Raw genomic sequence first — 57671 nt, 5'->3', positions numbered from 1 at the left:
ACCCAATCAGGGGATTAATGTTGTGGATGCGCTTGCCGCCATCGTTTCAGCCGTAAATGCGGTTAAGGTTGACCCAACGGTATCCGCATCAGCCAAAGTCACAAAAATTTGTGCAGGCGATAGTGTCAACATTATTCCTGATCTTGGGGAATTCGCCATTGATGTGAGAGCGCAAACGAATGAAGTGATGGATCTATTGGTCAGCAAGATCACCAATGCTGTACTTCATGCGGGGAGTGCTAACGGCTCTAAAGTCATTTTGAAGCCTATGACCCGTTTGTATGCTGCCGTACCAAATGCATTCATGGAAGAAGTTGCAATGCGAGCGATATCGAGCGTCCTCGGCTCCGATGGGGTTAGTTCGCCTCCAATCACCCCGGGAGGAGAAGATTTTCACTTCTATACGATGGAAAGGCCGCAGATCGCCTCCACCATGATCGGGTTAGGGTGCGGCTTACAGCCGGGGCTGCATCATCCGCAGATGACATTTAATCTGGAAGCACTGCGCCATGGCATTGCCATTCTTGCGCAAACTGTCGTTTTGTTATTTGAAGGAACCAATTGAATGGATTGATTCGATGGCGGATAAGCCATTAGCTAATTTTATTGAATAAACGTACATCAGGAGTTCATCCTTCTATTTTGGTGTTGGCAGGAAAAGCAAACATCTCGATATTTGGGAGAACTCCTATTGTCGCTTTCACATATTTATTCAAGACATGAAGGAGGTTGAGGACATGTTGCTGCACCATCCTCTTCTAAAAACTGAATGGGTGGATCCCCTTACTGGCGTGAAAGGTTATTTCGTTATCGATCGATTGCTTAGTGGCTATTGCGGTGGTGGTATACGCATGCGTAAAGGATTGGATGCACAGGAAGTAGAGAGATTGGCTAGAACCATGACCTTGAAGCTATCCATGGTTGATATGCCCTCCGGCGGAGCTAAAGGAGGCATTGATTATGATCCAGCAGCACCCGAAGCGCTAGACATCCTGAAGCGATTTCTTGAAGCACATCGGCCGTTTCTCCAAGATTGCTGGGCAACCGGCGAAGATTTGGGAACAAAGGAGGCGGATATCCATCGAATTCTTACTGAAATCGGCATTCAAAGCCCCGTGCAAGCATGGATTGAGAAGCATCCAAATGCAGAACTGGTTCCAACTAGATTGAAGAATTTGCTATCGCTGGATGTTGAAGGGATGACGCTAGTCGATGTGTCGACAGGTTATGGAGTTGCGGTTTCTGCGAAGCATGCGGCCGAAGTCATTTTAGGAAAGGCCATACAAACAACAACTGCAGCTATACAAGGTTTTGGCAGTGTGGGTGCGAGTGCTGCGTTGTATTTGCAAAAGCTGGGCTGCACGATTGTGGCTATTTCGGATGTGCTAGGAACGATTTACAAAGAAGATGGGATAGAGATCAAAGAGCTCTTACCTTTGCGCAGCAAGCTAGGCGTCATCGACCGTACCTTGTTGGACGACAAGTATACACGAGTTGATCGCGAGCAATGGATCGATTTCAACGTCGATATGCTTATACCTGCGGCTATCGCGGATGCGATCCATGCTGGCAATGTGAACCGTGTGCAGTCGAAATTGGTCATAGAAGGGGCTAATCTGCCTACAACGGCGGAAGCTGAAAAGGCGCTTTATGATCGTGGTATCTGCGTAATCCCCGATTTCGTAGCGAACTCAGGCGGAGCTGGACTGTTCGGCGCTGCTCTGGACCTCCAAGTTGAAGAATCGATAGAAGGGATCTACGGGTACTTGGAAAAAGTGATTGGAAATGCTACGAAAAGGATCTTAAAGACAGCTTCTGAACATGGCGTTTCTGCAAGAACTGCCGCATTAATGGAGTTGCAGCGCGAAACCGGTATCAGGAGGGATTCTGATGTTGACTGAAACGATTGGAGCGAACTATCCATTGCTAAGAGTTCTTGATGAGCACGGCATCATTTGTGGAAAGCTGCCAGATTTATCATCTGAGCAATGGATTAGCTTGTACGCATGGATGGTGAAGGCGAGGGCATTCGACCAAAAAATGATTAACCTGCAGCGGCAGGGGAGAGTGGGGACATATGCTCCATTCAGCGGCCAAGAAGCAGCACAAATCGGGAGTTTTGCTGCGCTGGATCAACGCGATTGGATCACAACAAGTTATCGGGAGCTTGCAGGTCTGATGTATCACGGACTTCCTATTGAACAAGCGATGTTGGTCAGCATGGGGCATCCGAATGCAGGTAAAATGCCTGGCCACTTGAACATATTCCCTATCCAGATTATCATTACCGCTCAATTGCTTCATGCTGTCGGGACGGCATGGGCGAGCAAAATGAAAGGAGAGGGGAGTATCTCTGCGACCTATTTCGGTGATGGTGCTACATCCGAAGGAGATTTTCATGAAGCGTTGAATCTAGCCTCAGTTCAACAAATCCCTGTTATTTTTTTCTGTCAAAATAATCAGTGGGCGATAAGCCTGCCAGCCTCCAAGCAGATGGCGACACCGACGATTGCGCAAAAAGCGATAGCCTATGGGATCGAAGGAGTGCGCGTAGATGGCAATGATGTGCTTGCCGTATATCAAGTGATGAAAAAGGCTGTTCAACGTGCACGCCGAGGGGAGGGGCCAACGCTGATTGAAGCAGTCACCTATCGCTTAGGGTCACATTCGACTGCGGATGATCCTACCCGTTATCGGGATCATGCAGAATGGAAGGAATGGAAGGAAAATCGCGATCCATTGAATCGTTATCGAATATTTCTTCAGCATCAAGGCTTATGGAATGAAGAAGTGGAGCGGGCCATTCAGGATCAAGCAAAACAGGAGATAGAGGCCGGCGTTGTTAAAGCAGAAAGCCTTCCGAAAGCGATTCCAACAACCGTATTTGATCATGTATATGAAACAATGCCTAAGCGATTCGTTCAGCAAAAGGAAGAGATGCAGCGCTATATGTAGCGGAGGTGATCAAATGCCATCTATGACAATGATACAAGCCATAAATCAAGGACTTCGTACCGCCATGCAGCAAGATGCCTGCGTCGTCGTGCTGGGTGAAGACGTTGGAAGAAACGGTGGTGTCTTTAGAGCAACGGATGGTTTGCAAGCGGAATTTGGCGAGAACCGGGTTTTTGATACGCCACTGGCGGAGTCAGGGATTGTGGGTGCTTCGGTCGGACTCGCCGTTAACGGAATGAAGCCGGTAGCAGAAATTCAATTTCTTGGATTTATTTATGAAACCATGGACCAGATCGCTTCGCAGGCAGCGAGGTTGCGCTTCCGATCGCAAGGTCGTTATCATGTGCCCATGGTAATTCGTGCACCTTTCGGAGGCGGTGTACGGACACCTGAATTGCACTCGGATAGTCTTGAAGCGTTATTTCTGCACACGCCAGGCTTGAAAGTAGTCATGCCTAGCACGCCTTACGACGCTAAAGGGTTGCTGCTTGCAGCCATTAAAGATCCGGATCCTGTTTTGTTCCTCGAACCGATGAATCTGTATCGGGCAAGGCGTGAGGAAGTGCCGGAGGTGTATTACGAAGTTCCTATCGGCCAAGCCAATATTGTTCAAAAGGGTGATGACATCACCCTTATTGCCTGGGGTCCGACTGTTCCAATGGCACTTGAAGCAGCTCAACAAATGCAAGAACACCACAAGGTTTCATGTGAAGTCATCGATTTGCGGACCATCGCACCAATGGACACGGAAACAGTCCTGACGTCTGTTCAAAAAACAGGCCGGGCTGTCATCATCCACGAAGCGGTCAAACACGGAGGGACAGGAGCAGAGGTGATATCACAAATTCAGGAACATGCATTTCTCACCCTGCAAGCCCCCATTCTAAGGGTAACTGGATATGATACGCCATACCCCGTACCGTCAATAGAAGATTTTTGGCTTCCAAGCGTACCCAGAATTATTGATGCCGTCCACAAAACGGTCAGCTACTAAGTAATTCAATAATGCAGAAGGTGGGACTGCTCCATGTATGTTGAATGGAAACTCCCTGATGTTGGCGAGGGGATTCACGAAGCGGAAATCGTTCGGATTTTAGTCAAAACAGATGATGTCGTTCAAGCTGACCAGGTTATTCTTGAAATGCAAACCGACAAAGCTGTCGTCGAGATCCCATCTCCCGTTCACGGAAAGGTGGTAAAGATTAACGTCTTTGAGGGCGAGTTAGTTAGGGTAGGCACTGTCGTATTCGCTTTCGAAACGATAAATGAAAACCAAACGGATCATCAACTCCAATCGGTGGGAAGTGACAAAAAGCTTTCGCCGATCCTAACTACACCATATATAAGGAAACTGGCAAGGGAGCTCGCGATTGACCTGCAATCGGTAACAGGAACAGGTAAGGGCGGTCGTATCTTAGAGGAGGATTTGAGGGCATATAAAGAAAAAATTGTTCCTCAAGTAGCGTTTGTTTTGCAAGCGGTTGATGAAAAACTGAATGTCCAGCCAAAGACAGGAATGAACTCGGGAAGAGATACGCCAACTTCTCTAGTGCTTCTAGAAGAGAGGGTTCCACTACGAGGCTTGAGAAAGACAATCGCTGAACGAATGGTGCAATCTATATTCACGGCTCCTCAAGTCACAGGTATGGATGACGTGGATGTTAGCGAATTGGTGAAGATCCGCAAAGGGGCTGCGACATTGGCGGCGGAGCAAGGCATTAAGCTAACTTATTTGCCTTTTATTATCAAAGCGGTTGTTTCAGGACTAAAAAAATATCCATACCTGAATGCTGTCATAGATGCGGATACGAATGAAATTATTTTAAAGCGTTATTTTAACATCGGGATAGCTGTAGATACACCAGAAGGATTGTTGGTCCCAGTGATCAAACATGCGGATACCAAGAGCATAATGGAATTGGCAGCAGAAATTTCCGAGCTTACGGAGAAAGCTCTCAACCGGACCCTGCTTGTAGATGATCTCCAAGGCAGTACATTTACAATCAGTAACATAGGCTCTTTTGGAGGGAAATTAGCCACACCGATTCTCAATTATCCGGAAGTAGCGATAATGGCGACCGGCCGAATTACTCGTAAACCCGTCGTACAGGGGGAGGACTCGATTGTCATTAGAGACATCATGACGGTATCGTTAACGTTTGATCATAGAGTTATTGATGGAGGTATGTCTGCGAGGTTCAACCAACATGTTTTTAGCTATCTGGAGAATCCAATCCTACAGCTTTTGGAGTTGAGATGAGATGGTCGTAGGCGAATTTACAGTAGGAGCTGATCTCCTGATTATAGGCGGCGGTCCCGGCGGTTATGCGGCAGCGATCCGGGCATCACTGTTAGGGATGTCTGTTACGCTGGTGGAAAAAAGCAGAGTAGGCGGCGTTTGCCTTCATGAAGGCTGTATCCCTTCCAAGGCAATCATTTCCCAAGCAGATCTGTATCATAGAATGAAACAAGCTAGCAGTCAAGGTATGCTTCTCATGAATGCTACCGTTGAAATGGAGCGATTACAAGTCTGGAAGCAGACCGCTATCGATCAACTCGCACAAGGTGTAACCGGAAAGATCAGAGGAAGCGGGATACATGTGGTCCAGGGAGAAGCCGCTTTCGTATCGGAGAACGAGGTGCGTGTCATTGCTGAACACGGAAGTGAACGGTACCGTTTCCAACAATGTATTGTGGCTACAGGATCTATACCTGTCGAACTTCCTGCTTTCCCTATTGACGGAAATCATATTTTAAGCTCAACTGATGCTTTGAACCTTAAGCGTATTCCAAAGAGATTAGTGGTCATCGGCGGCGGTTATATCGGACTTGAATTAGGGACAGCGTATCGAAAGCTTGGCAGCGAGGTCATCGTGTTGGAAAGTACGAATCAATTATTATCTGGAACCGATGAAGGATTGGTACGTGTCTTGACTAAAAATCTAAAAAAGCTCGGGATTGATGTTTATTTACATACATATGCATCTCAATTTCATCGTGAAAACGGAGAAGTACTTATCGAGGCTGTCGTTCAAGGGGAACGTCTAACGTTTGTAGCTGATCAAGTTCTAGTCACTGTAGGAAGAATACCGAACATTGCTGATATGAATTTGCAACAAGCAGGCATCGCAATTGATAAGCATGGCTTTATTCTTACGAATAATCAGCTGCGCACAACGAATCCCAAGGTATACGCGGCAGGAGATGCTGTGGGTCATCCGATGCTAGCACATAAAGCAACTTATGAAGGTAAAGTGGCTGCTGAAGTGATTGCTGGACTGGCTTCGACGAAGGATGCCTCAGTCATCCCTTCGGTCATCTTTACGGACCCGGAGATAGCTAGCGTCGGTTTGACGGAAAAACAAGCTCTTGAAAAGGGATTCAAGGTATCTGTTGGCCGAGCATTGTTTTTCGCTAATGGACGTACACATTTCATGGAATCCAATGATGGATATGTTCAAGTCATCGCTGACCATTTGACGAAACAGATTTTAGGTGTTCACATCGCAGGACCGGAAGCTGCAACTGTAATCGCAGAAGCTGCTTTGGCCATCGAGATGTGTTCCACGGTATATGATTTGACTCTCACTATTCACGCACATCCTACATGGTCGGAAACGCTAGCTGAAGCTGCTGAATTCGCTCAAATCATGTCATCATCTTGAAACTTTGTAAGGTTGGAGGCAAATCGTGAAAATCAAAATTTACTCCATACGAGAAAGAGGAATTGGCTGGTATGCTCAAAGAAAAAATAGGAAAATACAGGCTATTCGTTATCCTCATCAAGAAGCGCTCGTTAAAAGAGCAAGTCCCCTATTTTACTGGGCATGGGGCTTATCTACGATAAATATAGAACTCCTTTACCGTCATTTTGATGTTGTCTTTCCCCGAAGGCAGCATGAAGGAACTACAGTAAATATGTTGATGAGAGACCAGTTACCACTAACCTCAGTTGCCGGTACTACTATATGGAACATTAAATTAGAACAAGGTAGTACTTATTGTCAAGTTGTTCCTGGTGGGGTAAGTTGTATTGCTTTAGTCCTTCAAGGTTATGGCTGCTTATATAATCCAACGAATGGCCAACCGTTTCAGCTTATGCATGGCGATTTTGCCATTATTGAAGCTGAACAGCCAACAGAATTGATTTTTGAAGCAGAAAAAGATGGAATGCAGACCTTATTCTTTGAATTATCTGAAGAAAATAATCGAAGTTCATTGCATTAAATGAATGGAGGGCCGCGTAATAGCACGGCTTTTTAAATCCAGCTAATCTCGAAATTCAATCAACTAGACTGATATACAGTTGACTAGTTAACCGAATGATTATATATTTGTTAAGATGTATAAAAAATCTAGGAGAGCTAAAAGTAACTAAGGCAAGTAAATTGGAATTACAGTAATAAAACATAAGGTGATTACAATGAGCACAACGAACCTAAGAGTAAATATTGGACCTCCTCGGCTTAAGGTTGCTGTCCATGTTCTTATAAGGTTGGCCAAAAGCGAATGCTTAATGACAAGTTCTAGCATTGCAAGTTTAATCAAGGCTCACTCTGTTGTAGTTCGTCGAGTGATGCAAGCGTTGACTAGTGCAGGTATCGTCGAATCAAAACTGGGCCGAGACGGAGGATACTTCTTGAGGAAGCCTGCGGACGAAATAACTTTAGGTGAAGTTTATTCTGCAATAAATAATTTCTTCGTAGAACAAGAGGTTGAACTAGCTCTCGGCAAAATGGATGAGAATCTGTTTAGTGAACTTGAAAAAATTTTGTGTGAAGTTGAAAAGGAAACGATAAATATCTTGCGTCAGTATACAATTACTCAAGTAATGAACCGTACCGAATTAATATTGGCTTGATTTTTTATAGTCTTGTTACTGTGATTAATTAACGGAAATAATCTGGTTTCAAACATAATGAAAATACTTATTGCTACACTTATCGATATCAGCCCTTAAGTCTGAATTCGAGATAAAATATTAGCAAAAAGATAAAGGAGAAAAGCCAAATGGACACTTTGACATTAACTAAAGAAACGTTTCGCAGTCAAGTTGAACATGGTGTTACACTCGTTGACTTTTATGCAACTTGGTGCGGGCCATGTCAGAGTCAGCTGCCTATCGTTGAAGAATTGGCTGGAGAAATGAAACATTCGGCTTCCGTTGCGAAAATAAATATTGATGAGGAATCAGAGATCGCTTCAACCTATGGGGTAAAAAGCATTCCAACATTGATGATTTTTAAAGATGGTTATGTTGTAGAAACTATGGTTGGCTTGCAAAGCAAAAGCTTTCTTCGTGAAAAACTAGATCAGTATTTGTCCATTGGTGATACTTGTTAAAGCCGTGTGAACAGGACATCAGTGGAAGCTCATATGTATTTAAAAGAAGCCTATAAATGCACTTTCAAAGGATAGAAACGAGCACAAAGACAGTGTTATTCAAAGGGAAATAATACAAAAAGACTGTAGTCACCCGGAGAAGGAAGGGGGATTGCAGTCTTTTTAATATTTACTTGCAAATAACATCAAATTAAATCTTTTAGCGTTCTGAAACTTGCTGCAGAACCTGAGAATTGTTTCAAATTGGGGCTATATACATAGCTATCACCTATCATAATTGTAACAAGGGAGAATCAATTTATGGAGCGGGAAAAGAACGGAGGCTGAGCAGAATCCTCTGTGACGGAGGCCTGTGTGGTGATGGAGCTCCTTTTGAACTGAACTTAAACAATTATACCTTTGCTTTCGTACGCTTAAATTTTAAAAAAGCAAATGCCGCTAAAAACAAGAGTACTATTGCTGCAAAACCAAAGTACCCGTATCGGTGCATGTATTTTTCGACTATATACCACCGTTTACCCAATTCATGCCCCAGGCTAATGAACGTAATACTCCATAAAAATGCACCGCTATAGGCGAATATTATAAATTTTCGAAAGTTCATGTGCGAGATTCCCGCCATATAAGCAGTGAGATGCCGAATCCCAGGAATAAAATAACCAACAATCAGTACAACGTTTCCATATTTTTTGAAAAGATTTTGCGTGTATTCAATTCGTTCATGCGAGATATGTATTTTGGGTCCGAATTTCTTAAGAAATGGCAGCCCTAATTTCAGACCGATAACGTAACTTATTGTAATTCCTGTAGTTGTACCTAAAAGAGCACTGACTAATACAAGAAGATATATCATCTTCCCTTGGAGTACTTTGTATCCTACATAGGTCAAAAGTACTTCGTCCGGTACAGGTAACCCCACAATTCCAAGCGCTAATGCTGAAAAAATGCCAATATAGCCATAGCGTGCTATAAGCCAGCCAAGATGAACCATTCCTATCCCTCATTTTTCATATAAGAATTTGTATAAAATTAGCATTTCCAATATTTTTGATTTTCATTTTGTAATTATTATCTTGTTGACGCTGTCGGCATGCACTTATACACTCTCCCGAACTACCTGACAGCATGTAGGAAAAGAGGAGTCAAACGTCCTATTTGGCAAGACCGGCTGCAGATGAAGGGTTACGCGTTTGTATTCTGGATCCCAGGCCTGCATTTGGCCAGCAAGTGCTCCAAAGAGAAAATGCTGTTCCTCGACGCGATAACGGACGCTCATCGAAAGTCCTAGTCCAAGGCCGGGTAAAGGAATCGTTTGACTGTTTAAGAACAGACAAATAAGAAAAATCCCCGATTTTCAGCACTATATGGAGAAGCCGATTAAGGGTATTACAGAAACGCGAGCAGTTCGAGTTGATCAAGTAAGTGAGGATCCTGTGAAAGAAGGCTACGGCTGGGTTGACGGAGCCAAGCTGAAGGAATCTTCGAATTGGAAATTCCACCAAGGTGATATTCCGGGCTTTCACGCCTTTAATGCCTCCAATATCAAAGAAAACATGCAAGTCATCTTGCTAACAAACAAAGATATCGACCCTAAAGATTTCGGAAGGGGTCCCGGATATATTCGCTAACGAACTATTGGTTCCAGGGAAATCCCAAAGTGATAAATGACTTTATCTGGGGTATTAATCACGGTAATATCTGGAGATAACCGCATTGGTCAACCTTCTTAACCTTAACTAACCTTTTTGAGCAGGCCGTATTAAGTATTGATTCATAATGTTTAGTTTATTGAATAACTGGTTAACTAGTTGTGCAACATTTTCTCGATCTACATCGTTATATAGTTGTTAAATAAAATATTTCAGGAGGCAATAAGATGAAACATTTGAAACTTATTAAAGCAGCAGTTCTGAGTACCTTTATTTTAGCTAGTGCTCCACATGCTTTCGCCGCAAGCACAGACGGTTTTATAAACGGCGAGAAATATCAAACCAATGAACAAGGTCAGCAAGTAAATACTGCAGGGGGAATCATTGGCGATAGAAAGGAAGTTAATAATTCTGGACAATACGTAAATACGTCAGGCGGAATCATTGGCGATAGAAAGGAAGTCAACGATTCCGGACAATATGTAAATACTGCGGGCGGAAAGAAGATTGACTTGGACGATATTGCAGGTCACTGGGCGGAGAAATACATTAAAGAGCTTATTGCTAAAGGTATCCTGGAGGGTGATGAGAACCATCATTTCAAACCGGAAAATCACGTGACACGTGAGGAATTTTCAGTAATGGTTGCAAGAATGTTTAATTTGAAAAATACATCAACGACGCAAGACTTTAAAGATGTCCCTCCTACTCGTTGGTCATTTAACTTTGTGGAAGCAACAAAAGCCTACTTTGACTCTTATGTCGATATTAATGGCGGATTAGACTTCCTTCCAGCTCAAGGAGCAAAAAGAGAAGACGTAACTGTAACTTTGGTTAAAATTTTAAAGAAAGAGACGCCGTCGCTTCAATTACTTGATGCAGTCTCTGCTGACCAACTTTTGCATACACAGTTTACTGATGCTGACAGCATTTCTGCAGCGCTTCGGCCTTATGTCGCAACTGCGGTACAAAACAAAATCATCCAAGGCGATGGTCAAGGACACTTCAATCCTCAAAACACATTGTCTCGTGCAGAAGCAGCGACCTTGTTAGATCGTTTGCAAAATGCCGGAGTCGTTGTTGATCCAGGAACAGTTTCTGGTGATCCTGATCATGCAGCTATGCTCATGCAAATAAAGCAATTGGCGAACCAAGGTAAAGTGCCAGGGAGCGAATTTGTTGTAGGAACTACACTGATTGATGAAGTGCATCAAAAATGGGGAATAGCGGACACAAGGAACCAAGAAGGGGAATATTCCGAAAGCTACTCTAGAGGTATGGGAAGTGGTAGTTTTACTTTTGTAGTTGGCACAGGTGAAGTTCTTTCAGAAATCAGAGCGTTCGGGTCTACAGTAGATCCGTTACGAGATATTACAAAATTGACTGTTTCAGAAATCAAACAAACTTGGGGTAACCCTGATCAGACTAAGCAAAATGACAATAAAGAAACACTTGTCTACAACATGGGTGACTTCCAATTAAAAATCATTGTTGCGACTCCTGATCAAGTAAATACAGATCCGTATGTTGATTATATCAGTATTTACTCGCCAAAATCTGATGTACCTATGGGTGCTCGTTGAATAACTACCTGAATTTATAAATGCCTTGTTACATCCTAATTTTGATTTAAGATGCAGGCATGCTCCTTCTGTGACGATGTTATGGATGAGGCATGCTTGTTTTTATGTAGAAGGAGCCAGTTCCTTTGGAACTGTATGAGATTTAATTTAGATTAGGTACGATGCCATAGTAAACTCGAAGCTTTGCAATACATATGCAGCGATCCCTTACCAGTCTTAAGAGATCGAAGTTTCTTTCTAGGTGCGTTCTTTGTTGTAGTAACTCGATATCACTGAATTGTTTTGGAAAATGGAGGAAAAGATAAAATAAACACAGCAATTAAGTAAAAGTCGTAAAATACAAATTAAGAGAAGAAGAGATGATGCGAGGCGTCTGGAGGTGACAGTATGAAAGAAATGTATGAATTGATCTCGATGGATGAGATAGAAACATTTCTTGATAAGAATGAGCTAAGTTTCTTATATATATCCAGACCGGAATGTTCGGTGTGCCATGCGCTACTACCGAAATTGCAAAATTTACTACTGAAATATCCTAATATTCAATTGGGGCACATTAATGCTGACCAGATCGAAGAAGTAGCAGCTAACTTTTTAGTATTTTCAGTCCCAACCATGCTCTTTATGAATCATCACAGGGAGTATTTACGAACAGACCGTTTTGTTCGATTGGATGAGTTGAACGACAAAATTGGAGAACTATATGATCACACTTCTTTTGGAGATTAGCCTTTATTTTGATTAATGCTATACTGAAAGCAGAACTATTACTTGACTATGTATAAGATGAGGAATGATTTGATGCTGAAAGCCGTTTTATTCGATATGGATGGAGTTATTATCGACAGTGAGCCGCTTCATTTCCGTTCTGATCAGCTTCTTATGAAGACGTTTGGGATTGAAATGAGCGTCGCAGATCTCGAGGTCTATGTAGGAATGAGAGACCCGGATATGCTAACCCAAATAATCTTAAAATATGGCTTGAAGACCTCGCTTCCAGAGCTGCTTAGTATGCAGTTGAACCATAAGATCTCCCTGTTGAGGGAGAAGGATGCTTTTGCTATTGACGGTATCGTAGATTTGATTCAATCTATATCGGATCATCATATTCAGATTGGACTCGCTTCTTCGTCGTCCCGAGCCTTTATTGAAGCAGTACTGGATAAACTCGGAATTGCTTCTAATTTTGATTGTATCATTAGCGGTTATGAAGTGGAGAAGGGCAAACCTGATCCGGATATTTTTTTGAAAGCAGCTAGCTTGCTTGGAGTTTCCCCAGAGCATTGCCTAGTGATTGAGGATTCGGGCCATGGCGTGAAGGCCGCTAAAGCTGCTGGAATGAAGTGCATAGGTTTTCAGAATCCGAATTCCGGAAATCAGGATCTTTCAAACGCGGACATGATTGTACGATCGATCAGGGACATTCATGTGAAAGATTGGATGTAACGGAAACCGGAATAAAACCTTATTTTGCACTCCAAGAATTGCTCTCTCATAGCTATTTAAGATAAATACAAACGTGTCCGGCGACACAAACATGAGTGCTTTCAGATCCCTGTAAAATCGGGGATTTTACAATAAACCGTGAAGAAATCACTTTTATTCTGGCTGTACTAAAAAGAACTATTCATCTGCAAGAGATGAACAGTTCTTTTTTCATTAAGCCTGCCAATTACAGGACGCGTCGGGCTGTGATATAGTGCGAGTTCCAATACGAGTTCAGTTTCGTAATTTTTACGCCACCGGCTCCGTACGTATTCAGCATCTGGTTGTTGCCGATGTAAACACCAACATGTCCTACACCTGGTCGGCCCGGTACGGAGAAGAAGAGAAGATCGCCCTTCTGCCAGTTGCTCTTCGATACGTGACGGCCTACTTTGGACTGCTGCGCTGCGGTACGCGGCAAGCTGACGCCGTATTTGCCATAGATGTATTTCGTTAATGTCGAGCAATCGAAATTGCGGGTCTGACCGACTTTGGCACCAAATTTATAAGGTGTACCTAAATATTTTTTGCCGAATGCAATAATGGCATTGGCTTTAGATGAAGTCGAAGTTGCGGAAGCGGATATCGTATCAGCCTTAGTAAGCTGAGGGCTACTGATAACACCACCTGAGATGGCGATGGTTGTCCCTAGTGCCAAGATAGCCAAGCGCTTACTCCATACTTGATGTAATTTCATCATAGTTGTTCCCCTCCTTAAGGTTGTGTACGGCTTATCCGTATCTGGAACCTAGTGTAGCACAGCTGAGATCTCCTAATAATTGCTAGGGGTGACGGAAACCGTTAGCTGGACGGGGAAGCGGCTTGTTTATTAGAAAACGATGAGAATATACTAAAGAAATTATTCTTGACAAATGAGGAACCGGGGATAATACCGACCATGTTACAACAAATCAATTATCGTATTGAATGACGGGCGTATGAAAGTCTTTTTAATGCAGATACTTAGCGGGAAGGTCAGGTCTGCACTTGGTTTATCTATGAAGCATCTTGTTGACGTAAAAGCGATATTGCAAGGCGAAGATTTCTCATTTTCCAAAGGATATATATTCTTTTCGTCCGAAAAATCGAATCTGGTGTAGATGAGATCAAGTTCTTGCTAGTTATGCCATCAAGTTCTTGTCAGGACCGAATCCAAGCAGGATGATTAATTTTAACGCAAATAAGCTCTTATTTATCATACCCAATATGTCTTCCCTTATTTCGTTGACTAGTGAAAATAATGTGACTTTTAAAAAGTTACTACATTTAGAGGAGTCGCGAATGGTGATATCGAGTGCGTAAAATCCCTTTATTCAAGGGGTATTAATGCAAATTATGAGTGTATAAATAGTGGTCGTTCTTTACTAAATATAGCTGTAGAAAATGAGCAATAAGAGGTAATAAAGTTCTTGCTTCAGAACGGAGCGGATATAAATTCTAAGAGTTTTGAGTGGCTGGACGCCATTGCATGTAGCGGTGTATACCGCGACAAGTACATTATCTCATTAAAGGCCGCATAAATTGCGGTTTTTTATATTAATGTGTCAAGTTCTTATTAAAGCCGAATGACAAGAACTTGACCTCGTTCCCCGACGGATGGCAGGGAATATCTAAGCTTATTTTATTTATGCTCTCAGATTAACTAGATTTACACTAACTAGACTTAGGTCTAGTTGTTCGGTTAACTAAATAATTGTATATTTACAGAGGACAACTTAGTCACCTCAAACATTGATACTAGCAATCCACCAATAGCAAAGGGGGGAGGAAGACAGATATCTTTGGTCATTTGGATCTTATCGAGATGTCAGCAAATACACATCGCTTCTAGAGTAACTGAACTTGCAGACCATCTTAAAGGTACTTCAATAGAGAAGAGCAATCAGCAGCTTTATTTGGAAAATCTCGTCGCAACAGGAACGATGGGTCAGATGATTTGGGTAAAAGACCAACTGGCTAAACATTTATATTAATACAACTTCTCCAAAATTTATTGGAATCATATCGATATATACTTTCAAGTGGAGATATCACAATTGGAGAAAAAGGTTTACCTGTATCCAAATAACCAACTCGCAAACAAACATATACTTTGGAGGTAATAAACCATGAAAAAAATTATCGCTACTCTAACGATTTCTGCTTTAGCTTTGGGTGCTATTGGTGTGACTCAAACGATAAACGTGTCTGCGAAAGCACCGACGCCATCGGTTGTCGCAGACAGCCATGATAAACAAATAAGCAAGCAAATCGATGAGTTGTTGCAAAGCAAAAAATTTAACGGCACCGTTCTCGTAGCGAAAGACGGAAAGGTCTTCATGTCGAAAGGTTTTGGTGAGTCTAATTTTACTACACATACAAAAAACGACTCCGAAACGATATTTCGCATCGGATCTGTCTCTAAATCAGTTACGGCTGTTGCCGTGATGCAGCTTGTTGAGCAGGGCAAATTAAACCTTGATGATCCGATCAACAAATTTTTTCCTGACTTCCCATCCGGGGATAAAATCACTGTACATCAACTGTTGTCTCATACATCCGGAATTGGCGATGAAGCGTTTTTAGAGGAATTGGGCAAAGAGCCAGCCGCGTATTATTCCTCAGCAAAAATGCTGGAAGTAGGTAAACGGGCAGCAGAAAAGCTTAATTCTGATCCGGGAACAAAGTATAGTTATTCCAATATTGGTTATCACTTGCTAGGACTAATCATTGAACAAGTGTCTCACACAACTTGGGATAATTATGTGAATGAACACATCATCAAACCGGCGAATATGACGAGATCCGGCGTAGACATTAATGAGCCTATTGTTCGCAATCATGCGGTTGGGGGAGATCCAGAAGGGAAACCTACACCATTCATGGACATGTCTTATGCAGAAGCTGCTGGAGGCTTGTATTCCACAGTAGGCGATTTGCTTAAATTTGACCAGGCACTAACATCCGAAAAGCTGCTCAGCAAGAAATCCTTTGAAAAGATGACGACTCCCGTGCAAGAAAGCTACGGCTACGGCTGGGTTGATGGAAGCAAGTTGAAGCAGTCTTCAGACTGGAAATGGCACAACGGTGAAATTTCAGGCTATCTCGGCTTCAATGCTATCAATACCAAAGAAAATATGGAAGTGATCGTGCTCACCAACAAAGAAATAGACACCAAAGAGTTCGCTCTTGAAATTGCAGGCGGCGTCATTGATATTTTGGACAAAATGCCTTCGGATCCAGGAAAAGCGAAGAACAATGATTAATTTAACATCCACGGGATCGTTACCGCGGTAAAGTTGAATACCGTTTACTAGAGAAAAACCGAATTCCCTTTAATGGGATTTTGGTTTTTTGATTACGTTTTCCGTTAAAGTAACTGGCAGGATACTTCGGCAATCTATCCAATTAGAACAATAGATAAAGAAAGTGATTTTACCACAAATATATTATGAGAGAATGAAGGTATTAAAGCATCAAGTTCTTGTCATCCGACAATTATTGTTTTTGTCCAATGGCACAAAAGTGTCTACATAACCATTAAAAAAAAGCTTGAGAAATCAAGCTTTTATTTTTTTATGTAGTGTAATTTGTGTCAGAGTAAAATGCACAAATAGTTCCGATCCAAGCTTCTTTATGTTTCTTAAGGTTTACTTTAAAAGCTCTTAAAAACAAACCCTTATATTAAAGATGTCGACAACGACAACAAATATGAATAAGGAGTGTTACAAATGAAAAAAGTAATCCTGACTGCATCTCTTGCAACGCTAATCCTGACAACGGCAGCTACTGCCTTTGCCGCAACAAATCCTTCAGAATCGGCTGCACCCGCACAAGTACCAGCCAAAGCAACTCTACAAGCATCTGCTCAAGTACAGTTCAATGATGCCAACATCATCGGATCCATATACAATCAAGATGCCAGCGGCCTCTACACAAAAACGCCTTTGACGCTGGGCGAATTCAAAACAACACGTTTTGCGCAAACGCTCAAAGCGTACTCCGAATCAGTTGCTTTCGGCAACATGACGCAACAACAATTTGATGAAGCCTGCGCTCGGTTGAAAGCTGAATTCGCTAATTGGAACGGACTGACGAGCACAATTTCCTATGTCGATATGGATGGAAAGACATACAAGGTGCCGCCGTTTAAGCAATGGAATCCGGGAGATCCTGCTGTCGGCTAACTCATTGAATTACAAAGAACGCGTGGGAAACCATTTGCGTTCTTTTTTTGTTGTCTATGTACAATTCTTAAGAACTTTTTAAGAAAAAATTTAAATATTATTTATTCCGAATTGATAATCTTACAGTATCGAATGGGACCATGGAGGACAAGATGACGAAAACAATATTAGTCGTGGACGATGACAAGGAAATCACTCATTTGATTTCTATTTATTTGAAAAATGAAGGCTTTCAAATCCGGCAAGTACATGATGGAGAGGAAGCGTTAACGGCGCTGAAAGAGGATGAGATCAGCTTGATCGTTCTCGATATCATGATGCCGGGAATGGACGGTATGGAAGTGTGTCGCAAGGTGAGGGAGACATCGGTGATACCAATTCTTATGTTAAGCGCCAAAACACAAGACATGGATAAGATCCTAGGCTTGATGTCCGGTGCGGACGATTATCTGATAAAACCTTTTAATCCAATGGAGTTAGCGGCCAGAGTGAAGTCTCTTCTTCGCCGTTCGCTTCAATATAACCCGGAACTGAAAGCAGTATCGGGACATGTACTGAACATACACGGCATCGAGATCAATAAGATGAGCCACCAGGTATTCTCCAATGGCCATGACATTCCACTCACAAGCCGTGAATTTGAAATTCTTTATCTCTTAGCTCAGCATCCGGGGAGGGTGTTCGGGGCAGAGGAAATTTTTCAGCTAGTGTGGAAAGAAAAATACTACTTATCGAATAATACAGTCATGGTCCATATCAGCAACCTGAGAGACAAATTGGAAAAAGAGTTGGGTTACAAGCTGATCCAAACGGTCTGGGGAGTAGGTTATAAAATTGAAAAATAACCTTGAAAAGCGGATCATCTTAAAAATGTTGATACAGTTTACGATCAGTTGTGCGATTATGCTGATCATCCTGTTTTGGATCTATTTTTCTTTCAAAGTTCTGCTGCAGTCCGGCAATAGTCTGGCGTGGACAATTTTCAATATTCTTGATGATAAAATCGGCATTCATACCTGCTATACGATTTTAGGGCTGATTATTTCTCTTGGCTTTTTCCTCTTGTTGAACTATAAAAAGATTCGATATTTTGTGCAGATCAACCAAATCGTCTGGGAGATTGCAGATGGCAACTTTACGCAGCGGATTCCTGTCCAATCGAAAGAAGGTCAATTAGGTGAACTTGCCAGCGGGATCAATCGGATCGTAGACAAGTTAAAACATGCCCAGGAATTGGAACTTCAAGCGGAACAATCGAAAAGCGAATTGTTTACGAATGTCTCCCATGATTTGCGGACTCCACTTACTTCAATTATTGGTTATTTGCGATTAATCGGCCAGGATCGTTACAAAGATGAGGTTGAACTCCGATATTATACCGATATTGCTTATGAGAAATCACGCAGATTAGAACGAATGGTCAATGATTTGTTTGAATATACGCAAATGAGTTACGGCAAAAACATTTTGAATCGTACGGTCATCGATATGCATGCACTCATCGGCCAGTTAGTGGCGGATTTTACGTTTCAGTTGAGTGAAGCGGGTATGGAAATCCGACTGTCGAATCAGACAGGCAAAGCTGTCATCCTCGCTGATGGGGAGAAAATGATGCGTGCTTTGGAAAACCTCATTTCCAATGCGATGAAGTATAGTAAATCTGGCAAATACATCGATGTATCCGTTACACAAAGAGCTGATCAAGTTATTGTACAGCTCAAAAATTATGGGCCAAAAATTCCAGCTTCGGATTTACCGCACATTTTTGAACGATTTTACCGCGCAGAAAAATCGCGTTCAGAGCAAACGGGCGGATCCGGACTTGGCCTGGCCATCGTAAAAAGCATCATCGAAGCGCATGAGGGCTCGATCACAGTGTCTAGCTGCGTACAAGAGACTGTATTTGAAATTAGATTGCCTCTCAATCGCTTTAACTAGTTTGTTTAGACGATCTGAAGAGAGGAAGTAAAAACAACAAAGGACATAGACGTAAATGAAGTAAAACCAAAAGTATCCGCATTACAGGGTTGCTTATACTAATGCCAAGCACACATTTAATATTGATGTAATTAAAAAGGCAAATTCAGCAGAGAAAAATAACTTCCGGTGATTACACTAACGGGACACGTTAGCTGAACAAGGAGATCACCTTGATCGATAACTCGGGACGGAAGCCGATGATGTCGTGGAGAAGGTGCAGCTCAAGATTGAGAAGAGCAAAATCTATAAGAATTTAAAAGATATATTGGATGACCGGGAGAAAGAGGTCGTCGTCGGGCGATTTGGGTTGGAGCTAGGCGGCGAGGAACGGACGCAGCGGGAGATTGCGAAGGAGCTGGGCATTTCGCGTTCGTATGTGTCAAGGATAGAGAAGCGGGCGTTAATGAAGCTGTATCATGAGTTTTATAAGGCGAAGCGGTGATTTAAAAATTATAGAGCTATGACTACAAGCCATCGTCTGCTCCCTTGACTCAGGAGCAGACGATGGCTTGTATATTATTACTCAGGTATATATTATCCACTGGGTAACACAACTTTTATGAATACACATCGTGAAGAGAAGGGGATTGCAATTGGTAACGATAATCGATCAGAAAATGAGAGGAGTCATACTATCGCACGAATGTGGAGTTAGTTGGATACCCATTGAAATCATTCGATACAACGAAAGGAATTGATTATTCAACAGCTAGAGAAATTCAATCATACAGACGAGCAAAAAATCTAGCTGTCTTAAAGCAGCGGCAGTTTAGGACTTTGATATTCTCATCCTTGGCTGCCGCTGTAGTAATTATTGTAGTCTGACTCTTACGGAATCAATATTTTTGATAAATAGGATGCTGCGTCCTGGCGAGTCAATTTTTCCTAGGAATGGAAATTAACTGAACCATCAGGCATGATCACAGTACCTGGATCAACGATGCCATTACTTAGCAAATCGATAATCGAGTCTAATTTGATTTATGATGCTCAGAGGATAACAATGCGGGCTTGTCGAATAAATGACAAAAAAATTAGGGGAGGGTGCTATGAAGATTCATAAATTCGTCTTCGGGGTATTATTTACAATAAGTTTAATAGCGCTTACTGCTTGCTCTTCGAGTCCAACACCGGAACTCCCGACAAAAACGATCGCTCCTGCAGCTGCAGAAACACCCGAGCCTGAAAAAAAAGTCGTGGTGGGTTTCACGCTACAAAATCTTAACAATCCTTTTTTCGTAGCCTTGTCTAAAGGAGCAACGGCTGGCGCAATCCTTCATAATGCGGATGTCATCACGGTTAACGCAGATGGGGACCTAGCTAAGCAAACTGAACAAATCAAGGAATTTATAAAGAAAAAGGTAAGTGTCATTTTAGTAAACGCCGTGGATTCCGAAGGGATAGCAGGAGCTGTTAGTGAAGCCAGAGCTGCCGGCATTCCTGTCATAGCAGTTGATGTAGAAGCACAAGGGGGAGTGAACACCGTCGTTACCTCGGATAACTACCTTGCGGGCAAATTGGCTGGGGAATACGTAGCGAAACGATTACAAGGGAAAGGCAATGTGGTCGTAATTGACGGACCGCCTGTATCTGCGGTGACGGAACGGATCACGGGTTTTAAAGATGCCATTCATTCTACTCCCGGAATTAAGATAGTAGCCAACAAGAATGGCTATGGAAGCCGTGAAGAAACGATCAAGGTAATGGAATTGCTGCTGCGGGACAAGGGGATTGGAGCGATTGACGCAGTATTTGCAACGAACGATCCCTCGGGAGTTGGGGCGAATATCGCTGTAGAACAAGCAGGACGAGACAAACATGTATTCATCGTAGGAGTAGACGGTGCGCCGGATGCCGTTAAAGCTTTGATGGAAAAGAAGAGCTTCGCCGCTACTTCCGCACAATATCCGTTTGAGATGATTAAGCTGGCGATGGATGAAGGCTTCAAAGTTCTGAAAGGCGATAAAATTGAACCGTTAATCAAGATCCCGGTTGATTTGATTACGCAAGATAACGTAGAAACCTACAAAGGTTGGTAGTACGGCAGAAAAATCCTTAAGTATGGTGGTGATTGAAATGTACAAGATTATCATAGCGGATGATGAAGACATTGTAAGAGAAGGAATACGGGACAGCTTGAATTGGGGTGAGCTGGGCTTCGAGGTAATTGGGGCTTACGAGAACGGCCTTGGGGTACTGCAGGCGGCTGAACAAGTTCCACCCGATGTCGTGTTAACCGATATCAACATGCCTCGGATGGACGGGCTGGAGGTAACGCGCTATTTGTTTGAACATTATCCTCAAACCAAAGTGATTATTTTAACGGGGTATGATGAGTTTGAGTATGCACAGCAGGCTGTAAAGCTGAAGGTTCATGATTACATTCTTAAACCGAACACTGCGGAAGAATTGCGTCATATTTTACGCAAGGTCAAGGCGGAACTTGATGAAGAGAATCATCAGTTGGAGGATCTTAGCAAGTTAAAGCAGCAGCTAAGGGAAAGCTTGCCGCTTGTTAAAGAGCGGTTCCTGAATCAATTGGTAAACGGGGATGTGTGCGAAAGTGAGCTCAAAGATAAGCTCTCTTTTTTAAATATTCAAATATCTGGGGATCATTTCATCGTGGCAGTTATCGATGTAGACGATCATGGAGAGCTGCAGCGATATTATCCGGAGAACGAAAGCGAGCTGCTTTATTTTGCTGTGTGTAATATCGCAGGTGAAATCATTTCCAAGCTTGACAACGGGATTGTATTCCAAAATCATAACGATCAAACGATTGTAATCCTGTTTGGAGAACAAACGGAAACGTTGCGTAAAGACGCACTAACTGTATTGGAGGAAATTAATCAATCCGTATCGTCGTATCTCAAATTTACTGTATCCATTGGGGTGGGGGATATTTGTCATTCGTTAGCAGCTATTCACCATTCGCATAGAAGGGCAACTACTGCACTGGAATACCGATTCTTCCTAGGAAAAAATCGGATCATTCAAATCGGCGACGTAGAAGGGCAGATGAACGAGGGAGTTCCTTACGAGCGGTACTGGGATCGAAAGCTGATCGCGGGCTTAAAGTCTGGGACCCAGCTTGAAATTGAAGAGATGATAGAAAGTATTATCAGCAATCTAAAGGAATCCTATCACTCTATGGAACGCTGCTATATACATATTCAGCAAATTATCGTATCAATATGGGACATGATGGAAGAGCTTGAGATCCACGAATCGCATCAACATGAGGTTTCAAGTCCTTTGACCGATATATATAGGTTAAAAACTATTGATGAGATTGAGAATTGGCTGAAAGCATATTGCTTGCATTTATCAGGTGTTATTGCTGATAGCAGAAACAACTTCTGTAAACTGCAGGCTGTGAGAGCGGAGGCGTATATTCAATCACATTACGCTGATTCCGATATATCGATGGATACGGTTTGCAAGTATTTGGCACTGAGCACGAGCTACTTTAGTCTTATTTTTAAAAATCACACCGGGGAAACGTTCATCAGCTACTTAACTCGAATTCGTGTTGAGAAGGCGAAAGAGCTTCTTAAATGCACGGATCTCAAAACCTATGAAATCGCAGATCGGATTGGTTATGCCGACCCGCATTATTTTAATTTGATTTTTAAGAAAGCAACTGGAATAACTCCGACTGTATTTCGCAAAATGCTATAAGGAGGGCTGGATTTGCTAAGGCATCGAATCATGCGTTTTTTTGAATTTAAAAGCATCCAATCAACCATTGCAGTCGCATTTTCGTGCCTAATCGTTGTTACTATAACGGTAATCGCATGGATGTCTTATACACTGTCTACCGAGGTTGTAAAAAAAAATTCCCGGGACTATACCTACCAGCTTATGGGGCAATTGAGCTCAAATATTGATAGTTATATGACTTATATGGACAATATTTCCCGAATGGTTCTCTCCAGCTATGATATCAAAGAATTTCTTCTTAAACAGGTATATCTAGGTTCCAGTGCCAAGGAAGATCTAAGACAGAAGATCTCATTTCAATTAAACACGGTATTAAATACGAGAAAAGATATATCTTCCATCCTGATATTCGGCACGAATGGCGAGGTCATTCCTTACAACGAATACATCGAACTGAATCCTAAAATCATTCCGACCGAGCAAAGCTGGTACAAGAAGGCAGTCGAAGCAAAGGGCAAGGTCGTTATATCTTCTTCACACGTGCAGAATATGATTCTTAACGATTACAATTCGGTTATATCTTTAAGCCGTGAGCTGAATACCGATGTTGACGGGGAGAAGCTCGGTGTTCTGCTTGTAGATTTGAATTACAGCGTGATCAACGATATTTGTAACAAGATAAAACTAGGGGATCGCGGATATGTTTTTATATTAGATGCAGACGGAAACATTGTGTACCATCCGGATCAGCAGCTAATCAATGAGAACCAGAAGACGGAACTAATTTCACAGGTAATGAATACTCCTGGCAGCAGCTTTGTAACGTCAGAGGGAAAGAATAGCCGGATGTATACAATCAAAACCTCCCAAAGCACAGGATGGAAAATTGTCGGAGTTACTTATGTGGACGAGCTGGTATCCAATAAATATGAGCTGAAAATGTATACGTTCTTCGGAGGTATAGCTTTTTTAATTATCGCAGTGCTGCTTTCGGTTATATTATCTTTGCGTATTTCCAAACCTATTAAGCAGTTGGAACGCTCCATGAAGGAAGTGGAGAAAGGGAACTTTGACACGCAGGTCGATATGCAAGCCTCAAATGAGATCGGACATTTAAGCAGCCGTTTTAACCGAATGACAATGGAGATCAAGGAGTTGATGCTGCAAAACGTCAAGGAGCAGGAGACGAAGCGGAAGATCGAGCTGCAAGCGCTGCAAGCGCAGATTAACCCGCATTTTTTATACAATACGCTCGATTCAATCATATGGATGGCAGAGTGTGAGAAGTCTAAAGAAGTGGTGCTCATGACGGCAGCTTTGGCTAAATTGTTCCGATTAAGCATTAGTAATGGACAGGAATTCATATCTGTTTTTCATGAAGTTGAGCATATCAAGAGCTATTTGACCATTCAAAAAATGCGTTATAAATCGAAATTGGATTTTGATATTCACGTAGATCCAAACATCCATCATTGTAAGGTAATTAAAATTATTCTGCAGCCCCTGATAGAAAATGCTATTTATCACGGGATCAGAAACATTCCGGGAATAGGCAAGATTACAGTAGGCGGAAGCCGCATTGGAGATGAAATTGTTCTTCAGGTCAGCGATAATGGGATCGGGATGTCACCGGAGGAAATTCAGAACTTATTTCAAAAAGAGCACACGTCCTCGAAGGGCAGCGGGATCGGCGTGAAGAATGTGGATTTGAGGATTAAGCTTCATTGCGGCGAAAGATATGGGCTAAGATTCGATAGCACCTTAGGGCAAGGAACAACCGTGAGTATCGTACTGCCAGTTATGGAATAGCCTTAGAAAAAAGAACCTAGTCTGATACACGATATCAGGTTAGGTTTTTTTGTATGTAGGCATAATTCATAATTCCCAGCACTCAGTAGAAAAAATTCAACAATCTCAAGAAGATATTCTATTATTTTAAACTTGTCACGAATGTATGATGAAAACAGAGTTAACCAACAGCTCTCTTGCAGGGAGGTGAACTTTGTTTGTAGTGTACGGTAAACATCTGCATGCAAAGCTTTAGTGGGGGCAAGGGCTGATGGCAAGCAGAAAGGAGGAGTAGAAAAAAGAACATGCAAAAGAGTTCATTAAATGGCTAGTGTGTCGGCAAACGTAGTAGCCAGACGGACTCTCCTACATGTTCCAGGTCATGCAACTTCAAGCTTATTATCTCATATGTAATTGATTTTTACGAAAGAATATTTGTTCAACATGCGAAAAATTCGGAGGAATGCTCATATGAAATCAATCAAAATCTTATTATTCATGTTTATAGTTCTTATCTTTGCGCTTACAGGCTGCAGTCAGACCGAACAGGCGCAATCCGGAGGGGCAGCAACACAAGCGCCGGCAGCAGCCACGAAAGCAGCTGATCCTACACCTGCACCGGAGAAGAAGGTTGTGATCGGACTTACAGTGCAGAACCTTAGCAATCCATTCTTTGTTGCCATGTCCAAGGGAGCGACTGAAGCTGCCAAAAAGCACGGCGCAGAGGTCATTACTGTTAGCGCTGAGGATAATTTAGCTACGCAAACTGCTCAAATCGAAGATTTTATTACGAAAAAGGTGAGCATGATTGTTCTAAGCTCCGTAGACACCAAAGGGATTGCTGCAGCGGTAGGCGAAGCCAAGGCTGCCGGTATTCCGATCATCTCTGTTGACACCATCTCCGAAGGCGGAGTGAATGCAAGCGTCACTTCGGATAACGTGCAGGCTGGTAAAATCGCAGGTGAATATTTGGTCAAGCGTCTGAATGGAAAAGGAAATATCGTCGTGATGGATGGCCCTCCCGTATCTGCTGTATCTGACCGTATTGAAGGATTCATGGAGGCTATTAAAGGTTCCCCTGATATTAAAATTGTGGCGAAACAAAATGGAAACGGCAATCGTGAAACTTCATTGTCCAAGATGGAGAACATCCTGCAAGCAAACGGTAAAGGAACGATTGATGCGGTATTCGCTATTAATGATCCAACCGGTATCGGAGCGAAAATTGCTGCAGAGCAGGCGGGTCGAGATAAAGAGATGTTTATCGTTGGCGTAGACGGGTCTCCGGATGCTGTAACGACGCTCAAAGAAAACAAAAGCTTTGTCGGTTCATCAGCTCAAGCTCCTTTTAATATGATTACGATTGCGGTAGATACAGGCTTTAAAATTCTAGCTGGAGAAAAAGTCGATGAGTTAATTAAGCTTCCTTGTGAATTCGTTACGACAGAAAACGTAAACCAATATAAAGGCTGGTAAGTTCGAAACAAATTATTCTACGATGCGGCGCCCGTTAAGGGACCGCATCACTTATCTTCCATCAACCAGAAACGGTATACAAAACATTGGGCTGGAGTGAGAGCATGGAGGCTATACGAACAGAAAGTAAACAGAATCCGACGTCTAAATCAACCATCGTATTGAGTATGCAGGGGATTTCAAAGTCTTTCTCAGGCGTTACCGTATTAAATAATGTTAACATCGACCTGTACAAAGGTGAAGTACATGCTTTAATGGGTGAGAACGGTGCAGGCAAATCTACTTTGATGAAAATCATGGCAGGCATTCACCGTCCCGATACAGGAAGCATTGTCTATCGCGAGAGAAATACCGCCTGGCATAATGCCATGGAAGCTCGTGAGCATGGCATCAGCGTCATTCATCAGGAGTTAAATCTTTCTCCGAACATTACGATTGGGGAAAATGTATTAATGGGCACCCGATTTCCAAGGAACAAGTTTGGCATGGTGGACTGGAAGCAGGTTCATCAGCGAGCCCGCACCTTGCTGCAATCGATTGGCTCTGAATTGGATCCAAGAGCGTATGTGTCAACGTTAAGCGTGGCCCAGCAGCAAATGGTCGAAATAGCCAGAGCCTTGTCCATCGAAGCCGAAGTATTGGTAATGGATGAACCGACGGCATCCTTGACGCACAAAGAAATCGAGAAGCTCTTTATTATTATTAACGAATTAAAGCAAAAAGGCGTTGCTATCGTGTACATCTCCCATCGGATGGATGAGATATTCAGAATCTCTGATCGCTGCACGATATTGCGGGATGGACAGTGGATTGCATCAGTACCCATTACCGAAACAAACCCCGATCATCTTGTCAAAACAATGGTAGGACGCGAACTGAACGAATTATTTCAAAAACCTCCGTCACACACAAGCTGGATTTCGAATAAAACTCCGGTTCTGGATGTCAAAGGTTTATGCGATAACCGCCAGGTGAAGGACATATCCCTGGAAGTTTATTCGGGAGAGATTGTGGGAATTTCAGGCTTAGTAGGAGCGGGTAGAACAGAACTCGTACGTGCTATTTTCGGCTTATCTACAATTACTGCAGGTGAGATTAAAATTGACGGAAAACCTGTAGTTATACAATCGCCTGAAAATGCGATGCGGCATGGCATCGCGCATGTACCTGAAAGCCGCAAAGAGCAAGGATTGTTTTTAAATATGTCAGTGAAAGAAAACATCATGATGGCTGAAATGTTCCGATATAGGAAGGCTTCTCTCCTGGATTGGAATCAAATCAATCATGAAGCAGACAACTATATCAGGGAATTAGGGATCAAAACGGCAAGCAAAGAACTGAAGGTTGTCAGCTTATCTGGCGGGAATCAGCAGAAAGTGCTACTGGCACGCTGGCTATCCATTAAGCCGAAAGTTTTACTGCTGGACGAACCGACCAGAGGCGTAGATATTGGCGCTAAGACGGAGATTCACAAAGTTATTCATAAACTAGCCAAAAATGGCCTGGCTGTGATCATGATATCCTCCGAGCTGCCGGAGATATTGGCGCTAAGTGATCGAATTCTCGTCATGCACGAGGGGAAGATACGGGCAAATTTGCAGCGTGAGGGCGCGACGCAAGAAAAAATCATGTACTATGCAACGGGGGAAATCAAATGAGTGCAGGAACCGAAATATTGGCGGGGAAAAAATTCAATAACACTTTTACCATCAAAAAAGTATGGAACCAACTTGGAATGCTGCTCGTACTGGTTGCGATCTGTATCATACTGGCAATTTTTGCACCGAACTTTACGGATACGAATAATATCCTTAACATTTTAAAGCAATCTTCCGTTAACGGAATTCTTGCAGCGGGAATGACCTTGGTTATTTTAACAGGTGGAATTGATCTATCTGTTGGATCTACGATTGCGCTTGCGGGAGTTGTTTCCGTGCTTCTTTCCAAACAAGGTGTTAATCCATATGTCTCCATGCTCGCCGGGATTGCAGTGGGTTTTCTGGCTGGATCGGTCAATGGCTTCTTGACTGCAAGAACCAAGCTGCCTTCGTTCATTGTTACATTAGGAAGTATGACTTATATAAGAGGGGCAGCCTATGTCATAAGCGGTGGTTTGCCAACTATTTTAACATCCGAACAGTTCAAATTTTTTGGCTCGGGCAAATTTTTGACAGTGCCCACTCCGATCTATACCATGCTTGGCGTCTATCTCGTTATTTTTATCATGCTGAAATACACGATGTTTGGCAGGCATATTTACGCTATCGGAGGTAATGAGGAAGCAGCCAGACTTACCGGAATTAAGGTGGAGAGAACACTCATTAATGTATATGCAATTAGCGGGATATGTGCGGGGTTGGCCGGGGTTGTACTTGCTGGACGCTTGATTTCCGGTCAACCGAATGCTGGCAATATGGCTGAGCTAGATGCCATTGCATCCGTTGTCCTAGGAGGAACAAGTCTGGCTGGGGGAACAGGACGCATTCAGATGACCATTATCGGTGTATTGATCTTGGGAGTTATCCGAAATGGCTTGACACTGTTAAATGTTAGCTTCTTCTGGCAGACCGTCATTACGGGGATTGTCATTGTGCTTGCCGTGCTATTGGATCGTTTGCGCAGCGATAAGTAGGAGGAGTAGCTGTTGTCAGATATATAGAGACTGAAAGGATGTGATCATATGTGCGATGTTGTTGCGTTCGGAGAGCTGCTGATTGATTTTACGCCTCAACTCTCCGACCCAAACGGTTCAAGACTCTTCCGACAGAATCCGGGGGGAGCACCTGCCAATGTGCTAGCAGCACTAGCGGCATTAGGCATACAAACAGCCTTTATCGGAAAAGTCGGCAGCGACGACTTCGGTTTTTATTTGCAAAGTGTGCTGAATGCTCAGCAGATCGATACGTCAGGGCTCGTATTTTCAAAGGAAGTAAATACGACACTAGCTTTTGTTACGTTAAACAATAGCGGAGAACGGAGCTTTACGTTTTATCGAAGGCCGGGTGCGGATAGGATGCTAGATGTTCATGAAATTAATTATAGCCTCATTGATCGTGCAAAAATATTTCATTTCGGCTCGGTATCGTTGACCCATGAGCCCGTCAGGTCGGCGACTCTTGAGGCAGTGTCATATGCTAAAAAGAAGGGATTGCTGATCTCATACGACCCTAATGTAAGAATGAATTTATGGGACAACGCCGAGGAGGCTAAAGAACAAATTGTACAGTGCCTGCCCTATGCAGATATCCTCAAGGTTTCTGAGGAAGAATTGACGTTCTTAACGAGTACGGACTCATTGGAAAAAGGCACTGAGCAGTTGTACAGCTTATATGGAACTCCATGTATCCTAGTGACACTGGGAGAGCACGGATGCTTTTACCGTACCGGTGGAACAACAGGTCATATCCATGGATTTCGGGTAAAAGCTGTCGATACAAACGGAGCAGGCGATGCTTTCTTAGGAGGTATCCTGTATCAAATTTTACAGCAGAGCAAATCTTTTAATGAATTGAGCCGTATGGATACGGAGAGTATGATTACATTTGGAAATGCTGTGGGAGCGATCGTAGCATCCAAGCAAGGCGCGATGCCTGCTATGCCCAATCTGACAGAGATTCAGAATATGCTGGGAATTGCGTGAGATATGGAACTAGAAGGTAGTCTGTATAAGGTAATGAGATCACCTTGATCGATATCCTCGGGACGGAAGCCGATGATGTCGTGGAGAAGGTGCAGCGAGCAGCATGCCGTTTCAGATTGAACTGCCGGTGCTTGTAGAGGATCTTTTGGATAACAACACAATAATCCACTATTCCGATAAATAATTCCATTTAAGCCAACACCTTTCTCCACTATGATGAAGATATAAGGTTATCTAATCAGAAAGGGGCATGGCAATGGAAAAGAACCTGGATATCGACATGAACAAGATTCAGGAGAAGCACCAGTATACGGTTTGGACACGGGTAAGTGAGCGCAATGCGAAAGGGCTGCTGGAGATTATGTTATGAAAGCCAGGCTGATTCAGGACAACGGACTTGTAGATCAAAGCAATCTGTCCTTCACGCTGTACGCGTTTAAGCGTGATCATGTGCTAATGCTTGCGGCGGATCTTCAGAACTGAGAATATCAAAGCGGCAGCCAACATACTTGGTGTACGGTGCCGCTTTTTGGTGTGCCATGCCGTCTAGTAGGTACCATCAAACTCGGTTTGGGTTACTTCCTGATAACCGGTATTCGTGATTTCAGACACCTCGTTATGATTGGAAACCGCGAGTAACTTCTCAATCATTTTACTTCCCCACATCTGCTCATTCTCTGAGATAACAGCATGAATTTGTCTGTTTAGCAGCGCCTCTTTCACTTCGGGGGTCATGCCGAAGGTCAAGGCAAAGCGTTTTAAACCTTGTGATTTCCAGACAAGGATGGCATTTGTGCTGGAAATAATATCCAGAGCCACGAGTGCATCAAAATGAGGATGCTCCTCGATCAATGCTTCCAGATCTGATATGGCCTTCTCATTATTGCCTTCGTTGTATCGGGTTTCCAGTACCTGGATATCTGTTTTGGTTTTGAGATATTCCAGCATCCCTGCAAGACGGCTATTCTGCTGAGTGGAAGTGGCCTTGCTTCCCTCAACCATAATCATTCCTTTCCCCTTTAGGGTGCGTTCAACGATTTGTCCCATCAGCATGCCTTCATTGAAGTAGCTGCTCCCTATGAAGGAGGAACGCATGCTGCCAGGTACATCCGATTCAAAGCAAATGACTGGGATACCGGCCTGCACCGCTCTGTTAATGTAGGGCTCAAGCGCAACGGGATCAATGGGATCTAAGGCGATGCCGTCTACTTTTTGATTAATCATGTTTTCCATCATTCGGATCTGCTGCTCCAGGTTAATTTCATCGGGCGCCTTGACAACTAGCTGAATCGGGTAGGACTTGCTCGCGGCTTCAATGGATTCCGTAATCATTTCATAGAACGGATGAGCAAGCGGATAGATAATTCCGAAGGTCAGAGGTCGGTCGTGATTGTTGCCTGCTGACAGCTCCGGATGTTGGGAAGCCGAAGCAGTCAGTTCAGGCCCTGAAGGAGCGGAATCCTTGCAGGCTGTGAGAAGCAGAAGAAGGAGAAAGGTGCAAGCTGCCCAGCTAGTGATTCTCATCCTCAGCGTCTCCTTTCCATAACTCCAGCGCTTCTTCGTTGACACTGTTCTTCCTGAAATCTTTTGGCGTCATCCCGGTTAAGCGTTTGAACAGGTTTGAGAAATAATGGGGATCGTTGTAGCCGACTAAAAAAGCAATTTCATAAGATTTGAAGGACGTGCTTTTTAGCAGCTCCATGGCTCTTCGAATCCGAACCTGTGTCAAATATTCGATAAATGTTTGATTGGTTTCCTGGCTAAAAATTCTGCTTAAATAGTTAGGACTTAGACTGACGTATTCCGCAGCATCCTGTAAGGAAATCGTCTCCTTCTCAAAATTGGCCTGGATATATTCTTTGACCTTAAGAATGGTATCGCTGTATTTGTCATAGACACGGGAGCGCCATGTCCAAAATTGTTCAATTAGTTTGACGAGATAGGCGGCACATTCTTCCCATGATTGAATGTTTCCAATCTGTTGCTGAAACTGCTCCAAATTTTTTTCCGGTTCAGGCAGATGCCTGTACATATCCTTATTGGATCGAAAGGTTTCAATGGTCAAATCGTTCAGCATATAATATCCGAAAGAAGAAGAATGCCAGTTGATTTCGCTCAAAGCAGCCGCATACTCACGAACGAAGGATTCGAGCTTAGCCGGCGTACCGATTTTCAAAAAGTCAATGAACGTTCCTCGATCCAGAAAGCGGGAAGGATCAGGAATTTCTTTTGTCGTCTCGCCGAGAATGTTCCGATTTAGGCGGGACAATCTGCGCCAATGGACATCTTCCATTGCATCTAGGAAGGAAAGATGGACATTTTGCAGACGATCCTGCACACTGCCGATACCGATAGAGACGGAAAGGGTATGTTTTTCTTCGAGCAGCTCCTTCTGCAATTCCTGAAAAAGGCTGATTTCTTGTTTAAGCATGTCTAACGTGTCTGCTTTGATAATCCACACCTTTTCGTAACGGCTGCGTTGAAAGCTCAAGTGTACGCAGTCGGCTTTAAGTTGCAGACATTTGTCTAGCAGACGTTCGTTGCTTGCCGGAATGGTCTCCGAATCTGGGGGAAATGCCTCTGCTTCACGAAGATCCAGTACGGTAACAGCGTAATAACGGGCCACAACGTTTAAATGAAGGGCGGTAGCATGATGGATAACTTCTGATGTGGTCATAAAACCGCTGCACAAATCATTAAGCAATTTGCTCTGAGTTAAGGCTACGGCTTCGTTCTCCTTTTCCTTCAATATCCGCAGTTCGTTCTTGACTTCTCGTTCTTTATCTATCACGTCACTGACACTGTGCAGAACTTTGATCAGTTCGGCCGGACTGATCGGCTTCAGGCAATATTCTTGCACCCCTACCTGCATAGCCGTTCGAGCATATTCGAATTCCGCATGACCGCTGAGAATAATAATTTTCATATCCGGGAACTGCTTTTGCATAATGCTGCTAAGCTCCAAACCGTTCATAAAGGGCATAAGTATATCGGTAATAAGGATATCCGGCTGAACTTGCTCAATAACGGGAAGGGCAACTTCCCCGTCGGAGGCATCGCCGCAGTAAATAAATCCTTCCTTTTCCCAATCGATGCAGTCGCGTATGGTTTCCCTAATAATAATTTCATCATCAACGAGTAAAATTTTCTTCATGCCTTTCACCCCCGTTAATTAGGTAATCGAATGGTAACAACGGTGCCTTCACCATCGATGCTTTCCACTTGTACCCCGTAGGACTCGCCATAATACAAACGAAGTCGTCGATGCACGTTGTGCAGACCGAAGCCGCCGGAAACTTCATTCCCTGTTTTTTCAGGAAAATGAGGGTCCATTAACGCTGCTTGCAATTGTTGGAGTCTTTCCTCCGAAATGCCTTTGCCATTGTCCTTGACAATCATGGTAAAACCTTGCAAATCCTCATTGGGTCTTCCGAGAATGTGAATCATCCCTTTACCCCGTTTGTTCTTTAAGCCATGATACAGCGCATTTTCGACAATCGGTTGTAAGGTCATTTTGAGAATCGGCAAGCTCATCAGGCTTGGATCAACATCAATATCATAATCAAGAATATCCCGATAGCGGATTTGCTGAATCGTTAAGTAACTTTGGAGATGCTCGATTTCCGTTTCCAGGGAAATGACATCTCTACCTTTACTCAGGCTGATTCTGAACAGCTTGGATAACGCCATAACAAGCTGAACGACCTGCTCCTTTTTTTCGGATTGGGCAAGCCACAGGATGGAGTCAAGTGTATTGTACAAAAAATGCGGGTTAATCTGTGCCTGAAGAGCACGCAGCTCAGATTTCTTGATCTCTTGCTGCTCCTTAATACTTTGATTGAGCAAGTCCCTGATTTTACCGATCATTGTATTAAAGCTATGGCCGAGATCAGCGATTTCATCGGAGCCTTCAAGGGGGACTTTAGCCTCCAAATAACCGGATGCCGCCAATTGCATTTTATTTTTTAAGATACGAACGGGACGAGTCAAACGTGTGGAAACAAAGAAGTGCAGGGTGATCGCGAACAGAATGCTTAACAGCACGCTAACGATGATCAGTTTACGAATAGAATCGGCTTCCTGTACGATTTCTTGCAAGGGTACGACGCCGATAATATTCCAGCCTGTTGAGTGGGAAGGTACTGATAAAATGAAGTTAGGCTTCCCATTGGTCATATCGATCGTCCCTGTTGACGTATTGTGAATGATGGAATTAATTTCTTCCTGATTCGGCCATTTGCTGGGAGACACCCGGGAAGGATTAAAAATGGGTTTTCCTGTGTCATCCGCTACAAAGAAGTAACCTGTTTTGCCGACAGTGACATTGTCGCAAAAATCAGTGACTACCCGGTCATCGACATCAATGATAATAAATCCGATGACTTCATGTGTGACTCGTTGTTTCACGGTTGAAACAATTGAAATAATATTTCGCTTCTTGTATTGAAACCCATCTAGTGAGGTGATTGTAGAAGCATCGTCAGGGGGGATATTTAAAATGGTTTCGGGATTTTTGACTAAATATTCGAAGTGGGGGTTATGCAACAAATTGGTATCTAATTGAAAGACGCCTTTCCGTTCACTGATCCCGCGTCCATATAAATTCATCATGGTGATATTGAGCACACTCTTGTACTGGTAGGTTTGACGATAGGAGGACATTGTTTGCAGAATCTCACGAGCGTCTAGATTTGTGCTGCTTTGCGTGAATAAAAAGTGGAGGACGTTCGGATTCTTTTCCAGCTCAAGCAGGTTTTTTATATCAATAAAGACATTATCAAGGTTGCTGGATAATTGGTTTGCAAGCAGCATGGTAGCCGATTTACTGTTAGCTAGTACGGTATTGTAAGATTTATTGTACGAAATAAGACCGACAATAATTAAAGGAAGGCACGTAAGAATCACAAACATCGTTAAGAGTTTGGCTCTGAGGCTAGACGTTATTTTATGAAAGATCGTCTTCATGGTAGGTACCTTCCTTAGTGTTCCTTAGTCCAACTTTTCATATTTGAATTATGAATCAAACCTATTGAAAACGCAATCATCCGATAAAAAACTACATGTTTTGGATAAAAAAACAATGAAATTTTCCCTCGATAAATAAAAGTGAATAATTTATTCCAACAAGTGCAAATGAAACTCCGTATACCCCGCTGTCGCTTCTCACCTATAATTTAGCTACACCGCTAAGAACAAGGTGAAATAAAGGGAGGAAAGACAAATGAAAATGAAAAAGATATTCGGGGTAGTTTTAACTTCTACAATGGTGCTGCTATCGGCAGCATGCGGAAGCAGCACAACAACAAGCAAACAAACGACTGCACCGGCAACTTCGGCAGCAGCGGCAACGACGGCTCCTGCGGCACAGGCCGGCAAAAAAATCACACTAGGGTTTGCACAAGTCGGCGCGGAAAGCGGCTGGCGGACAGCCAATACCAAGTCAATTCAGGATTCCGCTAAGGAAGCTGGCTTCGATCTGAAATTCTCCGATGCGCAGCAAAAGCAAGAGAACCAGATCAAAGCGATCCGTACGTACATTCAACAAAAAGTAGACGTTATTGCGTTCTCCCCGGTTGTTGAATCCGGCTGGGACACGGTATTGAAAGAAGCGAAAGACGCAGGCATCCCGGTGATTTTGACTGACCGTGCGGTAGATTCCAAAGACACTTCGCTCTATAAAACGTTCATTGGCTCCGACTTTGTGGAAGAAGGCAAAAATGCGGGCAAATGGCTCGTCGACAAGTACAAAGATACAAAAGAAACGGTCAACATTGTTGAGCTTCAAGGCACAACGGGGTCCGCACCTGCGAACGATCGCAAAGCAGGCTTCGATGAAATCATTAAATCCAATCCAAACCTGAAGGTCATTGCGTCGCAAACAGGCGACTTCACTCGCGCGAAAGGGAAGGAAGTTATGCAGGCGTTCCTGAAAGCCAACAAGAACATCAACGTGCTGTATGCCCATAACGACGATATGGCGCTCGGGGCTATTCAGGCGATTGAGGAAGCGGGGCTCAAGCCTGGCAAAGACATCGTCATTATTTCCGTTGACGGCGTGAAGGATGGTTTCCAGGCGGCAAGCGAAGGCAAAATCAACTTCATCGTCGAGTGTAACCCGCTCCTTGGCGGTCAATTGATGCAGGCGGTGCGTGATGTGTTGGCTAACAAAGAAATTCCGAAACGAATTGTAACGAAGGAAGGCGTATTTACATCGGAAGATGCAAAACGCGAACTGCCTAACCGTCAATATTAATTCAATTAAATAAAAAGAGCGCGGCTGCTCCGTCGTTGCAGGCGGGGCGCCTTTCGCTTCATGTAGGAGAGGAGAGGCAGTATGAATCATAATGGGCCAGTCTTGCAAATGACCGGAATTCATAAGCAATTTCCGGGCGTTAAGGCATTGACCAACGTAAATTTCAGGCTTTTTCCTGGAGAAGTGCATGCTTTGATGGGTGAAAATGGTGCAGGTAAATCGACATTGATTAAAGTTCTAACTGGAGTCCATTCAATTGATCAAGGCACTGTGGCGTTGGATAATACGCCCATTAAAATCAACAGTCCTCTTGATGCGCAAGAAGCGGGGATCAGCACCGTCTATCAAGAGGTGAACCTCTGCGCGAACCTATCGGTAGCTGAGAATATTTATATCGGGCGCGAGCCTCGTCGTTTTGGACGTATATTATGGAAGGAAATGAATCGGAACGCTCAGCAGCTGTTGAAAAAAAGAATGAATTTGGATATTGATGTCACACAACCGCTGCATGCATTTTCAGTGGCTGTTCAACAGCTGATTGCGATTGCAAGGGCGCTCAGCATCTCGGCAAAAGTGCTTATTCTGGATGAACCTACGTCCAGTTTGGATCGTGGAGAGGTTGTTCAATTATTCTCCGTCATGACCAGACTTAAGAACGACGGCTTAGCCATTCTGTTCGTCACGCATTTCTTGGATCAGGTCTATGACATTTCGGATCGCATAACCATTCTCCGTAACGGAGAATTTATAGGGGAGTACATGGCGAAGGAACTGCCCCGCATAGAGTTGGTCTCAAAGATGATCGGTAAGGAGCTGGATCTGCTGGAGGAAGTGCCGAAAGGCGAGGCCGAATATCAAACGAACCACAGTGTTTTAATGAAAGCATCTGCCTTGGGCAGAAAGGGTTCGATTGAGCCTGTGGATCTAACCATCCACAAAGGAGAAATCGTCGGACTCGCCGGGTTGCTGGGCTCGGGAAGGACAGAATTAGCGCGACTCTTTTTTGCAGCTGACAGAGCGGATCATGGGGAAATTGTCATGGAGGGAGAGAAGGCGGCGATCCATTCTCCGAGGCAAGCGATTGATTATAACATCGCATTTTGTTCAGAAAACCGCAAGACCGAGGGGATTATCGACGATTTGACCGTGCGTGAGAATATCATATTAGCCCTGCAGGCTTCTCAAGGCTGGTTTAAAACGATTTCACGAAAGCGGCAGGATGAAATAGCGGATGAGTATATAAAAGCACTGAATATTAATCCGCCGAATCCGGAGCATTTGATTAAAAATTTAAGTGGCGGAAATCAACAGAAAGTGCTGCTAGCACGTTGGCTTCTGACTGATCCTAGCTTGCTGATTTTAGATGAACCTACTCGTGGCATAGACATTGGAGCGAAAGCTGAGATTCAGAAGTTGGTCTTGTCCTTAGCTCAAAAAGGGATGTCGGTACTCTTCATTTCATCCGAATTGGAAGAGGTGCTGCGAGTAAGCCACAAGATCGTTGTCCTGCGCGATCGTCATAAGGTTCAGGAAATGACAGGCAGCGAAATCAGTCAGAAAAACGTCATGAAAGCAATTGCAGGAGGTTGAGCAGAGTGGTGAAACATCATTTATTTTGGCCCTTAACATTTTTGGCGGCGTTATTAGTCTTTAATTTCATTTACTCTCCGGATTTCTTCTCTATTCGGATGAGGGACGGACATCTCTATGGCAGCCTGATCGATATTCTTAACTTCGGCGCGCCGTTAATGATTGTCTCCATCGGAATGACGCTTGTTATTGCTGCAACAAAAGGTGTGGATCTCTCCGTCGGCTCCGTTGTCGCGATTGCAGGGGCGATTGCGTGCTTGAATATCAGTAAAGGCGACGGTAGTATCGCGAATGTGATTGTTGCGGTTGGTACGGCGTTGCTGATCTCCATTGTGCTTGGCGTCTGGAATGGACTTCTCGTTGCCAGTGTGGGTATCCAACCTATTATTGCTACGCTCATACTCATGGTTTCCGGTCGAGGGGTATCGCAGCTGATTACTAGCGGACAGATTATAACGGTGTCCAATCCGAATTACAAATTCATCGGGGCTGGGTCGCTGCTCACGCTGCCTTTCTCCATTTTTATTGTCGCTATCGTCTTCCTCATCGCGTTTCTGTTAACGCGCAAAACGGCGCTCGGCCTGTTCATTGAGTCGGTTGGCTGCAAACCGACGGCAAGCAGGCTTGCCGGTATCAAATCGAAAACCGTCATGTTCTTCGTGTACATGTTCTGCAGTTTGTGCGCAGGTGTAGCAGGGCTGCTGCTTAGCTCCAACGTATCCAGCGCCGACGGCAATAATGCCGGGCTGTGGGTTGAACTGGATGCAATTCTGTCGGTTGTAATCGGGGGAACCTCGCTGAACGGAGGACGCTTCTATCTTGGCGGCACGGTGGTTGGCGCGTTGATTATCCAGACGCTGACTACGACGATCTATATGATCGGCGTTCCGCCTGAAATTACGCTTGTCGTAAAAGCTTTTGTCGTCCTGATCGTCTGCCTGATTCAATCCGAAGCGTTCCGCAAATCACATGCCTTCCGTTGGAAGACTCGCAGCTACCCGGCAGAAAAGGAGGTCAAGCAGCATGCTTAAGAAGCAACATATTCCAATCATGGTGACCATAGGACTCTTCTTTCTTATGTTTGCCATCGGTTCTTTTCGATACACGGGATTTTTCTCGCTGCAGGTTCTCATGAACTTGTTGATTGATAATTCCTTTCTATTAATTACTGCCATCGGCATGACCTTTGTTATTATTTCCGGCGGGATTGACTTATCCGTAGGTTCCGTCATTGCCTTGACCACCATGATCTCGGCGAGTTTGGTTCAGGCAGGCTGGCCGCCCAGTATCGTGATTCCGCTGGTGCTGTTCATCGGGGCTCTGTTTGGATGGGGGATGGGGGCGGTTATTCATTACTTTAAAATCGAGCCGTTTATCGTCACCTTAGCGGGCATGTTCCTGGCAAGAGGCTTATGCTATATCATTAGTATCAATACCATTACCATCGACAATGCCTTCTATACAAGCGTTGCTCAAACCAAAATCAAGCTGCCGGGCGGGAATTTCATTTCGATCAGCGTGATCATAGCTCTGCTTGTCGTTGCGCTGGGCTTCTATATCGCCCATTACACGCGCTTTGGCAGGAATACGTACGCCTTGGGGGGAAGCGAGCAATCATCCTTGCTCATGGGACTGCCCGTAGGTCGAACCAAAATGATGATCTATGCGTTTAGCGGTTTTTGTTCATCTTTGGCCGGCGTTGTGTTTACCTTCTATATGCTCTCCGGTTACGGGCTCCACGCGATGGGAATGGAGCTTGATACGATTGCTGCCGTCGTCATCGGCGGAACTTTGCTAACGGGCGGGGTTGGCTATGTGGTTGGAACTTTCTTTGGTGTATTGATCCAAGGTGTCATTCAAACGATTATCAGCTTTGAGGGCACACTGAGCTCCTGGTGGACGAAAATCGTCATTGGAATTCTGCTGTTCATGTTTATCTTTATGCAGCGGATGCTCAGCGAACGCAGTTGGTTGAAGCGCAGCTAGGACATGGAAAAGAACATTCTTTGGCAAATGATGGGTTTGCCGAGCAATGTTCTTTTTTATTGATGTTTGTGAAAGCTGATTATACAATGAAATTCATAAAACGCTTTCAATAGTCAGGCATGAATCGCCTGGAGGGGGGCTTGGTCAAGCGATTACGGAAGTTTCCGCCGTTTCTGAGCAATCCTCCGCCACGACGGAGCAAGTGGCTTCGCTCTGTTCAGCCCAGCTCGTCATCTGCGATCAGCTAGTGGACATATCCAATCAATTGCAGGAGGTAGCACAGAAGGTAGAGAAGCAGATGTCCCATTTTGTTATTGTGTAAATTGGAAAGGGGGAATGGTCGCTGTGATCGTAATTCGTTCCAAGCGCTTCTTCGTTCTTCTTGGTAAGCTGACCATCATGCTCTGTGCGCTGGTGGCCGTTATGGGCTGTCAGCAGGACGGAGGGAGTCAGACTGTTGAACGTGTGGAGAAGCAGCCCAAGGAAGCGCTTGCTTCCACTACGCTGGCTAGAGAGCCGGTGTTAGGCTTCTCGCAGCTGGGTTCGGAAAGTGCATGGCGTCTTGCCAACACCAATTCCATCACTGAGGCTGCGAAGATCGCTGATATTCGACTGAGCTTTAACAATGCCGAGCAATCCCAGGAAAAGCAGATCGAGGCGGTTCGAGAATTCGTGAAGCAGAAGGTTGATGTCATCGCCATTGCGCCTGTTGTTGAAACGGGTTGGGAACCCATTCTGCGAGAAGTCAAGCAAGCGGGTATTCCTGTTGTGATTATTGATCGCAATGTGGATGTTGCGGATCAATCCTTGTATGTGAGTCATATTGGGTCGGATTTTTATGAAGAGGGAAAAAAGGCCGGAAAGTATCTCGTCGATAAATTCCCAAAGCAAATCGCTCCTATCGGGATTGTGGAGTTACGTGGTACGGAAGGCTCTACCCCTTCCATTGCGAGAGGCAAGGGACTTCGGGATGCCATCGCGACCCGTAAGGATTTTCGCTTTTTAGCCAGCGAGAATGCGGATTTTACCGTTGTAAAAGGCAAGGAAGTCATGAAGAAATTTTTGGCGGAGAAGGGCAAGGATATTCGGGTGCTCTATTCACATAACGATGATATGACGCTTGGTGCCTTGGAGGCCATCGAGGAATACGGTCTAGTGCCAGGGAAAGATATTGTCGTTGTCACAGTGGACGGTACGCACAAGGCGCTGGAGAAACTCAGTGAAGGCAAAATTAATTTGGTCGTGGAATGCAATCCGTTATTGGGACCGAATCTCATTCAGGCGGTGAAAGAAATTTTCAAGGGTAATACATTACCCAAACGGATTGTGACTTCCGAGAATGTATTTACACAGGTAACCGCAGCAAGTGAGATGGCGTCTCGTACATACTGAGTCGGCGTTCTGAAAGCCCGGGATAAAAATCCCGGGTTTTTCTATTTATGTGAAGGAGAAAACACAAATTTATCACTTGAATTTCCAGTAGCAGCGAGCAAATACAAAGTTAAAATTGTCGCTTTATAATAAACACCCTCCATTGAATAACTGGAAGGTTTCTCATTTTAAAGCTATTGTAGATCAAAGAGTAAAATAGTTTATTTTCTAGAAAGATACTCTTTCCCGGTTAAAAAGATTTTGGTCATATTAGCCACGCGTTTACCTAAAGATTCGCCTAGTAAGATACCCTTATCATAAAGTGAATGACTGAGCTCATCCTCAGTATCTTCATCAGGAGATGTAACCCCTATTCCATAATAGCTGCCGTAAAAAGCATTCCCCGGAATATTAGCGGGTAACCCGACAACCATCATGCCTTGATGCAACATCGGTGTAATTAAATTAAGCAATGTCGCCTCGATGCCACCATGTACAGTTGCTGTTGTACAGAACACAGAACCGATTTTATCAACTAAATTCCCTTCTGCCCATAAAGAACCGAGTTTATCAATCCAAGCTTTTAAGCCGGAACTAATACTGCCAAAGTGTCCGGGGCATCCCCAGATAATAGCATCCATGTGTACAAGATCCCTGATATTTGCATTATTGACGTGATTGATAAAAACCTCTGTGCCTTCTACATTTTTAGCGCCTTTAGCAATGGATCGAGCAAGCTTTTCTGTATGACCAACCTCACTATCATAAACGATATAAATTTTCATTGCATACCCTCCTACACATAATAATTTTACCTCTATTACTAAAAGCCCATTTCTTAGAAATTTAACGATGATCTGACTCTTCTTGAAGTTTTTTAAGAGTTTCTCGATATGCTTTATCGTCAACAACTATTGCATCACTCATATCCATATCATTCCCCTTTAACCGCTGAAGAGCCTTCCTGTATTCTTTATCATTAAAATGCATATCGTCTTTCGCAGATTGAGATTTGTTTGAGAAGCCTTTTATTGCATTTCGAAATTCATAATCAGCAGTTGGCTGAGCTGCGTATTGAATTTCTCCAACTCGTTCTGTTTGCCTATATTTAGGAGCTAATTCTCTGTCTTGTTGAGATTGAACTTCTTCAGTACCTTGTTTGACTCGTTTGATAAAGAAAGAAAGCACCAAACCGACAACACCGATGGCAACAATAACAAGATATGCATCGTTAATTCCTTCTATAGTTGCTGCTGTAATAATTTGAGCTTGTGTATGGCCTGCAGTTGTTCCACTATTAGCCATCATATCCTGAATATGCGTTTTTGTTCGATCGCTCATGACAGTTACGAGCAGAGAAGTGCCGATAGCTCCAGCTACTTGGCGAATGGTATTTGAGATTGCTGTACCATGAGGATTTAATCGTGCTGGCAATTGATTCAAACCTGCGGTTTGAATAGGCATCAATAGTAAAGCCATTCCAATTCGGCGTGCTGTAGACATGAGCATCAAATAGCTGTAACTAGTCGAGTCTGTTAAATCAATAAAACCAAGCGTTGTTCCAATCGTAATGACCATTCCAATGACAGATAACCATTTTGCACCAAATCGATCGAAGAGTTTACCGGTTATAGGCATTAGAAAACCCATCACCAGAGCACCGGGAAGTAACAAAAATCCGGACTCTAGAGCGGTATATCCTCGTGCATTTTGTAAATAAAGCGGTAACAGCATCATATCTGCATACATAATCATCGTTACAGCGATACTGATGATCGTCGTCAAGGAAAACATACTGTACTTGAATGCACGCAAATCAAGCAAAGGTGTTTTAGATATCAACTGACGCCACGAGAAAAGAGCAAGAGAAACAATGCCTATAGCGATTGTTAGAATAACCTCAGAGCTCGACCAGCCCAAGCTTCCTGCTCTGCTAAACCCATATAGCAGGGAACCGAACCCAATGGTGGAGAAAATGACACTTAGAATATCGAATCGAGTGTTGATCCGTTCGGATACATTTTTCAAAAAAATGAACCCACATGCGATAACAATGACGGCAAGTGGAATCATGCCATAAAACATGACTTCCCATTTATAGTTTTCCAAAATGTAACCCGCTAGTGTTGGTCCAATGGCTGGAGCAAAAATAATGGCAAGCCCCATCATTCCCATCGCGGCTCCTCTTTTATCGGGCGGGAACAGCGTTAAAATAACCATGGACAGGAGTGGCATAACGATTCCTGCACCGGCAGCTTGAATCATTCGGCCAGTGAGAAGGACGGAGAAGTTCGTTGCGATTGCAGAGACGATAGTACCCACAAGAAAGATGATCATTGAAGCCTGAAATAGCTGTCTTGTGCTGAAACGCTGCATGAAGTAGGCCGTAACGGGGATCAGCACTCCGTTAACTAACATGTAACCGGTTGTGAGCCACTGGGCGGTTGCGGCAGTAATATCAAAGTCTTTCATGAGTTCTGGGGTTGCAACGCTCATAATCGTTTGATTCAATGTGGCCAAGAAGGCACCCAAAATCATAACAAACAGAATAGGCCCTTTTTTTATTGAATTACTCATTGTTTCCTTTTTTGCACGCAATGCAATCTATCCTCTCCCAAAACGCTAGATTAACTGCAAAATCAATAGAAATGTTGACTTTATTATGCTTAAAAGGACAGTTCTATATCCCCATATTCAAACAGTTTTTTAGGAACCAATTATGATCAATTATTCAGTTACTCAGCCATCTTTCCCAAGGAAATGTACGGATCCGGACGATGATGAAATAATTACGCCATAGACAGAAGATGACCAATAGAGCGTAATACTGAGGAGGGAGCGACAGAATAAAACCGAAAAGTCCCTGGTACTTGTCTGAGCGCTGCACCCAGTCCTCTCTGACATATTCATGGGTATCATAATAGAGCATGATCAAAGACAAATTTTTTTTGGTGACAAAGATGCAATGTAAAACTAGAGCATCCTTTTTTATTTGAGTTGATCTTTCGTTCAAGAGAAGGTTATTTATTCGAATCATCTCAATGTTAATTGCCCTATATCTAACTTGTTGAACAGCATTCGTTAAACAGATTCGCAGCAGCACAAATCTGCTGCCTTGAGCAAATTTGTGCTGCTGCTTGCAAAATAATTGAATCCGTTTTCATTTTGTAGTCATGATAATCCTGAATTAGGACGAATGAGTGCGGGCCGTTGTCGTATATTCCGCTACACGCCTTTGCTAAAATTAATTTGTAAGCGCAATCAAATCCGAATCAAAGGAAAAGGGGAGACTTTGAAGCATGAAGAAATGGGGTAAAAAAGCTGGATATGGTTTACTTCTTGTTATGCTGACTGCGTCAGTAGCAGGCTGTGGAGTTGTCTCGGAAAACAATAAGTCAATAGAAACTGGTCAACCGGCTTCCGGAAAAAAAGGCGACGGCAAAATCGTAATCGGCATGTCCATGGACACCTTGAAGGAGGAACGCTGGCAGAAGGACCGCGATATTTTCTCGGCGAAGGTCCAAGAGCTTGGCGGCGAAGTGAAGGTGCTCGCGGCGAATGGCGACGATGCTACGCAAATGAGTCAGGCCGAGCAACTGATTTCACAAGGCGTAAATGTATTGGTTGTCATTCCTCACAACGCGGAGGCAACCGCGCAAATCGTGGAAAAAGCTCATAAAGAGGGGATCAAGGTAATTTCTTATGACCGATTGATTAAAAACTCGGATCTCGACTACTATGTGTCGTTCGATAACGTCCGTGTGGGTGAAATGCAGGCGAAAGCGATTACGGAAAAGGTATCGAAAGGGAACTTTGTATATATCGGCGGTGCGGATACCGATAATAATGCGATTTTGTTTAAGCAAGGGGCTATGAACATCCTCAAGCCGCTTCAGGACAAAGGTGACATTAAAATTGTATACGAGCAATTCTCTAAAGACTGGAAGCCGGAAGAAGCTCTAAAAAATATGGAAAACGCGCTGACCGCCAACAATAATAACATTCAAGCGGTTGTTGCCGCAAATGACGGTACTGCAGGCGGAGCTATTCAAGCGTTGACGGCCCAAGGGCTGGTAGGCAAAATTCCGGTTTCCGGCCAGGATGCCGATCTGGCAGCCGTTCAGCGTATTGCCGAAGGAAAGCAAACGATGACGGTTTACAAACCAATCAAATCGATCGCGACGAAGGCTGCGGAGATGGCGATTTCTCTTGCGAAATCCGGCAAGGTGGAAGGTGCGGATAAAAAAGTCAATAACGGTAAAATCGATGTTCCATCGATCCTGCTCGATCCGATCTCCGTAGATAAGAGCAATTTGGCGGATACGGTGATCAAGGACGGATTCCACAAGCTGGAAGATGTATATAAGAACGTGCCGAAAGATCAATGGCCGAAACAATAAGCAATGGGTAAAGGCGACGACACGGCGACAACTAGTCGCCTTTACCTTTTCAAGCGAGGAGAATGAAACGGGGAGTCATAACGGACAGGAGTTGGCTACATGTTCGCTTTAGAGATGATTGATATCAGCAAAGAATTTCCCGGTGTCAAAGCACTGAGCGGTGTGAATTTCAAGGTTCGTCAGGGGGAAATTCATGCGCTGTGCGGGGAAAATGGAGCGGGAAAGTCTACGCTGATGAAGGTGTTAAGCGGGCTTCATACAGCTCGAACCTATAGCGGGGAGATCCGCATCAACGGTGAGAAAAAAGAATTTTATTCAATTGCGGATGCCGAAAAGGCAGGAATCGCCATCATTCATCAGGAGCTGGCGCTCGTAAAAGATATGACCATTGGAGAAAATATTTTCTTGGGCAGGGAGCCTAAGAAACGGGGAGTTATCCAATGGGACGAATTGTATCACAATACGGCAATCTGGCTGGAACGGGTAGGGCTTCGAGTAAGTCCCGATACCTCTGTCAGTCATTTGGGAATCGGTCAGCAGCAGCTGGTCGAAATCGCCAAGGCGTTATCCAAACATACGAAAATTTTAATCCTCGACGAGCCTACTGCTGCTTTGACCGAAAGCGAAGTCGAGATTTTGATGGGCATACTCAATCAGCTTCGGGCAAATGGTGTATCCTGCATTTATATTTCCCATAAAATGCCTGAGGTGTTCCGCCTTGCAGACAGCATCACAGTACTGCGCGACGGACAAACGATCGATACGCTGCCGGGCAGCAGCACGAACGATGATCAAATTGTTTCACTCATGGTGGGACGCGAGCTCACCGAGCGCTATCCCCGCGTCCCGCATCAGCCGAAGGAGACGGTTCTGGAAGTACGCAACTACTCGGTATGGCACAAAGAAAAGAAGGGCCAAAAGGTCATCCGGAATGTCCATTTAACTTTGCGCAAGGGCGAGATTCTGGGAATTGCCGGATTGATGGGAGCCGGTCGGACTGAATTTGTCTCAAGCTTATTCGGAGCCTACGAAGGTAAATTCGAAGGAGAGGTGCTGATCGAAGGAAAGCAGGTGCATATCCGGAACATCACAGACGCGGTTCTTGCCGGTATGGCTCTTGTCACGGAGGACCGCAAGCGTCAGGGGCTGATCCTGAATATGGACGTTAAAAGCAATATGACGATGGCGAACATGCACCGTGTTTCCAGGTATAGCGTGATTAATGAAAACGAAGAAATCAAGTGGGGGCAATCGTACGTCCAGGAATTAAAAATAAAGACAGCGTCGCTAGAAACGCCCGTAGGCACATTGTCCGGAGGAAACCAGCAGAAGGTAGTGATCGGCAAATGGCTGATGTCCAATCCGAAAATCTTGATCCTTGACGAACCGACCCGTGGGATCGATGTCGGAGCCAAATTTGAAATCTACAATTTAATGAACCGCTTGATTGATCAGGGAGTCGCTATCATCATGATTTCCTCTGAACTGCCGGAGATTATCGGAATGAGCGACCGGATCCTGGTCATGAGTGAAGGGCAATTTGTCCGGGAGCTGGATTATCACGAAGCGACCCAGGAAAATATTATGGCGTCTGCAACTGGAGGAAGATAAACATGCAAACGATCTCTCAAATCGAGGAGCAAAAGAGCTCCTTTCCAAGCAGAAACAAGTGGAGCGGGCTCATCCAAATGGATGTTCGCGCTTATACAATGGTGGGCGCCTTAGTGCTGATTTGGCTGCTGTTCGGCCTCTTGAACGATACGTTTCTGACACCGCGAAATTTATCAAATTTGTTTACCCAGATGTCGGTAACCGGTATTCTGGCCATCGGTATGGTGCTTGTCATCGTAGCCGGACATATTGATTTGTCAGTAGGCTCTCTTGTCGGCTTGACGGGTGGGATTGCGGCAATTCTCAGCAATTGGCTTGAGCTGCCGACGATCATCGTTATTGCGGGAACGCTGGCGGCAGGTATTGTTCTTGGTTTGATGCAGGGCTGGCTTGTCGCTTATAAAGCTGTGCCAGCGTTTATTGTCACCCTGGGGGGCATGCTTATTTTTCGGGGCGCGCTGATGGGGATCACGAAATCGATGACAATTCCGGTTTCCGACCCGATTTTCTCGCTGATGGGTAATGCTTATTTCACCAAAGGCTTTGGGCTCATGTTGGGTTTGATCACGATCGTCGTCATCGTATGGTCAACCTTCAAAAAACGTAGCTCCAGATTGAAATATGGTTTTACAGTAGCGCCAATTGGAGCAGACTTAATTAAAATGATCGGTCTCAGCTTGCTGGTTATTGCTTTTATTCTTGTTGTTAACAGCTATAAGGGCATTCCTTTTCCAATCATCTTCGTTCTTGTTCTGGCTATCATTTTTTCTTTCATTGCCACCAAAACGACCTTCGGTCGTCACATTTATGCGATAGGGGGCAATATGGAGGCGACGCGGCTTTCCGGCATCAACATTAAGTTCAAAACGATGATCGTATTTGTTTGCAGCGGATTGCTTGGCGCCATAGCTTCGATTGTCTTGACTTCGCGCTTGTCGTCAGCGACCATTTCAGCGGGCAACATGGCCGAGATGGATGCTATTGCAGCCTGTGTAATCGGCGGCACGTCGTTAATGGGCGGCTCGGGAAAAGTGACCGGTGCCATTCTAGGGGCGTTAGTGATGACTTCACTGGACAATGGCATGTCGCTCATGGGATTGGAGTCGTTTTGGCAATATTTGGTGAAAGGCGGCATTCTGGTATTCGCAGTATGGCTGGACATTTCAAACCGAAACAAGAAAGCAGTGAAATAAACAAGCAGCGGTACTCCATTCTTGCAAGAATGAGGAGGACCGCTTTATCTATTTACGCCGATTTCTCACTATGATTACGCTAGTAGATTTGACTATAATATATAGAAGGTGCAATTTTTATTATTTTTAGAGCATTTAGTTTTGATAACGCTTACAGATATTAAGCAGGTTTAGACGGGGTGGAAGATGAAGGATGGCAAATGGTTGATCAGCTTTGCAATCATCATGACGGTTTTTGGGCTCTTATTTATTAATTTCGCTATGGACTCCAATAAGATTCAGGATATTGTGGATCAATTGAAGGGAGAGGCCAAACCGAGACATGACGGTCTGCATATCGTGTTAATTGAGCAAGAACAAGGGCATCCGTATTGGCAGTTGGTCGAACAGGGGGCGAGAGAGGCTGCGCTTCAGCAACGAATTGCGATCGAATGCATCGGTCCGGTACGCAACAGCATGGAGGAACAGCTCAAATTACTTGAGAAAGCCATCGCCTCGAAAGTCGACGGTATCATCGTACAAGGACTGAATGATGAGAAGTTTACGCCTTTGATTAACAAGGCGATTGAAAACCGCATACCTGTATTGACGATCGATACGGATGCGCCGACGAGCAAAAGGCTGACTTATGTTGGAACAGACAATATCGAAGCCGGCAGGCTTTTAGGGAAGATCGTACTGCAAATCACCGCAGGCAAAGGAAAAGTCGGCGTTATTATCGGAAGCGAATCGGCTGAGAGCCAAATGCAGCGTCTAAACGGGCTGCGAAGTGTGGTAGATCCGTTCGAGGAGCTGGAAATCGTTAAAGTCCGCTCCTCCAACATTTCGATGATGGAGGCCATACAGCAAGCATCGGACATGCTGAGAGATAATCCTGAAATTACAACGATGGTCGGCACCAGCGCCACCGATGCTCTGGGCATTCTGCAGGCTACCAAAAGCATGCACCGCACCGATGTGCGGATCATTGGCTTTGACGATCTTCCGGAAACGCTGAAAGCGATCCGTAACGGCGAGATCGAAGCGACAGTCGTGCAGGAGCCTTTCGAAATGGGGAAAACCTCGGTGAACCTGCTTAACGATTACTTTCAAGGTTATGCTCTCCCCATCAATCAATTTACAAAAGTAAAGGTCATTAACCGTCAGCAATTAAAGGGGGAGATGACGCCATGAGTATTCACCGCAAATTGTTCTTTTTCATTCCATTACTTGTGCTGCTGATGAGCTTTGTTTCCTATTTTTTGTTTGAGAGCAGCAAGAGCGCCCAGGAAGGTTATTCATTATTAATGGACCGGATTATGCTTTACAAGCAAGTCTCCCGCGAGAGTAATGAAGTGATGCGTTTTTTGTACCGCTTTGATATCCAAATGGATGCGGACAGTTACCCGGATCTGACGACGCATGTCCATGAATTGAAAGCGTTGAGAGAGCAATTGGCGGCTATGGACCGCAGTGATTTGAACGCTCTCCAGATTGAGAACTACACGAGTATGCTGGATACCTTTCTGGAACAGACCTCTGCAATGATCGGCGGCAGTCAGACGCAGGATTCCAATAAGAAAGCGGGAGATTATATTCAAGCGGAAAAAGTGTCCCGTTTTATCGGTGAAGGCGGACAGGCGCTTGTAGATTTGGAGCTTGAACATTACCGGCCCATCTACGAAAACATCATGCGAACGACCTCGGAGATGAACAAACTGGGCGTTTACTTGGTGTTTACCGTTGCGCTGCTAAGCATTATCTTTTCACTATGGCTGTCCACCAGTATTAGCATACCGCTACGTAAGCTCGTGCTTACAGCCAAACAAATATCCAAGGGCAAGCTGGACATGAAAGCTCCGGAGATTCACACGGGCGATGAAATTGAGATATTAGGCAAAAGCTTTAATCATATGCTTGACAATATCCAGGATTTGATGGGCAAGCACATGCAGAGCCTGGAGAATGATCGACTGGTGAAGGAGCTGGAACTGAAGACACTGCAAAGCCAGATCAATCCGCATTTTTTGTTTAATACGTTGAATGCCATTGCCAAGCTGGCTTATATTGAAGGCGCTCATCGTACGAGCGAACTAACGGTTTCAGTCTCCCGGTTGTTGCGTTACAACTTGCAGAAGCTGGATCATCCAGTGACGCTTCGGGATGAAGTGGGACATGCTATGGAATATATAACGATTCAAAAGGCGAGATTTCGGGACCGCATTCATTTTGAGACGGATATTGATGATGCCGCGTTGGATCAAATGATTCCTTGTTTAACGCTGCAGCCTATTCTGGAAAATGCTATCGTGCACGGTATCGAGGAGGTGGAGGAAGGAGCGGTTCTTGAACTAAGAATCATCAAGGACGAGGAACAAGTGATCATAGAGATTATGGATAACGGGATCGGTATGGATGAGGAAGTTCGAACGCTCCTTATCCAATCTGTCTCGGAAGAGACCAAGTGGCCGCTTCATGTGAAGAAGCAGTCGACGGGGCTGGGAACAACGAACGTATTTAAGCGGCTGCAATTGTTTTTTGACGGAAAACAGACGATCGAGATTGTAAGCGGTAAGGGAGAAGGGACGCTTGTAAGATTTCGGCTTCCCCTCTTACCCATCCGAAGTATATTTGAAGGAGAAGAGGTATGTATCGATTATTGATTGCGGATGATGAAGCTTTAGAGAGGGAAGGACTTGAAATGATGGTCAGGGATGCCATGAAAGATCAGTTCGAGTTCTTCCACGCGGAAAATGGACGGAAAGCGATTCACCTGGTTGAAGAAAAACGTCCACACATTATATTTATGGACATCAAAATGCCGGGCATTCACGGCCTAGAAGCTGTACGAGAGATTAAAGCCCGTCATCCGGACATCCGGATCATTATGGTAACCGCCCATGATTTTTTTGCCTATGCGAAAGAAGCTGTATCCCTGGGTGTCAAAGAGTATATTCTGAAGCCGGCGAACCGGGAGGAGCTGGTCGACGTTCTTCGCAAGCAGATTGCAGCCATGGAAAGGGAAAGTCAGAAACGTGAAGAAGACATGGAAATTCGATTGCAGCTGGGCCGGCTGCTTCCTCTGGCGGAGAACGAATTGACCCTTATGCTGATGATGGACTATGTGCAGGAGCTGGAACTGCATTATATGACGGAGATATTGAATATCGAGTGGGAGAAAGGATATGTGATGGTTCTTTCCTTTCCCTTTCCAGAGCAAATGGATTGGGAGCAATATCAGACGGCAAGAAAAACACTGTATGAAGAATTAAAGCAGTACATCAAGCTTCAGATTCCATGCATGGTAAGTCCAATGATGGGAAACCGAATTGCGGTATTTATTCCATCCCCGTCGCCTGGGTCCGGATTTATACATCGTACGGATTCCTTGTTGTGGGCGGAAAGACTGCAAGCTTTTGCTGAAGGAAGATTTTCGTTATCAGCATGTATTGGCATCGGCGCGGTTCAAGAAGGGATGGAGGGGCTGCGGCGATCGTATCAAGAGGCGGTTGCCGCTACCGCGGATTCAAGCGTTGATACCCGTATCCGTCATTTTGAAGATATCCGGCAAATGGATGGAGTCCCCGGCATATCAAACGGTGAAGAGAGGAAATTACTAAACACGGTTCAGCGCCAAAATAAAGAAGAAGCTTATGATCAGTTTTCGCAATTGTTCGAGAGATTGTTCCAATTAAACGGAGATAACTTTCAGGTTTGCAGGGATGAGCTGATCGCTCTTTTTATTACACTGGCCAGGCAATTGGAGCTGCAGAGGCCGACAGAAGTGATGTCCCGTTTCTCGGGAATCCAGGAAATAGGCACTTTGCGCGAAGCGGCATTTGAACAGCTGGACCGCCTGCTCGAAGATTTGTCGGAGGAACGGAAACGCCGTCAATTCCGGGTGATGGAAAAAGTTAAGCTTTTTATCGCAGAGCACTATAAGTCGGAAATTTCCATGGAGCAGACGGCAGAGCTGATCAACCTGAGTCCGTATTATTTTAGCAAAATGTTTAAGCAGTATACCGGCGAAACTTTCACAGAATACGTAACGCGTCTAAGGATTAACGAGGCAAGGCGGTTATTGGAGCTTGAGGAGCTGAGCTTTAAAGAGATTTGCTATATGTCAGGATACCACGACCCTAACTATTTCACCCGCATCTTTAAGAAAACGACGGGCTTCACGCCTACGGAATACCGAAGGCAGCTGCAAAGAGAGAATCAATAAAGCAGTGTGCAGCTTATGAATTAACACAGCAGGTGTCCGAGTATAACACCAGTCCCATGAATTACACCCATGAATTACATCGGCTCTATTTCACAATGTCAAAAAATTCGACAATACCGGCGAAGATCTTGAGGATCTGATCTCGATCGGCACCATCGGGCTGATCAAAGCGATCGAATCGTTCTCGCCGAACAAGGGGACGAAGCTGGCGACGTTCGCAGCGCGCTGTATCGAGAACGAGATCCTGATGCATCTGCGCTCGCTGAAGATATGAGTTTTATAAGGCGAAGCGGCGAGTGATAGGGCTTGGAGGAGCAGCTGCGGTGGCAGCTGTTTTTTTTGCACCCCGTGATAAGGCTGTCGCAACTTCGAAGGCAGTTTGCCCGGTAGAAGTCAATTGTGAACGAGTTGAGGAATTTGCGTATTCGTATAAATTTACATAGGATCGCTCATTTGAGTGTTTATGAAACATACTGCATTACATACTTCAAAAAACAGTTAGCAGGTAAAACGCTTACATGAAGTCAAGATCGGGTAACGAATGTAAAGAGTTGTACATTGTTTGGTGTTTCTTCCCACTCTATAATGAAAACGTATACAGCAATAAGGCGCCTAATTCAATAAAATGGGGGATGGACATGAAAAGGCTTAAGAGTCGATCGAAAAACCTGGCCATTTTGTACGTAGCGATCACTACGGTCGTGCTTTCCGCATGCAGCGGTCCAAACGGCTCCGTTAACGAGCAGAGCAAATCAGACGGGAATACAGTCAAAACCGATACTTCAAACGCTAATACCGATCCTCTTGGCAAGTATAATCAGCCGATTGAATTGACTACAGTTCGCAGCCTTAGCGATGTAGTAGAGAATAATGTACTCAGCGTTCTTAAGGATCAAACAATTGACGATAATATTTGGACTCGCTTATACAAGGACCAATTAGGCATCAATGTCAAGTACAAATGGGTAGCTAAAGGGAGCGAAACATCGGACCAATACCTGCAGAAAATCAATGTGATGCTAGCGTCCGGCGACCTTCCTGATGTCATACCCGTCAATTCAACCCAACTGAAGCAATTGGCTGATTCGGACCTGATTGAGGACATGTCGGGAGTATACCAAAAGTATGCATCCCCACTAACTAAAGATGTCTTGTCCCAAGAAGGGACAGCACCTTTTGATGCGGTTACAATTGATGGGAAATTGATGGCGATTCCTCAAGTTGACTCTTCTATTGAACGCGCAATGTTCATCTGGATTCGTACCGATTGGTTGAAGAAGCTCAATTTGCAGCCTCCAAAAACAATGTCGGATGTTTTGGCTATTTCAAAGGCATTTACTGAGAATGATCCGGATGGAAACGGAAAGAAAGATACATTCGGTCTTGGGGTAACAAAAGCTCTCTGGGGTGGGGCGATGGGACTTGAAGGGTTCATGGCCGGCTATAAAGCTTATCCAAAGATGTGGATTGATGATGGAACAGGCAAGCTCGTCTATGGTGGAATACAGCCTGAAGTTAAGAAAGCACTTCAGCAGCTTCAAAACATGGCGAAACAAGGTCAAATCGATCCAGAATTCGGGACCAAGGATGGAGGTAAAGTAGCGGAATCGATCGCGTCTGGGAAGCTTGGACTCGAATACGGCGAACAATGGAATTCAATCTATCCGCATCAACTGAATCGCAATAATGACCAGAACGCGCAATGGCAAGCCTTCCCGATCGTATCGGAATCCGGTGATACGCCTGCCGTTCCGCTCAAGTTCAGCACGACCAAGTTTTTTGCGGTGAAAAAAGGCTATCCGCATCCGGAGGCCATCGTTAAGCTCTTTAATATGCACCTGGAGAAGAACTGGGGTAAGACGCAGGAGTTTAATAAGTACTACGCGCCTCCGGAGGCGGAAAGCGTATGGCAGCTGTCCCCGGTAACACCTGCCCCGCCTAAGAAGAATGTCGAGGCATTTCGGGCTATCGACGCAGCTCGCAAAGCCAAAGATACCTCTACATTGACCGGCGAGGCCAAGACCATTCAACAGAAGCTTGATTCCTTTTACTCGGGTTCGAAGGATGGATTCGCGGTATGGGGATGGGAGCGGATTTATGGACCGGAAGGATCTGAAGGGGTCGTCGATCAATACGACAAGAATAAGCAATTCCTGCTAGACAAATTCGTCGGGGCTCCAACCCCAACGATGGTGGAACGCAAGGCGACCTTGGATAAGCTGCAGGATGAAGTATTCGTTAAGATCATCCTGGGCGATTCCATCGACTCGTTTGACAAATTTGTAGCGGACTGGAAAAATCTCGGTGGAGACAAGATTACACAAGAGGTTAATGAATGGTATGCGAAAACGAAGAAGTAACAATGGGCAGAGGAAGGAACAGACCTTCTTTCCTCTGCTTCTTATCTTTCATTAGGAAGGGGGATGGATATGGGAATTCGAAAATTGCGAAGGGAGATTCCGCTGCATCTGATGATTCTGCCGGCACTCGTGATGATTATTCTATTTTCCTATGTCCCTATGGCCGGGATTGTTATCGCATTTCAAAAGTTTATTCCCGCAAAGGGGCTATTTGGACATCAGCAGTGGATAGGTTTGAATAATTTCAAGTATGTCATAAATCTTCCAAGTTTTACGCAAGTGCTATGGAATACGCTTTTCATTTCGAGTCTGAAGCTAGTCTTAGGCCTTATTGTACCGATCGTTTTTGCCATCTTGCTGAATGAATTGAAAAATGAAGTGATCAAGAGATCTGTACAAACCACCATTTATCTTCCTTATTTTATGTCATGGGTGGTACTAGGCGGGATTCTCATTGATATTTTGTCTCCTTCCGGAGGAATTGTGAATAATATTTTGGTCTCGTTGGGTTTTAATAAGATCTTCTTCCTGGGAGATAATCATTGGTTCCCTCTCACCCTCGTCGCTTCGGATGTGTGGAGAAACTTCGGATTCGGAACGATTATTTATCTAGCTGCCATTACGGGAATTGATCCCGGCCTGTACGAAGCGGCAACGATTGATGGAGCCAACCGCGGGCAGAAGATGTGGCATATTACACTTCCCGGTATGCGAATGGTCATCGTCCTGTTGTCCGTTCTGAGTCTGGGCCAATTGCTTAACGCCGGATTCGACCAAGTATTTAATCTCTATAGCCCTCAAGTCTACGAAAGTGGCGATATTCTGGATACATTCGTCTACCGAATCGGAGTGCTGGATGCCCAGTATGGTGTTGCGACTGCAGTAGGGTTATTCAAATCGGTGGTTTCGCTGATCCTAATTTCGGGGTCCTACTTTTTTGCTTATCGCTTTGCCAGATACCGAATTTTCTAAGAAGGAGGGAAGGTCATGGGACATACATCTGCAAGAGCTGTTACTGAAGGAGTGGCCTTGGCTCCAAAAAAACGTAAGAAGCTGCAATGGTTTCCTATTCTGAACACACTTTTTTTGATCACGGCTGCCCTGCTCTGCGTGCTTCCGCTCATCCATATCATTGCGCTTTCATTCAGCTCAAGCCCTGCAGCTGCGGCAGGTTACGTGAAATTGTGGCCGGTTGACTTTACTTTGGCTTCGTATAAATATACGGCAAGCCGTGAAGCGTTTTGGCAATCCATGCTTGTCTCTTTAGAGCGCATAGCCGTCGGGACGCCGATGAATCTGTTTTTGACGGTCATTGCAGCTTACCCGTTATCTAAAGAAGCAGGTTCGTTTCGTTTTCGAATGGTTTACGCATGGATTTTCTTTATTACCATGCTCTTTCACGGGGGCTTGATTCCGTGGTACGTTACGATCAGGCAGTACCATCTGCTTGACTCGATTTGGGCACTTGTCTTGCCGGGGGCGGTTCCCGTCTTCAGTGTAGTTTTGCTGTTGAATTTTTTCCGGGAGGTTCCAAAAGAGCTCGAAGAGGCCGCTGTCATGGACGGGGCTAGCCATTGGACGACATTATGGAGGATTTACGTACCGATCTCCAAGCCCGCTCTTGCGACACTTGCTTTATTCTCGATGGTTGAACATTGGAACAGCTGGTTCGACGGTCTGCTGCTCATGAACAACCCAGGTCATTATCCGCTGCAAAGCTATCTCCAGACGATTGTTATTCAACAAAATCTTGCGAACATGACCCGCGACGAATTGTTAAATCTTGCCCTCATCTCGGATCGGACGCTCAAGGCTTCGCAAATTTTCCTAGGGTCTTTGCCGATTATTATGGCTTACCCGTTCCTTCAGAAGCACTTCGTCAAGGGAATCGTGCTTGGCAGTGTGAAAGGATGAATGATTTCTGGCGTAAGAGGGATGGCGTACGGTCGCGAATGAAGTATAATGAGAGAAAAATACGGGGGCGTAGGATTTGTTCAACCTTCCATCCTTCTCTATACGGAATACGATTTTTGTTCGGCTGATCGTAACCTTCCTGACGATCATGTTGCCTATCTTTTTGATGGGAATCTATCTTTATCAATGGATTATTCAAACGACAAGCGAAGACATTTCCAAAACGGCGGTTTCACAGATTACCTTCTATCTGACTGATCTTGGCAATGAAATCGATCGGATTAAATTACTTCAGTACAGCCTGATGGAAGATGAGGATCTAAACGCAATTACTTTGACATGGAACACCATGAACAATATTCAGCGGACAGATAAGATCAATATCCTGTTGAAACGGCTGTACGCCATTCAGAACAGCAGCATGTACATCAAGGATGTCAGCGTTCACATCTCCCCTATTTCGAAATCGGTTTCGTCTGTGAATGGTGTCGGCAATCTGGATACAGAAAAGTATAGCCGGATTCGTTCCAAATTCGGCTCCGGGGGCCGGCTTATAGCTTTGGGAGAGGGACTATACTTGAGTGCAGCCAAACAAAGTGCAATCAGAACGAATCAGCCTCTATTCATCATTGACATCGAGTTGGACACCCGTAAGCTTCAGGAAGCATTAAGCCAATTCAATACTTATTCCGGAAGCGGAACGATCCTGTACTCGGAGGATACAGGGATGCTGCTTGCCAGTGGATCGGCAGAGGGGTTCCGGCATGATGCCGACCAATTGGCTCAACGGATGAATCGAGGCCCTGCGGATAATACGGTAACTTACGAGATCATGGGTAACCGCTACTATACAGTGCATGCTAATTCGTCTTATCTCAATATGTCCATCTACCGGTTCATTCCCGTAAATATTATCCAAAAACCTTTGGATAAATTTTACTGGTGGGCTTGGCTGTTCGCATCAGCTGTTATCGTTATTATTGCGGTTTATACGATTTCCACCTACAAATTTATTCATAAACCGTTGTTAACCCTTGTGAGGAGTTTTCGGCGCATAGAGA

46 protein-coding genes and 3 pseudogenes (2 of these 49 cut by a window edge) are annotated in these 57671 nt (G+C 44.3%); 42 read left to right on the top strand and 7 right to left on the bottom strand.

Features of this window, described 5'->3' with window-relative positions:
• The 9 genes from O9139_RS27245 to trxA all read left to right on the top strand — a co-directional run.
• Positions 1–565, top strand: the final stretch of a protein-coding gene (locus O9139_RS27245) for a M20 peptidase aminoacylase family protein (protein ID WP_270884902.1). 578 nt of this gene lie to the left of the window's left edge; 565 of the gene's 1143 nt are visible here — the last part of the coding sequence; the start codon falls outside the window, past its left edge; it ends in the stop codon at positions 563–565.
• 172 nt (positions 566–737) lie between these two features.
• Positions 738–1901, top strand: coding sequence for a Glu/Leu/Phe/Val family dehydrogenase (locus tag O9139_RS27240; RefSeq protein WP_270884901.1), 1164 nt, complete (start codon positions 738–740; stop codon positions 1899–1901).
• Positions 1891–2955, top strand: a complete 1065-nt coding sequence (gene pdhA / locus O9139_RS27235) for a pyruvate dehydrogenase (acetyl-transferring) E1 component subunit alpha (protein WP_270884900.1) — start codon at positions 1891–1893, stop codon at positions 2953–2955. Before O9139_RS27240 ends, pdhA begins: the two co-directional genes overlap by 11 nt.
• Positions 2956–2968: 13 nt before the next feature.
• Entirely contained in the window at positions 2969–3949 is a 981-nt protein-coding gene (locus O9139_RS27230; protein WP_270884899.1) for an alpha-ketoacid dehydrogenase subunit beta, read from the top strand.
• A 33-nt stretch (positions 3950–3982) separates the two neighbouring features.
• Entirely contained in the window at positions 3983–5215 is a 1233-nt protein-coding gene (locus O9139_RS27225) for a dihydrolipoamide acetyltransferase family protein (protein ID WP_270884898.1), read from the top strand.
• Between the two features lies 1 nt (position 5216).
• A complete protein-coding gene (gene lpdA / locus O9139_RS27220; RefSeq protein WP_270884897.1) occupies positions 5217–6620 on the top strand; it encodes a dihydrolipoyl dehydrogenase in 1404 nt (467 codons plus the stop codon).
• A 25-nt stretch (positions 6621–6645) separates the two neighbouring features.
• Positions 6646–7182 carry a hypothetical protein gene (locus O9139_RS27215; RefSeq protein WP_270884896.1) on the top strand — a complete coding sequence of 179 codons (537 nt, stop codon included), beginning with the start codon at positions 6646–6648 and terminating at the stop codon, positions 7180–7182.
• 196 nt (positions 7183–7378) lie between these two features.
• Positions 7379–7816, top strand: coding sequence for an RrF2 family transcriptional regulator (locus O9139_RS27210; protein WP_270884895.1), 438 nt, complete (start codon positions 7379–7381; stop codon positions 7814–7816).
• A 149-nt stretch (positions 7817–7965) separates the two neighbouring features.
• On the top strand, positions 7966–8298 hold the full coding sequence (trxA, locus tag O9139_RS27205) for a thioredoxin (protein ID WP_270884894.1): 333 nt from the start codon (positions 7966–7968) through the stop codon (positions 8296–8298).
• Between the two features lie 391 nt (positions 8299–8689).
• Here trxA and O9139_RS27200 read toward each other — a convergent pair whose 3' ends face one another.
• Complete coding sequence (locus tag O9139_RS27200) at positions 8690–9289, bottom strand: DedA family protein (RefSeq protein WP_270884893.1); 600 nt, start codon at positions 9287–9289, stop codon at positions 8690–8692.
• A 442-nt stretch (positions 9290–9731) separates the two neighbouring features.
• Between O9139_RS27200 and O9139_RS27195 the strand changes: the two genes are divergently transcribed.
• From O9139_RS27195 to O9139_RS27180, 4 genes are all read left to right on the top strand, one after another.
• Positions 9732–9926 (top strand): hypothetical protein, encoded by a 195-nt coding sequence (locus O9139_RS27195; RefSeq protein WP_270884892.1) that lies wholly within the window; start codon positions 9732–9734, stop codon positions 9924–9926.
• A gap of 248 nt (positions 9927–10174) precedes the next feature.
• Complete coding sequence (locus O9139_RS27190; RefSeq protein WP_270884891.1) at positions 10175–11530, top strand: S-layer homology domain-containing protein; 1356 nt, start codon at positions 10175–10177, stop codon at positions 11528–11530.
• 387 nt (positions 11531–11917) lie between these two features.
• A complete protein-coding gene (locus O9139_RS27185; protein WP_270884890.1) occupies positions 11918–12259 on the top strand; it encodes a thioredoxin family protein in 342 nt (113 codons plus the stop codon).
• Positions 12260–12331: 72 nt separating this feature from the next.
• Positions 12332–12976, top strand: coding sequence for an HAD family hydrolase (locus O9139_RS27180; protein WP_270884889.1), 645 nt, complete (start codon positions 12332–12334; stop codon positions 12974–12976).
• 226 nt (positions 12977–13202) lie between these two features.
• Here the strand turns inward: O9139_RS27180 and O9139_RS27175 are convergent, their stop codons facing one another.
• Entirely contained in the window at positions 13203–13715 is a 513-nt protein-coding gene (locus tag O9139_RS27175; RefSeq protein WP_333742962.1) for a C40 family peptidase, read from the bottom strand.
• 1408 nt (positions 13716–15123) lie between these two features.
• Here O9139_RS27175 and O9139_RS27170 point away from each other — a divergent pair.
• The 13 genes and pseudogenes from O9139_RS27170 to O9139_RS33460 form a co-directional block, all read left to right on the top strand.
• The gene (locus tag O9139_RS27170; RefSeq protein ID WP_270884888.1) at positions 15124–16260 is read left to right on the top strand and encodes a serine hydrolase domain-containing protein; all 1137 of its coding nucleotides are present in this window, start codon (positions 15124–15126) and stop codon (positions 16258–16260) included.
• A gap of 465 nt (positions 16261–16725) precedes the next feature.
• Positions 16726–17181, top strand: coding sequence for a hypothetical protein (locus O9139_RS27165; RefSeq protein WP_270884887.1), 456 nt, complete (start codon positions 16726–16728; stop codon positions 17179–17181).
• A gap of 152 nt (positions 17182–17333) precedes the next feature.
• On the top strand, positions 17334–18026 hold the full coding sequence (locus O9139_RS27160) for a response regulator transcription factor (RefSeq protein WP_270884886.1): 693 nt from the start codon (positions 17334–17336) through the stop codon (positions 18024–18026).
• The gene (locus O9139_RS27155) at positions 18016–19119 is read left to right on the top strand and encodes a sensor histidine kinase (RefSeq protein ID WP_270884885.1); all 1104 of its coding nucleotides are present in this window, start codon (positions 18016–18018) and stop codon (positions 19117–19119) included. The genes O9139_RS27160 and O9139_RS27155 overlap by 11 nt, the downstream gene beginning before the upstream one ends.
• Positions 19120–19322: 203 nt before the next feature.
• Positions 19323–19603 (top strand): annotated as a pseudogene (locus tag O9139_RS27150) (sigma-70 family RNA polymerase sigma factor); the annotation flags it as partial.
• A gap of 607 nt (positions 19604–20210) precedes the next feature.
• Positions 20211–21200, top strand: coding sequence for a substrate-binding domain-containing protein (locus tag O9139_RS27145; RefSeq protein WP_270884884.1), 990 nt, complete (start codon positions 20211–20213; stop codon positions 21198–21200).
• Between the two features lie 37 nt (positions 21201–21237).
• Positions 21238–22842, top strand: coding sequence for a response regulator (locus O9139_RS27140; protein ID WP_270884883.1), 1605 nt, complete (start codon positions 21238–21240; stop codon positions 22840–22842).
• Between the two features lie 12 nt (positions 22843–22854).
• Positions 22855–24633, top strand: coding sequence for a sensor histidine kinase (locus O9139_RS27135; RefSeq protein ID WP_270884882.1), 1779 nt, complete (start codon positions 22855–22857; stop codon positions 24631–24633).
• 450 nt (positions 24634–25083) lie between these two features.
• The gene (locus O9139_RS27130; protein ID WP_270884881.1) at positions 25084–26088 is read left to right on the top strand and encodes a substrate-binding domain-containing protein; all 1005 of its coding nucleotides are present in this window, start codon (positions 25084–25086) and stop codon (positions 26086–26088) included.
• A 104-nt stretch (positions 26089–26192) separates the two neighbouring features.
• The gene (locus O9139_RS27125; RefSeq protein WP_270884880.1) at positions 26193–27746 is read left to right on the top strand and encodes a sugar ABC transporter ATP-binding protein; all 1554 of its coding nucleotides are present in this window, start codon (positions 26193–26195) and stop codon (positions 27744–27746) included.
• Positions 27743–28720, top strand: coding sequence for an ABC transporter permease (locus O9139_RS27120; RefSeq protein ID WP_270884879.1), 978 nt, complete (start codon positions 27743–27745; stop codon positions 28718–28720). The genes O9139_RS27125 and O9139_RS27120 overlap by 4 nt, the downstream gene beginning before the upstream one ends.
• Before the next feature lie 48 nt (positions 28721–28768).
• A complete protein-coding gene (locus O9139_RS27115; RefSeq protein WP_270884878.1) occupies positions 28769–29728 on the top strand; it encodes a carbohydrate kinase family protein in 960 nt (319 codons plus the stop codon).
• A 29-nt stretch (positions 29729–29757) separates the two neighbouring features.
• Positions 29758–29823, top strand: a pseudogene (locus O9139_RS33460) (flagellar biosynthesis protein FliA); the annotation flags it as partial.
• Positions 29824–30274: 451 nt separating this feature from the next.
• On the opposite strand, the gene O9139_RS27110 reads toward O9139_RS33460, so the two are convergent.
• Genes O9139_RS27110 through O9139_RS27100 form a run of 3 tightly spaced genes read right to left on the bottom strand, consistent with a single transcriptional unit; the run spans position 30275 to position 34693 of the window.
• Positions 30275–31252 (bottom strand): sugar ABC transporter substrate-binding protein, encoded by a 978-nt coding sequence (locus tag O9139_RS27110; protein ID WP_270884877.1) that lies wholly within the window; start codon positions 31250–31252, stop codon positions 30275–30277.
• Positions 31239–32882, bottom strand: coding sequence for a response regulator (locus O9139_RS27105; protein ID WP_270884876.1), 1644 nt, complete (start codon positions 32880–32882; stop codon positions 31239–31241). Before O9139_RS27105 ends, O9139_RS27110 begins: the two co-directional genes overlap by 14 nt.
• 14 nt (positions 32883–32896) lie before the next feature.
• The gene (locus O9139_RS27100) at positions 32897–34693 is read right to left on the bottom strand and encodes a cache domain-containing sensor histidine kinase (protein ID WP_270884875.1); all 1797 of its coding nucleotides are present in this window, start codon (positions 34691–34693) and stop codon (positions 32897–32899) included.
• Positions 34694–34949: 256 nt separating this feature from the next.
• Here O9139_RS27100 and O9139_RS27095 point away from each other — a divergent pair, with 256 nt between their 5' ends.
• From O9139_RS27095 to O9139_RS27075, 5 genes are all read left to right on the top strand, one after another.
• Positions 34950–35981 carry an ABC transporter substrate-binding protein gene (locus O9139_RS27095; protein WP_270884874.1) on the top strand — a complete coding sequence of 344 codons (1032 nt, stop codon included), beginning with the start codon at positions 34950–34952 and terminating at the stop codon, positions 35979–35981.
• 81 nt (positions 35982–36062) lie between these two features.
• On the top strand, positions 36063–37571 hold the full coding sequence (locus tag O9139_RS27090) for a sugar ABC transporter ATP-binding protein (RefSeq protein WP_270884873.1): 1509 nt from the start codon (positions 36063–36065) through the stop codon (positions 37569–37571).
• Between the two features lie 5 nt (positions 37572–37576).
• A complete protein-coding gene (locus tag O9139_RS27085) occupies positions 37577–38602 on the top strand; it encodes an ABC transporter permease (protein ID WP_270884872.1) in 1026 nt (341 codons plus the stop codon).
• Complete coding sequence (gene yjfF / locus O9139_RS27080) at positions 38595–39557, top strand: galactofuranose ABC transporter, permease protein YjfF (protein ID WP_270884871.1); 963 nt, start codon at positions 38595–38597, stop codon at positions 39555–39557. Before O9139_RS27085 ends, yjfF begins: the two co-directional genes overlap by 8 nt.
• Before the next feature lie 345 nt (positions 39558–39902).
• Complete coding sequence (locus tag O9139_RS27075) at positions 39903–40949, top strand: ABC transporter substrate-binding protein (RefSeq protein ID WP_270884870.1); 1047 nt, start codon at positions 39903–39905, stop codon at positions 40947–40949.
• Positions 40950–41149: 200 nt separating this feature from the next.
• Here the strand turns inward: O9139_RS27075 and O9139_RS27070 are convergent, their stop codons facing one another.
• Positions 41150–41713, bottom strand: coding sequence for an NAD(P)H-dependent oxidoreductase (locus tag O9139_RS27070; protein ID WP_270884869.1), 564 nt, complete (start codon positions 41711–41713; stop codon positions 41150–41152).
• A gap of 61 nt (positions 41714–41774) precedes the next feature.
• Entirely contained in the window at positions 41775–43505 is a 1731-nt protein-coding gene (locus O9139_RS27065; protein ID WP_377525356.1) for a DHA2 family efflux MFS transporter permease subunit, read from the bottom strand.
• A gap of 767 nt (positions 43506–44272) precedes the next feature.
• Here O9139_RS27065 and xylF point away from each other — a divergent pair.
• From xylF to O9139_RS27010, 11 genes and pseudogenes are all read left to right on the top strand, one after another.
• Positions 44273–45328: a D-xylose ABC transporter substrate-binding protein gene (xylF, locus tag O9139_RS27060; protein ID WP_377525354.1), complete on the top strand. Its 1056-nt coding sequence runs from the start codon at positions 44273–44275 to the stop codon at positions 45326–45328.
• A gap of 99 nt (positions 45329–45427) precedes the next feature.
• Positions 45428–46939 carry a xylose ABC transporter ATP-binding protein gene (locus O9139_RS27055; RefSeq protein ID WP_270884867.1) on the top strand — a complete coding sequence of 504 codons (1512 nt, stop codon included), beginning with the start codon at positions 45428–45430 and terminating at the stop codon, positions 46937–46939.
• 77 nt (positions 46940–47016) lie between these two features.
• Entirely contained in the window at positions 47017–48132 is a 1116-nt protein-coding gene (locus O9139_RS27050; protein ID WP_377525351.1) for a sugar ABC transporter permease, read from the top strand.
• A gap of 186 nt (positions 48133–48318) precedes the next feature.
• On the top strand, positions 48319–49305 hold the full coding sequence (locus tag O9139_RS27045) for a sugar-binding protein (RefSeq protein ID WP_270884865.1): 987 nt from the start codon (positions 48319–48321) through the stop codon (positions 49303–49305).
• On the top strand, positions 49302–50774 hold the full coding sequence (locus O9139_RS27040; RefSeq protein WP_270884864.1) for a sensor histidine kinase: 1473 nt from the start codon (positions 49302–49304) through the stop codon (positions 50772–50774). The genes O9139_RS27045 and O9139_RS27040 overlap by 4 nt, the downstream gene beginning before the upstream one ends.
• A complete protein-coding gene (locus tag O9139_RS27035; protein ID WP_270884863.1) occupies positions 50759–52336 on the top strand; it encodes a response regulator transcription factor in 1578 nt (525 codons plus the stop codon). Before O9139_RS27040 ends, O9139_RS27035 begins: the two co-directional genes overlap by 16 nt.
• A gap of 73 nt (positions 52337–52409) precedes the next feature.
• Positions 52410–52604, top strand: a pseudogene (locus O9139_RS27030) (sigma factor); the annotation flags it as partial.
• A gap of 370 nt (positions 52605–52974) precedes the next feature.
• Complete coding sequence (locus O9139_RS27025; protein WP_270884862.1) at positions 52975–54696, top strand: extracellular solute-binding protein; 1722 nt, start codon at positions 52975–52977, stop codon at positions 54694–54696.
• A gap of 69 nt (positions 54697–54765) precedes the next feature.
• On the top strand, positions 54766–55668 hold the full coding sequence (locus O9139_RS27020) for an ABC transporter permease (RefSeq protein ID WP_270884861.1): 903 nt from the start codon (positions 54766–54768) through the stop codon (positions 55666–55668).
• A gap of 15 nt (positions 55669–55683) precedes the next feature.
• Complete coding sequence (locus tag O9139_RS27015) at positions 55684–56610, top strand: carbohydrate ABC transporter permease (protein ID WP_270884860.1); 927 nt, start codon at positions 55684–55686, stop codon at positions 56608–56610.
• A 76-nt stretch (positions 56611–56686) separates the two neighbouring features.
• On the top strand, positions 56687–57671 hold the 5' portion of the coding sequence (locus O9139_RS27010) for a sensor histidine kinase (protein WP_270884859.1). The gene runs 788 nt beyond the window's last position; the window shows 985 of its 1773 coding nt (coding positions 1–985); it begins with the start codon at positions 56687–56689; its stop codon lies beyond the right edge, outside the window.

Source organism: Paenibacillus aestuarii (genome assembly GCF_027789125.1).
GTDB classification, from domain to species: Bacteria; Bacillota; Bacilli; order Paenibacillales; family NBRC-103111; genus Paenibacillus_E; species Paenibacillus_E aestuarii.
Note: the sequence above shows the minus strand (reverse complement) of the source record. Positions and strands in the feature narration are given on the sequence as shown.

What these genes read in the sequence shown, in the direction of transcription:
- O9139_RS27240 (WP_270884901.1), top strand. Translation starts at nt 738, where the DNA reads ATGTTGCTGCACCATCCTCTTCTAAAAACTGAATGGGTGGATCCCCTT.
- pdhA (WP_270884900.1), top strand. Translation starts at nt 1,891, where the DNA reads ATGTTGACTGAAACGATTGGAGCGAACTATCCATTGCTAAGAGTTCTT.
- O9139_RS27230 (WP_270884899.1), top strand. Translation starts at nt 2,969, where the DNA reads ATGCCATCTATGACAATGATACAAGCCATAAATCAAGGACTTCGTACC.
- O9139_RS27225 (WP_270884898.1), top strand. Translation starts at nt 3,983, where the DNA reads ATGTATGTTGAATGGAAACTCCCTGATGTTGGCGAGGGGATTCACGAA.
- lpdA (WP_270884897.1), top strand. Translation starts at nt 5,217, where the DNA reads ATGGTCGTAGGCGAATTTACAGTAGGAGCTGATCTCCTGATTATAGGC.
- O9139_RS27210 (WP_270884895.1), top strand. Translation starts at nt 7,379, where the DNA reads ATGAGCACAACGAACCTAAGAGTAAATATTGGACCTCCTCGGCTTAAG.
- trxA (WP_270884894.1), top strand. Translation starts at nt 7,966, where the DNA reads ATGGACACTTTGACATTAACTAAAGAAACGTTTCGCAGTCAAGTTGAA.
- O9139_RS27200 (WP_270884893.1), bottom strand. Translation starts at nt 9,289, where the DNA reads ATGGTTCATCTTGGCTGGCTTATAGCACGCTATGGCTATATTGGCATT.
- O9139_RS27190 (WP_270884891.1), top strand. Translation starts at nt 10,175, where the DNA reads ATGAAACATTTGAAACTTATTAAAGCAGCAGTTCTGAGTACCTTTATT.
- O9139_RS27185 (WP_270884890.1), top strand. Translation starts at nt 11,918, where the DNA reads ATGAAAGAAATGTATGAATTGATCTCGATGGATGAGATAGAAACATTT.
- O9139_RS27180 (WP_270884889.1), top strand. Translation starts at nt 12,332, where the DNA reads ATGCTGAAAGCCGTTTTATTCGATATGGATGGAGTTATTATCGACAGT.
- O9139_RS27175 (WP_333742962.1), bottom strand. Translation starts at nt 13,715, where the DNA reads ATGATGAAATTACATCAAGTATGGAGTAAGCGCTTGGCTATCTTGGCA.
- O9139_RS27170 (WP_270884888.1), top strand. Translation starts at nt 15,124, where the DNA reads ATGAAAAAAATTATCGCTACTCTAACGATTTCTGCTTTAGCTTTGGGT.
- O9139_RS27165 (WP_270884887.1), top strand. Translation starts at nt 16,726, where the DNA reads ATGAAAAAAGTAATCCTGACTGCATCTCTTGCAACGCTAATCCTGACA.
- O9139_RS27160 (WP_270884886.1), top strand. Translation starts at nt 17,334, where the DNA reads ATGACGAAAACAATATTAGTCGTGGACGATGACAAGGAAATCACTCAT.
- O9139_RS27145 (WP_270884884.1), top strand. Translation starts at nt 20,211, where the DNA reads ATGAAGATTCATAAATTCGTCTTCGGGGTATTATTTACAATAAGTTTA.
- O9139_RS27140 (WP_270884883.1), top strand. Translation starts at nt 21,238, where the DNA reads ATGTACAAGATTATCATAGCGGATGATGAAGACATTGTAAGAGAAGGA.
- O9139_RS27130 (WP_270884881.1), top strand. Translation starts at nt 25,084, where the DNA reads ATGAAATCAATCAAAATCTTATTATTCATGTTTATAGTTCTTATCTTT.
- O9139_RS27125 (WP_270884880.1), top strand. Translation starts at nt 26,193, where the DNA reads ATGGAGGCTATACGAACAGAAAGTAAACAGAATCCGACGTCTAAATCA.
- O9139_RS27120 (WP_270884879.1), top strand. Translation starts at nt 27,743, where the DNA reads ATGAGTGCAGGAACCGAAATATTGGCGGGGAAAAAATTCAATAACACT.
- O9139_RS27115 (WP_270884878.1), top strand. Translation starts at nt 28,769, where the DNA reads ATGTGCGATGTTGTTGCGTTCGGAGAGCTGCTGATTGATTTTACGCCT.
- O9139_RS27110 (WP_270884877.1), bottom strand. Translation starts at nt 31,252, where the DNA reads ATGAGAATCACTAGCTGGGCAGCTTGCACCTTTCTCCTTCTTCTGCTT.
- O9139_RS27105 (WP_270884876.1), bottom strand. Translation starts at nt 32,882, where the DNA reads ATGAAGAAAATTTTACTCGTTGATGATGAAATTATTATTAGGGAAACC.
- O9139_RS27100 (WP_270884875.1), bottom strand. Translation starts at nt 34,693, where the DNA reads ATGAAGACGATCTTTCATAAAATAACGTCTAGCCTCAGAGCCAAACTC.
- O9139_RS27095 (WP_270884874.1), top strand. Translation starts at nt 34,950, where the DNA reads ATGAAAATGAAAAAGATATTCGGGGTAGTTTTAACTTCTACAATGGTG.
- O9139_RS27090 (WP_270884873.1), top strand. Translation starts at nt 36,063, where the DNA reads ATGAATCATAATGGGCCAGTCTTGCAAATGACCGGAATTCATAAGCAA.
- yjfF (WP_270884871.1), top strand. Translation starts at nt 38,595, where the DNA reads ATGCTTAAGAAGCAACATATTCCAATCATGGTGACCATAGGACTCTTC.
- O9139_RS27070 (WP_270884869.1), bottom strand. Translation starts at nt 41,713, where the DNA reads ATGAAAATTTATATCGTTTATGATAGTGAGGTTGGTCATACAGAAAAG.
- O9139_RS27065 (WP_377525356.1), bottom strand. Translation starts at nt 43,505, where the DNA reads ATGAGTAATTCAATAAAAAAAGGGCCTATTCTGTTTGTTATGATTTTG.
- xylF (WP_377525354.1), top strand. Translation starts at nt 44,273, where the DNA reads ATGCTGACTGCGTCAGTAGCAGGCTGTGGAGTTGTCTCGGAAAACAAT.
- O9139_RS27055 (WP_270884867.1), top strand. Translation starts at nt 45,428, where the DNA reads ATGTTCGCTTTAGAGATGATTGATATCAGCAAAGAATTTCCCGGTGTC.
- O9139_RS27050 (WP_377525351.1), top strand. Translation starts at nt 47,017, where the DNA reads ATGGATGTTCGCGCTTATACAATGGTGGGCGCCTTAGTGCTGATTTGG.
- O9139_RS27045 (WP_270884865.1), top strand. Translation starts at nt 48,319, where the DNA reads ATGAAGGATGGCAAATGGTTGATCAGCTTTGCAATCATCATGACGGTT.
- O9139_RS27040 (WP_270884864.1), top strand. Translation starts at nt 49,302, where the DNA reads ATGAGTATTCACCGCAAATTGTTCTTTTTCATTCCATTACTTGTGCTG.
- O9139_RS27035 (WP_270884863.1), top strand. Translation starts at nt 50,759, where the DNA reads ATGTATCGATTATTGATTGCGGATGATGAAGCTTTAGAGAGGGAAGGA.
- O9139_RS27025 (WP_270884862.1), top strand. Translation starts at nt 52,975, where the DNA reads ATGAAAAGGCTTAAGAGTCGATCGAAAAACCTGGCCATTTTGTACGTA.
- O9139_RS27020 (WP_270884861.1), top strand. Translation starts at nt 54,766, where the DNA reads ATGGGAATTCGAAAATTGCGAAGGGAGATTCCGCTGCATCTGATGATT.
- O9139_RS27015 (WP_270884860.1), top strand. Translation starts at nt 55,684, where the DNA reads ATGGGACATACATCTGCAAGAGCTGTTACTGAAGGAGTGGCCTTGGCT.